This window comes from Kitasatospora sp. NPDC006697, from assembly GCF_042869935.1.
In the GTDB taxonomy this organism is placed as follows: domain Bacteria; phylum Actinomycetota; class Actinomycetes; order Streptomycetales; family Streptomycetaceae; genus Kitasatospora.
This window is the reverse complement of record NZ_JBIAGU010000014.1, coordinates 1-40,908: the sequence shown is the minus strand read 5'-3', so window position 1 is coordinate 40,908 and position 40,908 is coordinate 1. Positions and strand designations below refer to the sequence as shown.

At 72.2% G+C, this 40,908-nt stretch carries 36 protein-coding genes; 31 read left to right on the top strand and 5 right to left on the bottom strand.

Features of this window, described 5'->3' with window-relative positions; translation table 11 throughout:
* Window positions 1-119 precede the first annotated feature (119 nt).
* The gene (locus ACFYNO_RS20855; protein WP_388014168.1) at window positions 120-1,766 is read right to left on the bottom strand and encodes a hypothetical protein; all 1,647 of its coding nucleotides are present in this window, start codon (window positions 1,764-1,766) and stop codon (window positions 120-122) included.
* A 158-nt stretch (window positions 1,767-1,924) separates the two neighbouring features.
* On the opposite strand from ACFYNO_RS20855, the gene ACFYNO_RS20850 reads away from it, so the two are divergent.
* The 4 genes from ACFYNO_RS20850 (at window position 1,925) to ACFYNO_RS20835 (ending at window position 5,281) form a co-directional block, all read left to right on the top strand.
* Window positions 1,925-2,305, top strand: coding sequence for a thiol-disulfide oxidoreductase DCC family protein (locus ACFYNO_RS20850; protein ID WP_388014165.1), 381 nt, complete (start codon window positions 1,925-1,927; stop codon window positions 2,303-2,305).
* A 177-nt stretch (window positions 2,306-2,482) separates the two neighbouring features.
* Window positions 2,483-3,133 carry a phosphatidylinositol phosphate synthase gene (gene pgsA / locus ACFYNO_RS20845; RefSeq protein WP_388014162.1) on the top strand — a complete coding sequence of 217 codons (651 nt, stop codon included), beginning with the start codon at window positions 2,483-2,485 and terminating at the stop codon, window positions 3,131-3,133.
* Window position 3,134: 1 nt separating this feature from the next.
* Window positions 3,135-4,106 carry a phosphatidylinositol mannoside acyltransferase gene (locus tag ACFYNO_RS20840; RefSeq protein ID WP_388014159.1) on the top strand — a complete coding sequence of 324 codons (972 nt, stop codon included), beginning with the start codon at window positions 3,135-3,137 and terminating at the stop codon, window positions 4,104-4,106.
* Window positions 4,103-5,281: a glycosyltransferase family 4 protein gene (locus tag ACFYNO_RS20835; protein WP_388014156.1), complete on the top strand. Its 1,179-nt coding sequence runs from the start codon at window positions 4,103-4,105 to the stop codon at window positions 5,279-5,281. The genes ACFYNO_RS20840 and ACFYNO_RS20835 overlap by 4 nt, the downstream gene beginning before the upstream one ends.
* A gap of 23 nt (window positions 5,282-5,304) precedes the next feature.
* On the opposite strand, the gene ACFYNO_RS20830 is transcribed toward ACFYNO_RS20835, so the two are convergent.
* Complete coding sequence (locus tag ACFYNO_RS20830; RefSeq protein ID WP_388014153.1) at window positions 5,305-6,216, bottom strand: hypothetical protein; 912 nt, start codon at window positions 6,214-6,216, stop codon at window positions 5,305-5,307.
* 144 nt (window positions 6,217-6,360) lie between these two features.
* Here ACFYNO_RS20830 and ACFYNO_RS20825 point away from each other — a divergent pair, with 144 nt between their 5' ends.
* The 12 genes from ACFYNO_RS20825 to ACFYNO_RS20770 all read left to right on the top strand — a co-directional run bounded on the left by ACFYNO_RS20825 (window position 6,361) and on the right by ACFYNO_RS20770 (window position 18,802).
* Window positions 6,361-6,906, top strand: a complete 546-nt coding sequence (locus tag ACFYNO_RS20825; RefSeq protein WP_388014150.1) for a hypothetical protein — start codon at window positions 6,361-6,363, stop codon at window positions 6,904-6,906.
* Window positions 6,907-7,035: 129 nt separating this feature from the next.
* On the top strand, window positions 7,036-7,950 hold the full coding sequence (gene pdxS, locus ACFYNO_RS20820) for a pyridoxal 5'-phosphate synthase lyase subunit PdxS (protein ID WP_388014147.1): 915 nt from the start codon (window positions 7,036-7,038) through the stop codon (window positions 7,948-7,950).
* Between the two features lie 103 nt (window positions 7,951-8,053).
* Window positions 8,054-8,677, top strand: coding sequence for a pyridoxal 5'-phosphate synthase glutaminase subunit PdxT (gene pdxT, locus ACFYNO_RS20815; RefSeq protein WP_388014144.1), 624 nt, complete (start codon window positions 8,054-8,056; stop codon window positions 8,675-8,677).
* Window positions 8,678-8,757: 80 nt separating this feature from the next.
* Complete coding sequence (locus ACFYNO_RS20810) at window positions 8,758-9,519, top strand: YebC/PmpR family DNA-binding transcriptional regulator (protein WP_388014141.1); 762 nt, start codon at window positions 8,758-8,760, stop codon at window positions 9,517-9,519.
* A 120-nt stretch (window positions 9,520-9,639) separates the two neighbouring features.
* On the top strand, window positions 9,640-10,179 hold the full coding sequence (gene ruvC, locus ACFYNO_RS20805; protein WP_388014138.1) for a crossover junction endodeoxyribonuclease RuvC: 540 nt from the start codon (window positions 9,640-9,642) through the stop codon (window positions 10,177-10,179).
* Window positions 10,176-10,790, top strand: coding sequence for a Holliday junction branch migration protein RuvA (gene ruvA, locus ACFYNO_RS20800; protein ID WP_388014135.1), 615 nt, complete (start codon window positions 10,176-10,178; stop codon window positions 10,788-10,790). The genes ruvC and ruvA overlap by 4 nt, the downstream gene beginning before the upstream one ends.
* A 55-nt stretch (window positions 10,791-10,845) precedes the next feature.
* The gene (gene ruvB, locus ACFYNO_RS20795) at window positions 10,846-11,964 is read left to right on the top strand and encodes a Holliday junction branch migration DNA helicase RuvB (RefSeq protein WP_388014132.1); all 1,119 of its coding nucleotides are present in this window, start codon (window positions 10,846-10,848) and stop codon (window positions 11,962-11,964) included.
* 161 nt (window positions 11,965-12,125) lie between these two features.
* Window positions 12,126-12,530, top strand: coding sequence for a preprotein translocase subunit YajC (yajC, locus tag ACFYNO_RS20790; RefSeq protein ID WP_388014129.1), 405 nt, complete (start codon window positions 12,126-12,128; stop codon window positions 12,528-12,530).
* Window positions 12,531-12,662: 132 nt separating this feature from the next.
* The gene (gene secD / locus ACFYNO_RS20785) at window positions 12,663-14,489 is read left to right on the top strand and encodes a protein translocase subunit SecD (protein WP_388014126.1); all 1,827 of its coding nucleotides are present in this window, start codon (window positions 12,663-12,665) and stop codon (window positions 14,487-14,489) included.
* A 4-nt stretch (window positions 14,490-14,493) separates the two neighbouring features.
* A complete protein-coding gene (gene secF, locus ACFYNO_RS20780) occupies window positions 14,494-15,627 on the top strand; it encodes a protein translocase subunit SecF (protein WP_388014123.1) in 1,134 nt (377 codons plus the stop codon).
* A 31-nt stretch (window positions 15,628-15,658) separates the two neighbouring features.
* Entirely contained in the window at window positions 15,659-16,204 is a 546-nt protein-coding gene (locus ACFYNO_RS20775; protein ID WP_388014120.1) for an adenine phosphoribosyltransferase, read from the top strand.
* A 150-nt stretch (window positions 16,205-16,354) separates the two neighbouring features.
* Window positions 16,355-18,802, top strand: coding sequence for a RelA/SpoT family protein (locus ACFYNO_RS20770; RefSeq protein WP_388014117.1), 2,448 nt, complete (start codon window positions 16,355-16,357; stop codon window positions 18,800-18,802).
* A gap of 62 nt (window positions 18,803-18,864) precedes the next feature.
* On the opposite strand, the gene ACFYNO_RS20765 is transcribed toward ACFYNO_RS20770, so the two are convergent.
* On the bottom strand, window positions 18,865-20,094 hold the full coding sequence (locus ACFYNO_RS20765; RefSeq protein ID WP_388014114.1) for a DUF349 domain-containing protein: 1,230 nt from the start codon (window positions 20,092-20,094) through the stop codon (window positions 18,865-18,867).
* A 231-nt stretch (window positions 20,095-20,325) separates the two neighbouring features.
* Window positions 20,326-21,132: a peptidylprolyl isomerase gene (locus ACFYNO_RS20760; protein WP_388014111.1), complete on the bottom strand. Its 807-nt coding sequence runs from the start codon at window positions 21,130-21,132 to the stop codon at window positions 20,326-20,328.
* 252 nt (window positions 21,133-21,384) lie between these two features.
* On the opposite strand from ACFYNO_RS20760, the gene ACFYNO_RS20755 reads away from it, so the two are divergent.
* The 8 genes from ACFYNO_RS20755 to rpsD all read left to right on the top strand — a co-directional run bounded on the left by ACFYNO_RS20755 (window position 21,385) and on the right by rpsD (window position 30,283).
* The gene (locus ACFYNO_RS20755; RefSeq protein ID WP_388014108.1) at window positions 21,385-22,092 is read left to right on the top strand and encodes an MBL fold metallo-hydrolase; all 708 of its coding nucleotides are present in this window, start codon (window positions 21,385-21,387) and stop codon (window positions 22,090-22,092) included.
* Between the two features lie 11 nt (window positions 22,093-22,103).
* Window positions 22,104-23,366: a histidine--tRNA ligase gene (gene hisS / locus ACFYNO_RS20750; protein WP_388014105.1), complete on the top strand. Its 1,263-nt coding sequence runs from the start codon at window positions 22,104-22,106 to the stop codon at window positions 23,364-23,366.
* Entirely contained in the window at window positions 23,363-25,147 is a 1,785-nt protein-coding gene (aspS, locus tag ACFYNO_RS20745; protein ID WP_388014102.1) for an aspartate--tRNA ligase, read from the top strand. Before hisS ends, aspS begins: the two co-directional genes overlap by 4 nt.
* Window positions 25,148-25,300: 153 nt before the next feature.
* Entirely contained in the window at window positions 25,301-25,864 is a 564-nt protein-coding gene (locus ACFYNO_RS20740; protein ID WP_388014099.1) for a Uma2 family endonuclease, read from the top strand.
* Between the two features lie 106 nt (window positions 25,865-25,970).
* Window positions 25,971-26,762 (top strand): polyphosphate kinase 2, encoded by a 792-nt coding sequence (ppk2, locus tag ACFYNO_RS20735; protein WP_388014672.1) that lies wholly within the window; start codon window positions 25,971-25,973, stop codon window positions 26,760-26,762.
* A gap of 49 nt (window positions 26,763-26,811) precedes the next feature.
* The gene (locus ACFYNO_RS20730; RefSeq protein WP_388014096.1) at window positions 26,812-27,984 is read left to right on the top strand and encodes a serine/threonine-protein kinase; all 1,173 of its coding nucleotides are present in this window, start codon (window positions 26,812-26,814) and stop codon (window positions 27,982-27,984) included.
* A gap of 40 nt (window positions 27,985-28,024) precedes the next feature.
* On the top strand, window positions 28,025-29,374 hold the full coding sequence (locus ACFYNO_RS20725; RefSeq protein WP_388014093.1) for a replication-associated recombination protein A: 1,350 nt from the start codon (window positions 28,025-28,027) through the stop codon (window positions 29,372-29,374).
* Window positions 29,375-29,668: 294 nt separating this feature from the next.
* Window positions 29,669-30,283, top strand: a complete 615-nt coding sequence (gene rpsD / locus ACFYNO_RS20720) for a 30S ribosomal protein S4 (RefSeq protein ID WP_388014090.1) — start codon at window positions 29,669-29,671, stop codon at window positions 30,281-30,283.
* An 86-nt stretch (window positions 30,284-30,369) separates the two neighbouring features.
* Here the strand turns inward: rpsD and ACFYNO_RS20715 are convergent, their stop codons facing one another.
* The gene (locus ACFYNO_RS20715; RefSeq protein ID WP_388014087.1) at window positions 30,370-32,511 is read right to left on the bottom strand and encodes an ATP-binding protein; all 2,142 of its coding nucleotides are present in this window, start codon (window positions 32,509-32,511) and stop codon (window positions 30,370-30,372) included.
* A gap of 178 nt (window positions 32,512-32,689) precedes the next feature.
* On the opposite strand from ACFYNO_RS20715, the gene ACFYNO_RS20710 reads away from it, so the two are divergent.
* From ACFYNO_RS20710 to ACFYNO_RS20680, 7 genes are all read left to right on the top strand, one after another.
* A complete protein-coding gene (locus ACFYNO_RS20710; RefSeq protein WP_388014084.1) occupies window positions 32,690-33,166 on the top strand; it encodes a DUF948 domain-containing protein in 477 nt (158 codons plus the stop codon).
* A gap of 6 nt (window positions 33,167-33,172) precedes the next feature.
* A complete protein-coding gene (locus tag ACFYNO_RS20705; protein WP_388014081.1) occupies window positions 33,173-33,568 on the top strand; it encodes a DUF6167 family protein in 396 nt (131 codons plus the stop codon).
* Window positions 33,569-33,583: 15 nt separating this feature from the next.
* Entirely contained in the window at window positions 33,584-36,271 is a 2,688-nt protein-coding gene (gene alaS / locus ACFYNO_RS20700) for an alanine--tRNA ligase (RefSeq protein ID WP_388014078.1), read from the top strand.
* Window positions 36,271-36,744 (top strand): Holliday junction resolvase RuvX, encoded by a 474-nt coding sequence (gene ruvX, locus ACFYNO_RS20695; RefSeq protein WP_388014075.1) that lies wholly within the window; start codon window positions 36,271-36,273, stop codon window positions 36,742-36,744. The genes alaS and ruvX overlap by 1 nt, the downstream gene beginning before the upstream one ends.
* A gap of 97 nt (window positions 36,745-36,841) precedes the next feature.
* The gene (gene mltG, locus ACFYNO_RS20690) at window positions 36,842-38,014 is read left to right on the top strand and encodes an endolytic transglycosylase MltG (protein ID WP_388014072.1); all 1,173 of its coding nucleotides are present in this window, start codon (window positions 36,842-36,844) and stop codon (window positions 38,012-38,014) included.
* A gap of 151 nt (window positions 38,015-38,165) precedes the next feature.
* On the top strand, window positions 38,166-39,968 hold the full coding sequence (gene mltG / locus ACFYNO_RS20685) for an endolytic transglycosylase MltG (RefSeq protein WP_388014069.1): 1,803 nt from the start codon (window positions 38,166-38,168) through the stop codon (window positions 39,966-39,968).
* A gap of 20 nt (window positions 39,969-39,988) precedes the next feature.
* Window positions 39,989-40,816 carry a shikimate dehydrogenase gene (locus ACFYNO_RS20680; RefSeq protein WP_388014066.1) on the top strand — a complete coding sequence of 276 codons (828 nt, stop codon included), beginning with the start codon at window positions 39,989-39,991 and terminating at the stop codon, window positions 40,814-40,816.
* The last annotated feature ends 92 nt before the right edge of the window (window positions 40,817-40,908 follow it).

Genomic DNA, 40,908 nt, shown 5'->3' with positions numbered 1-40,908 from the left:
TGCGTCTCGCCCCACCCCTTGTGGCGCGGCCGGCGCCGCGGCCCGTGGGCGGCGCGGCCGCGGGGGGGGGCCCGGGGGCGGCCGGGGCGGCGGCCCCCCGCGGCCGTTGAGGAGAACCGTCACCAGGCGTCGTACTGGTCCGACTTGGACGGCCGGGCGCCCTGCAGTTCGCCCCTCATGCCGAGCGAGCGGCCGGTGAACCGCTCCACGTTGACGTCGTGGTCGGCCAGGAAGTCGATGGTGGCGGCGAGCACGGCGCTGACCACCGGGCTGGCGATCCGGATCGAGTCGTCGGCCATGAACCGGTTGCCCCAGGGGGCGCTGGCCCAGGCGTGCCGCAGTCCGAAGGGCTCCGGCAGCTTCATCGTGCCGCCCAGCCAGGCGAGCAGGCCGGGGGACCAGAGGAAGGGCGCGCGCAGGGCCTGGCGGACCACCTCGATGTTGTCCACCAGCGGGAGCTGGATGGTCCGCTCCTCCCAGAACTTGCCGGTCTTGGCCACGGTCCGCTCCCGGGGCTTCGGCTTGTCGCCGAAGGCGCCGTTGATCGGGCCGAGGGTGTGGCCGGCCACCGAGATCCGCAGGGTGTTGGCGATCGCGGTGACGGTGACGGTGACGCTGACGATCAGCTGGCCCCTGTTGAGCACGAACTGGGTGCCCAGGTAGTGGCGCGGGCCGTCCTTGCCGAAGTCCTGCTGGTTGGCGATGGTGGCGACGGCGTGGTCGCGCATCCGCGGACCGTCCATGTCGGCGCCGCTGGGCCGGCCGATCTCGTCGGCGCCGGCGCCGATGGAGCTGATCACCCACTGCTCGACGGTGGCGCCGGGGACGGCGCCGTTGGCCACGTGGCTGCGGCCGAAGGTGCCGTTGAGCCGGTCGGTGATCTTCTTCACCAGGTCCCAGGTGTGGAAGGTGCGGAACTCCTCGAAGCCCTCGGCGGGCCGGAGGTCCTCCACCATGTCCCAGGTGCCCCAGCGGCGGCCGAGGCCGAGTATGCCGTTGACGCCGGCGTAGTGCAGCACGTTGGTGTGCTGCTCCAGCACCAGCTGGGTCAGGCCCTCCTTGAGCGCCGCGGCCTTCTTGTCGTTCTCGTGCCGGGGCACGGCGGCGGGCAGCACGGCGGCGCCGAGGTTGCCGTCGAGCACGCCGGACCAGCGGGCGCGCAGCTCCTTGACCGACTTGACGACTATCCGCTTGGCCAGGAACCAGCCGAGCAGCGGGACCAGCATGGTGATCCGGAGGTAGAGCGAGGCGAAACCGACGAAGGGCGGGCGCCAGGCGAGCAGGCCGGTGAGGGCGAGCGGGACCAGCCAGACCAGGGTGCTGACGAGTCCGCCCCGCCTGCCGCCGGCCTGGAACTGGCGCAGCCGGACCGCGCCGAGCCAGATCAGCGTGCCGGGCAGGAAGAGCACGCCGCAGAGCACCGTGACGAGCATCAGCCGCTTGTCCCGCTCGGCGCGCAACTCCTCTGCGGCCAGGCAGTGTTCGACCACCAACCGGGGTTCGATGCCGTAGGCGGGCACCAGCGGTTTGCGCCCCTTGCCGAGGGTGCGGCCGATGACGGCCTTGCTGAAGGCCTCGCCGAGGTTGGGGCGGAACAGGGTGTGCCAGCCGGTCTTGCCGACCACGCCGTCCTGGACCTTGGCGACGAAGCCGTCCAGGTCGTCGTCGCGGTAGGCGGTCGCCGAGAGCATCTGGGTGACGGCAGTCTGCGGGCCGGCGTCCGTGCGGGGTATCTGCGCACCCGGAGTCATGTCGAGCTTGGCCATGGCAGCCTCCCCTCCCTCCGTGTCAGCGGCAGGTTACCGTGCCCGTGGGGCCTTGTGGCGATGATCGTCTGAAGTACCGTCACCTGGGGGTGACGCTTTCCGTCAGGTTCCTTCCCCCGTGTGACGCGGTTCGATCCCGATGGGGCAGGATCGGTGGTATGAGTCTTCCGGAACCACTGCTGGTCTTCGACGGCGACTGCGCGTTCTGCTCCTCCTGCGTCCGGGCGGCGGAGCGGTGGCTGCCGGGCGGTTGGGCGGCGCGGCCGTGGCAGTTCACCGAACTGGCGGAGCTGGGGCTGACCGAGGAGCGGGCGCAGCGGGAGGTGCTGTGGGTCACTCCGGCGGGGGAGGTGTACGGCGGCGCGCAGGCGGCGGCGAAGCTGTTGCTGCGGGCCGGCGGCGGCTGGGCCTACCTGGGCGGGGTGCTGCGGCTGGCGCCGGTGCGGCCGGTGGCGGGTCTGGTGTACCGGTGGGTGTCGCGCAACCGGCACCGGATGCCGGGGGGTACGGCGGCCTGTGCGCTGCCGCGGCGGGGGTGAGCGGCCGGTGGTGCCGCTGAGCAGGGCGGCCGATCGGGTGTGCGGCGGCCGGGAGGGGTCGGTGGCCTGGATACCATGGGTTCCGCCGGGTGGCTGATCCGCCCGGATGCCCGGTGCTGCCGCTGACGGCCGCCGGTGCTTCAGACCGGTAGTGAGATCGGAGCGGTCGGGAAGGCCATGCTCAACAAATACGCGCGTGCCTTCTTCACACGTGTGCTGACCCCGTTCGCCGCGCTGCTGCTGCGCCTGGGGGTGAGCCCGGACGCGGTGACGCTGATCGGCACGGCCGGGTCGGTGGCCGGTGCGCTGGTGTTCTTCCCGCGCGGGGAGTTCTTCTGGGGCGTGATCACGGTCACGCTGTTCATCTTCTCGGACCTGGTGGACGGGAACATGGCCCGCCAGGCGGGCACCTCCAACAAGTGGGGGGCGTTCCTGGACTCGACGCTGGACCGGGTGGCCGATGCGGCGATCTTCGGTGGTCTGGCGCTCTGGTACTCGGGCCAGGGGAACAACGACCTGATGTGCGCTGTGGCGGTGTTCTGCCTGGCGAGCGGCCAGGTGGTCTCGTACACCAAGGCGCGGGCGGAGAGCCTGGGGCTGCCCTGCGACGTGTCGGGTCTGGTGGAGCGGGCGGAGCGGCTGGTGATCAGCCTGACCTGCGCGGGTCTGGCGGGGCTGCACAAGTTCGGGGTTCCCTACATCGAGTGGCTGCTGCCGGTGGCGCTCTGGGTGGTGGCGGTGGGCAGCCTGGTGACAGTGCTGCAGCGGATGCTGACGGTGCGCCGGGAGGCCTTCGAGGAGCTGCGGCGCACCAGCCGGGAGGGTTGAGATGGCGGAGCGGGACGGTTCGGCGGCGAGCGGGGGGCTGCGCGCGCGGGCGGTGGACGCGGGGTTCGCGGCGGCCTGGGCGGTGCTGAAGGTGATGCCGGAGCCGATGGCGCGGGGCCTGGGCACGCTGGTGGCGGACTTCACCTGGCGGCGGCAGGGCAAGGGGGTGCGGCAGCTGGAGGCGAACCTGGCCCGGGTGCGGCCGCGGGCCTCGTACCTGGAGCTGCGGGAGCTGTCGCGGGCCGGGATGCGCTCCTACCTGCGGTACTGGATGGAGGCGTTCCGGCTGCCGGCCTGGGACGACCGGCGGATCTCGGGTGCGCTGCGGGTGGAGGGCCGGGAGCACCTGGAGGCGGCGATGGCGGCCGGCCGGGGCACGGTGCTGGCGCTGCCGCACATGGGGAACTGGGACCTGGCGGGTGCCTGGGTGGTGCGGCACTGCGGCTACCCGTTCACGACGGTGGCGGAGCGGTTGAAGCCGGAGGCGCTGTTCGAGCGGTTCGTGGCGTACCGCGAGGGCCTGGGCATGGAGGTGCTGGCGCTGACCGGCAGCGACCTGTCGGTGATCGCCACGCTGGCGCAGCGGCTGCGGGCGGGGAAGCTGGTCTGCCTGGTGGGGGACCGGGACCTGTCGGAGGCGGGGGTGCCGGTGGAGTTCTTCGGTGAGGCGACCCGGATGCCGGCGGGACCGGCGGCGCTGGCGCAGCGCACGGGTGCGGCGCTGCTGCCGGTCTCGCTCTGGTACGAGGGCGAGGTGATGGGAGCCCGGATCCACCCGCCGGTGGAGGTGCCGGCGGAGGTCGACAAGAAGACGGCGAAGGCGCTGATGACGCAGGCGATGGCGGACATCTGGGCGGCGGAGATCGACCGGCATCCGCAGGACTGGCACATGCTGCAGAAGTTCTGGATCGCGGACCTGCCGAAGGCGGCGGCCCGGACGGGCCGGGAGCCGGCGGCGGAGGCGGCCTCGTGAGGATCGGGATCGTCTGCCCGTACGACTGGGACGTGCCGGGCGGGGTGCAGTTCCACATCCGCGACCTGGCGGAGCACCTGATCGGGCGCGGGCACAAGGTGTCGGTGCTGGCGCCGGCCGATGACGAGGCGAAGCTGCCGCCGTACGTGGTCTCGGCCGGGCGGTCGGTGGCGGTGCCGTACAACGGGTCGGTGGCCCGGCTGAGCTTCGGCATCATCTCGGCGACCCGGGTGCGGCGCTGGCTGCGGGACGGCGGGTTCGACATCCTGCACGTGCACGAGCCGGCCTCGCCGAGCCTGTCGATGCTGGCGGGGTGGGCGGCGACGGGGCCGATGGTGGCGACCTTCCACACCTCGAACCCGCGGTCGCGGGTGATGATCGCGGCCTCGCCGATCCTGCAGCCGATCTTCGAGAAGATCGACGCGCGGATCGCGGTGAGCGAGTACGCCCGGCGGACCCTGGTGGAGCACCTGGGCGGGGACGCGGTGGTGATCCCGAACGGGGTGGACGTCTCGTTCTTCGCGCAGGCGCGGCCGGAGCCGCGCTGGACGGGGAAGACGATCGGGTTCATCGGGCGGATCAACGAGCCGCGCAAGGGCCTGCCGGTGCTGCTGGCGGCGCTGCCGAAGATCCTGGAGGCGCATCCGGACGCGCGGCTGCTCGTGGCGGGCAAGGGGGACGAGGCGGAGGCGGCGGAGCTGCTGGCGCCGGAGGTGCGGGCCCGGGTGGAGTTCCTGGGGATGGTGAGCGACGAGGAGAAGGCCCGGCTGCTGCGCAGCGTGGACCTGTACGTGGCGCCGAACACCGGGGGCGAGAGCTTCGGGATCATCCTGGTGGAGGCGATGTCGGCGGCGGCCGCGGTGCTGGCCAGCGATCTGGACGCGTTCGCGCAGGTGCTGGACGGCGGCCGGGCGGGGGAGCTGTTCCCGGTGGAGGACGCCGGGGCGCTGGCGGCGGCCGCGGTGCGGCTGCTGGACGATCCGGTGCGGCTGGCGGAGCTGCGGGCGGCCGCGGCGGAGCACGTCACCAGGTTCGACTGGTCGGTGGTGGGCGCGGACATCCTGGCGGTGTACGAGACGGTGGCGGACGGGGTGGGCGGCACCTCGGCGGGGCCGAAGGTGCGCGAGGACGAGAACGGTTCGCGGTTGCGGCGGGTGGGTCCGGCCCGGGACTGAGTGCCCGGGCCGGGTGCCCGGGGTCAGTGCAGGTGGATCACCTTGTGCATGCCGAGGAAGGCGTGCGGCAGGCCGGAGTGGTCGTCGGGCACGAAGCAGAGCAGCACGTAGTCGCCCGCGGGCAGCTTGTCGGGGTGGATCACGGCGTCGTGGTCGGGGGAGATGGCGCTGAGGCCGACCGGGACGCCGGTGAACGGCGGGGGCGGCGGCGGGGTGCCGCCGAGGATCGCGTCGAAGTAGGCCTGCACCTGGGCGTCGGTGGTGCCGGGGGCGACCGGCTGGATCTCCATCTCGTGCAGCTCGGGGGAGGCGTTGTGGACGAAGATTCCGCCGTTGGCGTCGTCCACGTCCTCGGCCTGGAAGCGCGGGCCGGCGGCGGTGTCGTGCTGGATGACGATCTCGTGCGGGAAGTGCGGCAGGTGGTAGCCGGCGTCCTCGCAGAGCTCGATCTTCTTGACCGGCGGCGGGCTGTCGGGGTGGGCCAGGAAGGAGGTGAAGTCGAGCAGGTAGATCGGGCCGGCCGAGATGTCCTCGGAGAGGATCGCCGGGACGTCGGGCCGCGCCAGGCCGCCGCCGAGGGCTTCGGCCTCGTCGCGGACCTTGGTGATCGCGGCGGCGGCGGTGGCCGGGTCCTGGCTGACGGCGCCGGCCAGGTCGACGAGCACCTGGTCGATGGTGGTCCCTGCGTGCGGGCGCAGGATCTGGAGCTGACGGCCGTTCGGGTCGTCGGTGGCGATCCGGAAGGTGACGGTGCCGCCGGGGTGGTCGTCCGGGGCCTGGATGACGCCGTCGGTGTTGAGCTGGACGTGGACGACGAAGCCCTCGTGGCCGGGTGCGTCGGCGCGGGCGACGCCGGTGGCGCCGAGTGCGGTGGCGATTGCCAGGGCGGCGACGGCCGCGCTCCTCGCGCTGCGGCGCAGCAGAGCGGTGCTCATGCGGGTCCTTTCGGTGGTGGTTTGCCCCCCTTTGGGTCCTTACTGAACAGATCAGCAGACTGACGGATCATCAGCCAGGCGCCATGCGGGGGACTGGTACCGGATGGCGTAGTGGCCGGTCGCGGGCCGGTAGCGTGGCCCCTCATGACCGATTGGATCTGGGCCGGCGTGGCCGTGGTGCTGTTCGCCGTCTACCTGAGCTGGACCGCCGGGCGGCTGGACCGGCTGCACGCGCGGCTGGACACGGCCAGGGCGGCGCTGGACGCGCAGCTGCTGCGGCGGGCCTCGGTGGCACAGGAGCTGGCCACCTCCTCGCTGCTGGACCCGGCGACCTCGATCGTGCTGTACGAGGCCTCGCACGCGGCCCGGCAGGCGGCGGAGGAGCAGCGGGAGGTGGCGGAGAGCGAGCTGAGCCAGGCGCTGCGGGCGGTGTTCGAGGAGCCGGAGCAGGTGGCGGAGCTGCGGGCGGCGCCGGGCGGCGAGGAGGTGCTGGACGACCTGACCTCGGCGGTGCGCCGGGTGCCGATGGCCCGGCGGTTCCACAACGACGCGGTGCGGGCGGCGCGGGCGCTGCGGACGCACCGGATCGTGCGGTACTTCCGGCTGGCCGGGCGGGCGCCGTTCCCGATGGCGTTCGAGATGGACGACGAGGCTCCGGCCGGGTTGGTGCCGCAAGGTTCGCCCGCGTAGCGTCGGCCGCTATCGGCCTGTTTGTCGATGAGGACGGGCCGGTCTGGACCGGGTGGCGCATCGGATCGGGCTTTTCACCGCCTACCATGGGGCGATAGCACACCGGTTCGTCTTCGAGTGAGGTCTTACGTGTCCACCAGCACTCCCGCTTCCGCCGACCAGCCGCAGATCGGCACCGCCCGGGTCAAGCGCGGCATGGCCGAGCAGCTCAAGGGCGGTGTGATCATGGACGTGGTCAACGCCGAGCAGGCCAAGATCGCGGAGGACGCCGGTGCCGTCGCCGTCATGGCGCTGGAGCGCGTCCCCGCCGACATCCGCAAGGACGGCGGCGTGGCCCGGATGTCCGACCCGGACATGATCGAGGGCATCATCGGCGCGGTCTCCATCCCGGTGATGGCCAAGTCCCGGATCGGCCACTTCGTCGAGGCCCAGGTCCTGCAGGCGCTCGGCGTCGACTACATCGACGAGTCCGAGGTGCTGACCCCGGCCGACGAGGTCAACCACTCGGACAAGTGGGCGTTCACCACCCCCTTCGTCTGCGGTGCCACCAACCTGGGCGAGGCGCTGCGCCGGATCGCCGAGGGTGCGGCCATGATCCGCTCCAAGGGCGAGGCCGGCACCGGCAACGTGGTCGAGGCCGTGCGCCACATGCGCCAGATCAACTCCGACATCCGCCGCCTGACCACGCTGGACGAGAACGAGCTCTACGTCGCGGCGAAGAACCTGCAGGCCCCGTACGAGCTGGTCAAGGAGGTCGCGCAGCTGGGCAAGCTCCCGGTCGTGCTGTTCTCCGCCGGCGGTGTGGCCACCCCGGCCGACGCCGCGCTGATGATGCAGCTGGGTGCCGAGGGCGTGTTCGTCGGCTCCGGCATCTTCAAGTCGGGCGACCCGGCCAAGCGCGCCGCCGCCGTGGTGAAGGCCACCACCTTCTTCGACGACCCGAAGGTGATCGCGGACGTCTCCCGCGGTCTCGGCGAGGCGATGGTCGGCATCAACTGCGACACCCTGCCGGAGACCGAGCGCTACGCCAACCGCGGCTGGTAGTCCCGGCCCCGCGCTCCTTCGTCGGCCCGCCGCGCGCACCCTCCGGGCGCGGCGGGCCGACCTGCTTCTCCCCATACCTACCGAGCAGAAGAGGTAGTCACCCGTGTCCACCCGCACCGCAGTCATCGGCGTCCTGGCCCTGCAGGGCGACGTCCGCGAGCACCAGATAGCGCTGGCCGAGGCCGACGCGCTGGCCCGTCCGGTCCGCCGGGCCGAGGAGCTGGCCGAGGTCGACGGTCTGGTGATCCCCGGCGGGGAGTCCACCACCATGTCCAACCTGGCGCTCTCCTTCGGCCTGATGGAGCCGCTGCGCGCCCGGGTGGCGGAGGGCATGCCGGTCTACGGCTCCTGCGCGGGCATGATCATGCTCGCGGAGAAGATCCTGGACGGCCGGGACGACCAGCAGACCATCGGCGGCATCGACATGACGGTGCGCCGCAACGCCTTCGGGCGGCAGAACGAGTCCTTCGAGTCGGCGATCGACGTCAAGGGCTTCGACAGCGCGGTGCACGGCGTCTTCATCCGGGCCCCCTGGGTGGAGTCGGTGGGCGCGGGCGTCGAGGTGCTGGCCGAGCTGCCGGCCGCGGACGGCGCGGAGGCGCGGATCGTGGCGGTTCGGCAGGGGAACCTGCTGGCCACCTCGTTCCACCCGGAGCTGACCGGCGACCACCGGGTGCACCGGCTGTTCGTCTCGATGGTCCAGGAAGCGCTCGCCGCCCGGGGCTGACCGGGTGCCCGGGGCGCTGCCCCGACACCGGTAGGATCTCCTCTGTTTCATTTCCCTTTGGCGACGTAAAGGAGCTGGTGATGTCCGGCCACTCTAAGTGGGCTACCACCAAGCACAAGAAGGCCGTGATCGACGCCAAGCGCGGCAAGCTCTTCGCCAAGATGATCAAGAACATCGAGGTGGCGGCCAAGACCGGTGGGCCCGACCCGTCCGGCAACCCGACGCTCTACGACGCCATCCAGAAGGCGAAGAAGAGCTCGGTCCCGATCGACAACATCAACCGCGCGGTCAAGCGCGGTGGCGGTCTGGAGGCCGGCGGCGCCGACTACTCGACCATCATGTACGAGGGATACGGCCCGAACGGCGTCGCGGTGCTGATCGAGTGCCTGACCGACAACCGCAACCGCGCGGCCTCCGACGTCCGGGTCGCGATGACCCGCAACGGCGGCTCGATGGCCGACCCGGGCTCGGTCTCCTACCTGTTCGCCCGCAAGGGCCAGGTGATCGTCCCCAAGGCCGACGGCGTGGACGAGGACAAGGTGCTCGAGGTCGTGCTCGAGGCCGACCTGGACGTCGAGGTCAACGACCTCGGCGACACCCTCGAGGTGGTCTCCGACCCCAGCGACCTGGTCACCGTGCGCTCCGCGCTGGTGGACGCCGGCCTGGACTACGACTCGGCCGAGTCGCCGTTCATGCCCAGCATGCAGGTCGAGCTGGACGTGGACGGCGCCCGCAAGATCTTCAAGCTGATCGACGCCCTCGAGGACAGCGACGACGTGCAGAACGTCTTCGCCAACTTCGACATCCCGGACGAGGTCGGCGCGCAGCTCGACGCCGAGTGACACCTGCTCCACCCACCGGCCCGGCGGTCCGTCAGGACCGCCGGGCCGGTGTCGTCGCGGGGGCTGTCGGTACCGGCGGCTAGGGTCTGACCAGGCAACGACTGCGTGGAGGGCGGGAGCGTGCGGGTACTGGGTGTCGACCCGGGGCTGACCAGGTGCGGGGTCGGCGTGGTGGAGGGGACGCCGGGCCGCCAGCTGCGGATGCTCGGGGTCGGCGTGGTGCGCACCCCGGTGGACGCCGAGGTGCCGCTGCGGCTGCTGGCCGTGGAGGAGGGCCTGGAGCGCTGGCTGGACGAGCACCGCCCGGAGCTGGTCGCCATCGAGCGGGTCTTCGCCCAGCACAACGTGAGCACCGTGATGGGCACCGCGCAGGCCAGCGCGGTCGCCATGCTCTGCGCCAGCCGGCGCGGCATCCCGGTGGCCCTGCACACCCCCAGCGAGGTCAAGGCGGCCGTCACCGGCTCCGGCCGGGCCGACAAGGCCCAGGTCACGACGATGGTGACCCGGCTGCTGCGGCTGGCCGAGCCGCCCAAGCCGGCCGACGCGGCGGACGCGCTGGCCCTGGCGATCTGCCACATCTGGCGCGGCAGCGCGAACGACAGGATCGCGGCGGCGCTGGCCCGCACCGCCGCCCCCCGAGGCAAGGAGTACCGCCCGTGATCGCCTTCGTTCAGGGCCCGGTCGCGGCCATCTCGGCCGGCACCGCCGTGGTCGAGGTCGGCGGGGTCGGCATGGCGGTGCAGTGCACCCCCACCACGCTGGCCGCGCTGCGGCTCGGCGAGCCGGCCCGGCTGGCCACCTCCCTGGTGGTCCGGGAGGACTCGCTCACCCTCTACGGCTTCGCCGACGACGACGAGCGGGCCACCTTCGAGGTGCTGCAGGCCGCGCCCGGGGTCGGGCCCCGGCTGGCCCAGGCGATGCTCGGGGTGCACAGCCCGGAGGCGCTGCGGATCGCGGTGGCCCAGGGCGACGAGCGGGCGCTGATCAAGGTGCCCGGGATCGGCAAGGCCAAGGCGGCCAAGCTGCTGCTGGAGTACAAGGACAAACTGGGCGCGCCGCACGGCACCGTGCCGGTGCAGAGCGCGCCGGTCGCGGCCGGTCCCGCGCCCTGGCAGGACCAGCTGCACGCCGCGCTGGTCGGCCTGGGCTACGCTCCGCGCGAGGCCGAGGAGGCGGTCGCCGCCGTCACCCCGGAGGCGGAGGCCCAGCAGCGCACCGACGTCGGCGCACTGCTGAAGTCCGCGCTGCGGACGCTGAGCCGGGCCCGCTGACCCGCCGCCCGGCGATCTGACCCTTCATCAACGTGTCGACATGGAGCCAGTTCTGATGAGCCCGTACGACTCCGACCCCCTGGGGGACCGGCTGGTCGGTGCCGCCGCCGAGGACGCGGACCAGGCGGTGGAGGCGGCGCTGCGGCCCAAGCAGCTGGACGAGTTCATCGGCCAGGAGCGGGTCCGCGAGCAGCTGTCGCTGGTGCTCCGGGCGGCCCGCAAGCGCGGCAGCGCGCCCGACCACGTGCTGCTCTCCGGCCCGCCCGGACTGGGCAAGACCACCCTGTCCATGATCATCGCCGCCGAGCTGAACGCGCCGATCCGGATCACCTCCGGCCCGGCCATCCAGCACGCCGGCGACCTGGCCGCGATCCTCTCCTCGCTGACCGAGGGCGAGGTGCTCTTCCTGGACGAGATCCACCGGATGTCCCGTCCCGCGGAGGAGATGCTCTACATGGCGATGGAGGACTTCCGGGTCGACGTGATCGTCGGCAAGGGCCCCGGCGCCACCGCGATCCCGCTGGAGCTGCCGCCGTTCACCCTGGTCGGGGCGACCACCAGGGCCGGCCTGTTGCCGCCGCCGCTGCGCGACCGGTTCGGCTTCACCGGCCACATGGAGTTCTACGCCCCCGCCGAGCTGGAGCGGGTGGTGGTCCGCTCGGCCGCCCTGCTGGACGTGGAGATCGACCCGGCCGGCGCCGCCGAGATCGCCGGCCGCTCCCGGGGCACGCCGCGGATCGCCAACCGGCTGCTGCGCCGGGTCCGGGACTACGCCCAGGTCGAGCACGACGGGGTGATCACCGCCGCGATCGCCGGCACCGCGCTGCGGGTCTACGAGGTGGACGAGCGCGGTCTGGACCGGTTGGACCGGGCGGTGCTGCACGCCCTGCTGCGGCTGTTCGGCGGCGGCCCGGTGGGCCTGTCCACGCTGGCCGTCGCGGTGGGGGAGGAGGCCGAGACGGTCGAGGAGGTGGCCGAGCCGTTCCTGGTCCGCGAGGGTCTGCTGGCCCGCACCCCGCGCGGCCGGATCGCCACCGCCGCGGCCTGGCAGCACCTGGGCCTGACCCCGCCCCCGCAGACGCCCGCGGGGCGTGGCGCGCTGCCCGGGCAGCAGCAGTTCTTCGGGGCGGAACCGGTCGTCGGCGAAGGCCCGGAGCGAGCCACGGAGAACTGACCCGGCCGCAGACTCGCCACCTTCGGCGGCATGATGCGATGCTTGGCGTTGTCCGATCAGAGCGGGTCTCCTAGACTTCGCCGGACCGTACCGTCTCACTGGCGGGACGACCATCGCCACTGGCCAGCCTCCCGGCCGGGCCCTCTAAGGACATTTCTGCTGTGAGTCTCATCATCCTCGTCCTCCCGATCGCCGTGATGTTCCTGCTGTTCCGGTCGCAGAAGAAGCGACAGGCGCAGGCCCAGACGACGCAGTCGGCCATGGTTCCGGGCTCCGCCGTCCGTACGATCGGCGGCCTCTACGCCACCGTCAAGTCGATCGGCGACTCGACCGTGGAGCTGGAGATCGCGCCCGGTGTCTTCACCCACTTCGCGAAGAACGCCATCGCCGCGGTGATCGACCCCCAGGAGTACGACGAGATCATCAACGGCCGTCCCGCCGAGGACGAGGCCGCGGAGCTCGCGGACTCCGAGGCCGACGCGGTCGACGCCGAGCAGACCGACGCGGCCGAGGCCGTCGAGGACAGCATCAGCCTGGAGAAGGCCGGCGAGAAGACCGCCAAGTAGTACCCCCACGGCACGCAGCACCCGTCAGGCTGCATTACTTCACGGTTGTCCGCGGCCGGCACCGCCCACCTGCAGCTCCCGCAGGCGGGCGGTGCTGAATCCAGCGGCATGGGACAGGGAGAAACGAGCAAGGTGGCAACACCCAAGTCGCGTCCGCGCGACGGTTACCCGGGGCGGGCGCTGGCCCTCATCCTGGTCGTGGCCGTCGGACTGGTCGCCCTCATGTTCGGGACGGGCCACAGGACGCCTCGCCTCGGGATCGACCTCGCAGGTGGGACCAGCATCACGCTGACCGCCACCTCGAAGGACAAGGCCGCGATCAACCAGACCAACATGGACACCGCGGTCAGCATCATCCAGAAGCGAGTCAACGCTTTCGGTGTCTCCGAGGCCGAGGTCCAGACCCAGGGGAACGACAACATCGTCGTCAACATCCCCAAGGGCACCAACAGCCAGCAGGCCGCCGAGCAGGTCGGCACCACCGCGCAGCTCTACTTCCGCCCGGTGATCACCTACCAGCCCTCCGGCGTGCCCGCCGCCAGCCCGTCGCCCAGCGGCTCCGCCTCCGGCAGCGCTTCGCCGAGCGCCGCGGCCTCCGGTAGCCCCTCGGCCGCCGCCTCGGCCGCTCCCAGCGCCTCCGGCAGCCCCTCGGCCGCCGCGAGTCCCAGTGCCAGTGCCAGCGCCACCAAGGCCGGCCGTGCCGTCACCGATGCGCTGAAGGCCGATGCCGCCTCCCCGTCCGCGGCCGCCTCGCCGTCGGCCCCGGCCGCCGCCTCCGCGGCCCCGAGCTCCTCGGCCTCCGCGCCCTCGATGGCCGTGCCGAGCGCCAGCCCGAGCGCCGACGCCGCGGCCCAGGCCGCCATCGCCGCCCAGTTCCAGGCCCTGGACTGCTCCAAGCAGGACCAGCGCAAGGACTACCAGACCGACCCGGCGCAGCCGACCGTCGCCTGCTCGTACGACGCCGAGAGCGGCGTCTACAACAAGTTCGTCCTGGGCCCGGTCGCGGTCACCGGCAAGGACGTCTCCAAGGCCGCCGCGGGCTACGACACCCAGCGCGCCGCCGGGTGGGAGGTCCAGCTGACCTTCAACGACAAGGGCTCCAAGGACTTCGCGACCACCACCGGCCAGCTCGCCACCCAGCAGGCCCCGGCCAACGAGTTCGCGATCGTGCTGGACGGCAAGGTCGTCTCGCACCCCTACGTCTCGCAGTCGATCACCGGCGGCAACGCGGTGATCTCCGGCTCCTTCACCCAGGAGCAGGCCAGCAGCCTCTCCAACGTGCTCAGCTACGGCGCGCTGCCGCTGAGCTTCGACAAGAGCGACGTCACCACCGTCTCCGCCGCGCTCGGCGGCGACCAGCTGCACGCCGGCCTGCTGGCCGGTGCGATCGGCCTGGCGCTGGTGGTCATCTACTCGCTGGTCTACTACCGGGGCCTGGGCCTGGTCTCGATCGCCGGTCTGGTGGTCTCCGCCATCCTGACCTACGCGATCATGACCCTGCTGGGAGCCAGTATCGGGTTCGCGCTCAACCTCCCCGCGGTCTGCGGTGCGATCGTCGCGATCGGCATCACGGCGGACTCGTTCATCGTCTACTTCGAACGGATCCGCGACGAGGTCCGCGAGGGCTCGCCGCTGCGGCCGGCCGTGCAGCGGGCCTGGCCCCGGGCCCGGCGCACCATCCTGGTCTCGGACTTCGTCTCCTTCCTCTGTGCCGCGGTGCTCTACGTGGTCTCGGTCGGCAAGGTCCAGGGCTTCGCCTTCACCCTGGGGCTCACCACCCTGCTCGACATCGTGGTGATCTTCCTCTTCACCAAGCCGCTGATCACGCTGCTGGCGCGGAAGAAGTTCTTCGCCGAGGGCCACCCGTGGTCCGGTCTCGACCCGAAGCGGCTGGGCGCCCGCCCGCCGCTGCGCAGCAGCCGTCGTCGCACCACCTCCACCGCCGTCAAGGAGGCATGACGCAATGTCACGCTTCAGCAACCTCGGCCACCGGCTCTACCGGGGCGACGTCAGCTTCGACTTCGTCGGGCGCCGCAAGCTCTGGTACAGCATCTCCGGCGCGATCGTGCTGGTGGCCGTGGTCGGCCTCGCCACGGTCGGCCTGCACCTGGGCATCGAGTTCAAGGGCGGCTCGGTCTACACCGTGACCAAGCCGGGCCTGTCGGTCAGCCAGGCGCAGGACGAGATCGACAAGATCACCGGCGACTCCACCGCCCAGGTGCAGGCCACCGGTGACGGCAAGATCCGGATCCAGGTCAGCTCGACCGAGAAGGTGTCCTCGGACACCGTGGTCAAGTCGCTGACCACCGACCTGGGCGTGCCGGCCTCCGCCATCGACGCCCAGGTGGTCGGCCCCAGCTGGGGCCACCAGATCTCCCAGAAGGCGCTGCTCGGCCTGATCATCTTCATGGTCCTGGTCACCGCCTACCTGGCGATCGCCTTCGAGTGGCAGATGGCGCTCTCGGCGCTGGTCGCGCTGATCCACGACCTGCTGATCACCATCGGCGTCTACGCCGTGGTCGGCTTCGAGGTCACCCCCGGTACGGTGATCGGCTTCCTCACCATCCTCGGTTACTCGCTCTACGACACGGTCGTCGTCTTCGACACCGTGAAGGAGAACACCAAGGGCCTCGAGAAGCAGAACAGGCTCACCTACAGCGAGGCGGCCAACGCCGGCCTCAACCAGACCCTGGTGCGCTCGCTCAACACCACCGTGGTGGCGCTGCTGCCGGTGGCCGCGCTGCTCTTCATCGGCGGCGGCCTGCTCGGCGCCGGCACCCTGAACGACATCTCGCTGGCGCTGTTCATCGGCCTCTCGGCCGGTGCCTACTCCTCGATCTGCGTCGCCACCCCGCTGCTGGCGTTCCTCAAGGAGCAGAGCCCGCAGATGAAGGCGCTCAGCAAGCGGGTCGCCCAGCGGCGCGCGGCGGACGCCAAGGCGGCCGCGGCCAAGGCCGAGGCGGGCGAGCCGGCGGACGAGCCGGTCGCTGCGGCCGAGGACGCCGTCGTGGACGGTGTCGCGGCGGGTATGGTCGGTCAGCGCAACCAGCCGGTGAGCCGGGCCCGGGGCAAGGGCCGTCCCTCCGGCAAGCGCTGAACCCCGTACCCCTCCGAAGAAAGACCAACACGTGACCGACACCGCCTTGGCCGACCTGCTCAACAGCCGGATCCGGGACGTGCCCGACTACCCGAAGCCGGGGGTGCTGTTCAAGGACATCGCCCCGCTGCTGGCCGACGCCGAGGCGTTCGGGGCGCTCACCCGGGCGCTCGCGGACCGGGCGAAGGAGCTGGGCGCGACCAAGGTGGTGGGCCTGGAGGCCCGCGGCTTCGTGCTGGCCGCCCCGGCGGCCTTCGCGGCGGGCCTCGGCTTCGTGCCGATCCGCAAGAAGGGCAAGCTGCCCGGCGAGGTCTTCCAGCAGTCCTACGACCTGGAGTACGGCTCGGCCACCCTCGAGGTGCAGTGCGACGCCTTCGAGCCGGGCGAGCGGGTGCTGGTGGTGGACGACGTGCTCGCCACCGGCGGCACCATCGCCGCCTCGCTGGACCTGGTCCAGCGGACCGGCGCCCAGCTGGTCGGGGTGGTCGTGCTGATGGAGCTCGGCTTCCTGGACGGGCGCGAGCGGCTGGCCACGCACCTGGACGGGGCTCCGCTGGAGACCCTGGTCACGGTCTGACATCGAGACGGTCTGTCACTGAAGCACTGCCGAGAGCGGTGATCGCGGACGCGATCACCGCTCTCGGCATGTCAGGCCTCGGCCGGTCGGCAGTGGCGGGCCCGCGCTCGGTACCATGAAGGCCAGTCCGGTGCGTACCGAGGAGTGCCCTTGCCCGACGAGGCCCAGCACACGGCCGCCGCGCCCAGCAGCAGCGAGCAGGGCGGGCGGCAGCCCGCGCAGCCCGGCGCGCGGCCGGCGCCCCCCACCGGCCTGGCCCGTGCGGTGGGCCCCGCGCTGCGCCAGGCCTCCTCCAGCGGCGGCATGCGGGCCCGGCTGGCCCGCTTCGGCGGCCAGCGCGGCGCCGTGCTCAACCCGGTGCTGGAGCCGCTGTTCCGCACCATCCGGGCGCAGGACCCGAAGGCCGACCCGGCGCTGCTGCGCGACATCGAGCGCGCCTACGCGGTGGCCGAGCGCTGGCACCGCGGCCAGAAGCGCAAGAGCGGCGACCCGTACATCACCCACCCGCTGGCCGTGGCCACCATCCTGGCCGAGCTGGGGATGGACGCGCCGACCCTGATGGCCGGCCTGCTGCACGACACCGTCGAGGACACCGACTACGGCCTGGAGACCCTGCGCCAGGACTTCGGCGACTCGGTCGCGCTGCTGGTGGACGGCGTCACCAAGCTGGACAAGGTCAAGTTCGGCGAGGCGGCGCAAGCGGAAACGGTTCGCAAGATGGTCGTCGCGATGGCCAAGGACCCCCGGGTCCTGGTGATCAAGCTGGCCGACCGGCTGCACAACATGCGGACCATGCGCTACCTCAAGCGGGAGAAGCAGGAGAAGAAGGCCCGCGAGACGCTGGAGATCTACGCCCCGCTGGCGCACCGGCTGGGCATGAACACCATCAAGTGGGAGCTGGAGGACCTGGCCTTCGCCATCCTCTACCCCAAGATGTACGACGAGATCGTGCGCCTGGTCGCCGAGCGCGCCCCCAAGCGCGACGAGTACCTGGCCACCGTGATCGACCAGGTGCAGCACGACCTGCGCGGGGCCCGGATCTCCGCCTCGGTCACCGGCCGGCCGAAGCACTACTACTCGGTCTACCAGAAGATGATCGTCCGCGGCCGCGACTTCGCCGAGATCTACGACCTGGTGGGCATCCGGGTCCTGGTCGACACGGTGCGGGACTGCTATGCGGCGCTCGGCACCATCCACGCGCGGTGGAACCCGGTCCCCGGCCGGTTCAAGGACTACATCGCGATGCCCAAGTTCAACATGTACCAGTCGCTGCACACCACGGTGATCGGCCCCGGCGGCAAGCCGGTCGAGCTGCAGATCCGCACCTTCGACATGCACCGCCGCGCCGAGTACGGCATCGCCGCGCACTGGAAGTACAAGCAGCGCGCGGTGGCCGGCGCCTCCAAGGTGCGCACCGACACCCCGACCCAGGTCCGCAAGGAGGACAAGGCCGGCGCCGTCAACGAGATGGCCTGGCTGCGGCAGCTGCTGGACTGGCAGAAGGAGACCGAGGACCCGAGCGAGTTCCTGGAGTCGCTGCGCTTCGACCTCTCCAACAACGAGGTCTTCGTCTTCACCCCCAAGGGCGACGTGATAGCCCTGCCCGCGGGGGCCACCCCGGTGGACTTCGCCTTCGCGGTGCACACCGAGGTCGGCTACCGCTGCATAGGGGCCCGGGTCAACGGCCGCCTGGTGCCGCTGGAGTCGACGCTGGAGAACGGCGACGCCGTGGAGGTCTTCACCTCCAAGGCCGAGGGGGCCGGCCCGTCCCGGGACTGGCTGACCTTCGTCAAGTCGCCGCGGGCCCGCAACAAGATCAAGGCCTGGTTCTCCAAGGAGCGCCGCGAGGAGGCGATCGAGCAGGGCAAGGAGGCGATCGTCCGGGCGATGCGCAAGCAGGGCCTGCCGATCCAGCGCATCCTCACCGGCGACTCGCTGGTCACCCTGGCGCACGAGATGCGGTACCCCGACATCTCCTCGCTCTACGCGGCGATCGGCGAGGGCCACGTCTCGGCCCAGTCGATCGTGCAGAAGCTGGTGCAGGCGCTCGGCGGCGAGGAGGGCGCCAGCGAGGAGTTCGCCGAGACCGCCACGGTGCCCAGCCACGAGGGCCGGGCCCAGCGCCGGCGCCGGGCCAAGGGCGATCCGGGCGTGATCGTCAAGGGCGTGGACGACGTCTGGGTCAAGCTGTCGCGCTGCTGCACGCCGGTGCCGGGCGACCCGATCGTGGGCTTCGTCACCCGCGGCAACGGGGTCTCGGTGCACCGGGCGGACTGCGTCAACGTGGACTCGCTGACCCAGCAGCCCGAGCGGATGATCGAGGTCGAGTGGGCGCCCACCCAGTCCTCGGTCTTCCTGGTGGCGATCCAGGTCGAGGCGCTGGACCGGTCCCGGCTGCTCTCCGACGTCACCCGGGTGCTCTCCGACCAGCACGTCAACATCCTGTCCGCGGCGGTGCAGACCTCCCGGGACCGGGTGGCGATGAGCCGGTTCACCTTCGAGATGGGCGACCCCAAGCACCTGGGGCACGTGCTCAAGGCGGTCCGCGGGGTGGAGGGCGTCTACGACGTCTACCGGGTCACCTCGGCCCGCAAGTAGTCCCACCGCACGCGAAAGGGGCCCCCTTCCGGGGGCCCCTTCCTGCTGTTCGGATCAGCGGATCAGCCGCTGAACTCCTGCAGGCTCTTCAGCGCCTGGTCCAGCAGCGCCTGGCGCCCCGCCAGCTCGCCCTCCAGCTTGGCGGCCTTGCTCGCGTTGCCGGCCGCCCGGGCCTTGTCCAGCTCGGCCTGGAGCTTGTCCACGGCCGCCTGCAGCAGGCTGGTCATGCCGGTCGCGCGGGCCCGGGCCTCCGGGTTGGAGCGCTGCCACTCGGCGTCCTCGGCCTCGCGGATCGCCCGCTCGACCGTGTTCAGCCGGCCGTCCAGCCGCGGCTTGGCGTCGCGCGGGACGTGGCCGATCGCCTCCCAGCGCTCGTTGATCTCCCGCAGCGCGGCCTTGGCGGCCTTGATGTCGGTGATCGGCAGGATCGCCTCGGCCTCGGTGGCCAGCGCCTCCTTGAGCTTCTGGTTGGCCGACTGCTCCGCGTCCCGCTCGGTGAAGACCGCCGAGCGGGCCTGGAAGAAGACGTCCTGGGCGCCGCGGAACCGCGCCCACAGCTCGTCCTCGGCGTCCCGCTGGGCCCGGCCGGCTGCCTTCCACTGCGCCATCAGGTCGCGGTAGCGGGCCGCGGTGTCGCCCCAGTCGGTCGAGCCGGAGAGCGACTCGGCCTCGGCGACCAGCCGCTCCTTGACCGCCCGGGCCTGGTCGCGCTCGGCGTCCAGCTGGGCGAAGTGCGCCTTGCGGTGCTTGGAGAAGACCGAGCGGGCGTGCGAGAACCGGTGCCAGAGCTCGTCGTCGCTCTTGCGGTCGAGCCGGGGCAGGCCCTTCCAGGTGTCCACCAGGGCGCGCAGCCGGTCGCCGGCCTCGCGCCACTGGGTGGACTGGGCCAGCTGCTCGGCCTCGGAGACCAGCGCCTCCTTGGCGGCGCGGGTCTCCTCCGCCGCCTTGGCCCGGGCCGCCTTGCGCTCCACCTGGCGGGACTCGATCTCCCCGGTCAGGGTCTCGAGCCGCTGGGCGAGCGCGGCCAGGTCACCGACCGCGTGGCCCTCGACGACCTGGGCACGCAGGTGCTCCAGCGCGGTCTGGGCGTCCTTGGCGGCCAGGTCGGTCTTGCGGACCCGGTGCTCCAGCAGACCGATCTCGGCGGACAGGCCCTGGTACTTGCGCTCGAAGTAGGCGAGAGCCTCCTCGGGGGAGCCCGCCTGCCAGGAACCGACGACGCGTTCGCCGTCGGCCGTCCTGACGTACACGGTCCCCTGCTCGTCGACACGGCCCCACGGGTCGCTGCTCACAGCGCCTCCTCCACATGACGTCCCGTCACCGGCTGCGGTGCGGATCGTCGTCCACAGTTGAATGTGCGGCGGACCGATGGTCCGCCGTTCCCGGCCGCCCGGTCCTGAGGTGCCCATCGTGCTTGCCGCGGGTGACGGCGGGCCGGCCAGGGCACCCTATACAACGCCAACATAGGCGACCAGGCCCGGTGCTGTCCGCATCCGGGCCGGGTCGATTTCCGGCGGACCGGATCAGTTCTTGACCGCGGTCACCTTGTTGAAGACCACGTTGGCGTTGGGCGCGCCGTCGCCCGCGCCGTTGGCGTCGTTCTCGCCGCCGCCGGCGATGTTGTTCAGCACGTCCAGGCCACCGGTGATCTTGCCGAACGGGGTGTAGCTGGGCGGCAGCTGGGTGTCCTTGTAGACCAGGAAGAACTGGCTGCCGTTGGTGTTCGGGCCGGAGTTGGCCATCGCCACGGTGCCGGCCGGGTAGGTCGCGCCGGTCAGGTTCTCGTCGGTGAACTTGTAGCCCGGGCTGCCCGAGCCGGTCGCGGTCGGGTCGCCGCACTGCAGGACGTAGATGCCCTGGGTGGTCAGGCGGTGGCACTTGGTGTGGTCGAAGTAGTTCTGACCGGCCAGGAAGACGAAGGAGTTCACCGTGTGCGGGGCCTTGCCGGCGTCCATGGTGAAGGTCACCGTGCCGCAGCTGGTCTCCAGGGTGGCGGTGTAGGTCGCCTTGTCGTCGACCGTCATGGCCGGCTCGGTCGACCACTGCTTGTTGTTCGGGGTGCCCGCCGCGGGCGTGGTGCAGCCCTTGACGCTGACCGGGGCGGAGGCGCTCGGGGTGGGCGCGGCGGCCGCCGTCGAGGACTTCTTGTGGTCGGAGGAGAAGACGCCCGAGGCGGCAAGTCCGACACCGGCGACCACCACGACGGCCAGCGAGGCCCCGATGATCGCATTGCGGCGCTTCGCCGCGGCCGCGGCCTCGACGCGGTTCTTCTGCTGCCGCTCGTACTTCTCACGGGCGAGCTGCCGCCGCCGCTGTTCGCTGGTGACCACCGGGCCGTCTCTCCTAGGTCATGCCGTAGTGCACGGAATGTGGATGTGCTGGGCGGATCATCGCATCCACCAGCCGCCAAGTGTAGGGACCCCGGGTCTAAGAACACCGTGAGAAGGCGGACGCGGGGCACCCGAACCACCGGGTCGGCGGCACGCGCGGAACCGGTTAGCAACCGGTGCCTTACCGCCGGTAGGCTGCGGGGACAGACTTCTCCACCCGTCCGCCCCGCGACTCCCGAGCCGAGGTCAGCCGTGTTCATCGCCGGATTCCCCGCCGGAGCCTGGGGGACCAACTGCTACCTGGTGGCGCCCGCCGCGGGCGAGGAGTGCGTGATCGTCGACCCCGGCCACCAGGCGGCCGCCGGGGTCGAGGCGATGGTCCGCGAGCACGGGCTCAAGCCGGTCGCCGTGGTGCTCACCCACGGGCACATCGACCACGTGGCCTCGGTGGTGCCGGTCTGCGGCGCCCAGGGCGTGCCGGCCTGGATCCACCCGGCCGACCGGTTCATGCTGACCGACCCGGAGAAGGCGCTCGGCCGCTCGATCGGCATGCCGCTGATGGGCGAGCTGACCGTCGGCGAGCCCGACGACCTGCGGCTGCTGGCGGACGGCAGCGAGCTGGAGCTGGCCGGCCTGAAGCTCACCGTCGACCACGCGCCCGGCCATACCGAGGGGTCGGTGACGTTCCGGACGCCCGCGACCGGGGAGATCCCCCCGGTGCTCTTCTCGGGCGACCTGCTCTTCGCCGGCTCCATCGGGCGCACGGACCTCCCGGGCGGCAGCACCGAGGCGATCTACCGGTCGCTGGCCCGGGTCTGCCTGCCCCTCGACGACACCACCGTGGTCCTCTCCGGCCACGGCGGCCAGACCACCATCGGCCGCGAGCGCGCCACCAACCCCTTCCTCAAGCAGGCGGCCGGGTTGGGCGAAGGCCCCGCGGCACCGCGACGAGGAATGTGACGGAAGAGAAGTTGAGCACCTTCACCGCCCCCAAGGGCACCTACGACCTGCTGCCGCCCAGCTCGGCCACCTTCCTGGCGGTCCGCCAGGCGCTGGCCGCCCCGCTGCGCCGGGCCGGCTACGGCTACATCGAGACCCCGGTCTTCGAGGACACCAAGCTCTTCTCCCGCGGCGTCGGCGAGTCCACCGACATCGTCACCAAGGAGATGTTCACCCTCACCCAGCGCGGCTCCGAGGCGCTGGCGCTGCGCCCCGAGGGCACCGCCTCGGTGGTCCGCGCGGTGCTCCAGGCCAACCTGCACAAGCAGGGCAACCTGCCGGTCAAGCTCTGGTACTCGGGCAGCTTCTACCGCTACGAGCGCCCGCAGAAGGGCCGCTACCGGCAGTTCTCCCAGGTCGGCGCCGAGGCGCTGGGCGCCGAGGACCCGGCGCTCGACGCCGAGCTGGTCATCCTGGCCGACGACGCCTTCCGCGACCTCGGCCTGCGCGACTACCGGCTGCTGCTCAACAGCCTGGGCGACAAGCAGTGCCGCCCGGTCTACCGGGCCGCGCTGCAGGAGTTCCTGCGCGGCCTCGACCTGGACGAGGACACCCGGCGCCGGGCCGAGATCAACCCGCTGCGGGTGCTGGACGACAAGCGCGAGGCCGTGCAGGCCCAGCTGGCCGGCGCCCCGCTGCTGCGCGACTACCTCTGCGAGGACTGCAAGGCCTACGACGAGCAGGTGCGCGCGCTGCTCACCGCCGCCGGCGTGGCCTACGTGGACGACCCCAAGCTGGTCCGCGGCCTGGACTACTACACCCGCACCACCTTCGAGTTCGTGCACAACGGCCTCGGCGCGCAGTCCGCGATCGGCGGCGGCGGGCGGTACGACGGGCTCTCCGAGATGCTGGGCGGCCCCGCGCTGCCCTCGGTCGGCTGGGGCCTGGGCGTGGACCGGATCTTCCTGGCCCTGGAGGCCGAGGGGATCACCCTGGACGTGCCCGCCGCGACCTCGGTCTACGCGGTGGCGCTCGGCGAGGAGGCCAAGAACCTGCTCTTCGCCAAGGCCACCGAGCTGCGCCGGGCCGGCATCGCCACCGACCTGGCCTTCGGCGTCAAGGGCATCAAGAACGCGATGAAGTCCGCCGACCGCTCCGGCGCCCGGTTCGCGCTGATCGCGGGCGACCGCGACCTGGCCGAGGGCGTCGCGCAGCTCAAGGACCTGACCACCGGCGAGCAGACCGCCGTCCCCCTCGACGCACTCGTCACCACCCTGAAGGAGAAGCAGCTGTGATCCGCACGCACGACGCGGGCACGCTCCGCGCGGAGCACGCCGGAGCGACCGTCACCCTGGCCGGCTGGGTCGCCCGCCGCCGCGACCACGGCGGGGTGGCCTTCATCGACCTGCGCGACGCCTCCGGCACCGTGCAGGTCGTGGTCCGCGACCTCGAGTCGGTGCACGGCCTGCGGTCCGAGTACTGCGTCAAGGTGACCGGCGAGGTCCGGGTCCGCCCGGAGGGCAACGAGAACCCGGAGATCCCGACCGGCGCCGTCGAGGTCGTGGTGGAGAGCATCGAGGTGCTCTCCGAGGCCGCCGCGCTGCCGTTCCAGGTCGCCGAGTACGAGCCCGGCTCGGTCAACGAGGAGGTCCGGCTCCGCTACCGCTACCTGGACCTGCGCCGCGAGGGCCCGGCCCGGGCGCTGCGGCTGCGCTCCCGGGTGAGCAACATCATCCGCCGGGTGATGGAGGAGAACGACTACCTCGACATCGAGACCCCGTACCTGACCCGCTCCACCCCCGAGGGCGCCCGCGACTTCCTGGTGCCGGTCCGGCTGCAGCCCGGCCACTGGTACGCCCTGCCGCAGTCGCCGCAGCTGTTCAAGCAGCTGCTGATGGTGGCCGGCATGGAGCGGTACTACCAGATCGCCCGCTGCTTCCGCGACGAGGACTTCCGGGCCGACCGCCAGCCGGAGTTCACCCAGCTCGACATCGAGGCCTCGTTCGTCGACCAGGAGGACATCCTGGCCCTCGGCGAGAAGATCATCGGTTCGATCTGGCGCGAGGTGCACGGGTACGAGATCCCCAACCCGCTGCCCCGGCTGACCTACGCGGACGCGATGGCCCGCTACGGCTCGGACAAGCCCGACGTGCGGTTCGGCCAGGAGCTGACCGACCTCACCGAGTACTTCAAGGGCACCGAGTTCCGGGTCTTCCAGGCCCCGTACGTCGGCGCCGTGGTGATGCCGGGGGGCGCCTCGCAGCCGCGCAAGCAGCTGGACGCCTGGCAGGACTGGGCCAAGGCGCGCGGCGCCAAGGGCCTGGCCTACGTGCTGATCGACGCCGAGACCGGCGAGCTGCGCGGCCCGGTGGCCAAGAACCTCTCCGCCGAGCACCTGGCCGGCCTGGCCGCCGCGGCCGGCGCCAAGAACGGCGACGCGGTCTTCTTCGCGGCCGGCAAGCGCACCGCCTCCCAGGAGCTGCTGGGCGCCGCCCGCCTGGAGATCGGCCGCCGCTGCGAGCTGATCGACGAGTCGCAGTGGGCCTTCCTCTGGGTCGTCGACTTCCCGATGTTCGAGCCGATCGAGGACGAGAAGGGCGAGTTCCAGGGCTGGCACGCGGTGCACCACCCGTTCACCGCCCCCACCGCCGAGTCGCTGGCGAGCTTCGACACCGACCCGGGCAACGCGCTGTCCAACGCCTACGACCTGGTGCTCAACGGCTCCGAGCTGGGCGGCGGCTCGATCCGCATCCACCAGCGCGAGGTGCAGAAGCGGGCCTTCGACGCGATCGGCCTCTCCGAGGAGGAGGCGGCCTCGCAGTTCGGCTTCCTGCTGGACGCCTTCAACTACGGCCCGCCGCCGCACGGCGGCATCGCGCTCGGCCTGGACCGCGTGGTCACCCTGCTGGGCGGCTACGACACCATCCGGGACGTCATCGCCTTCCCGAAGACCTCCACCGGCGGCGACCCGCTGACCGGCGCCCCGACGCCGATCACGCCCGCCCAGCGCAAGGAGGCCGGCGTCGACGCCACGCCCAAGGCGGCGGGCGAGGCCAAGGCGGCCCAGGAGGGCTGACCGGACTGACCGCGTGACCGACCGGTGGTGCCCCGTTTGGCGTAACGGGGTGCCACCGGTCGTCGTTTGTCAGGTCGACGCTGTGAACCGATACCGTCGCTCGGTCCCCCTGAGGGACAATGCGGGCAGGGACTCGGAGGAGGAGGAAGGACCGTGAGCGTTGCGGCCATCGAGCAGCACAGCGGACCGTGGACGTTGGACGACGTCCTGGCACTGCCCGAGGATTCCCACCACCGGGTCGAGCTGGTCGGGGGGGCTCTTCTGATGAGCCCGAACCCCACTATCGACCACCAAGGCGCCAGCTATCGTCTCCATGTACTCCTGGAGGCGGCGATCCAGGCGGCCGGGGCGGCACTGGATGTGCGGGAGGCTGTGAACGTCATCGTTCCGGATGGCCTTCTCATCCCAGATGTCGTGGTGGCCGATGCCGAGGCCATCCGCAAGGGAGGAGTCGCTCTGCACGCCCACGATGTCAGCATCGTGATCGAGATCGCTTCGCCGTCGACCAGGGTCGCGGACAAGCGCCTCAAGCCCTCTCTTTACGCTGCTGCAGGTATTCCGCATTATTGGCGGGTCGAACTCTCCCCGGTCCCGAGGCTTTACCTGGGCCGGCTGGAACTCGGCGGATACGTCGAGCGACTGGTCCAGAGCGGCGAGACCACCGCGTTGGCGGAGCCGTTCCCGCTCGACCTGGATCCCGCACGCCTCTTGCAGTGAGGCACCTAGGGAGCGCGTGCTGATGATCAGACTTAATCTGAGGCATTATCAGCACTCGTCCACCAGGAGCCGCCCCGTGACCGACAAGCCCGCCAAGCAGCACCGGATGGAGAAGAAGCTCTACGAGGCCGAACTGCTGCGGCTCCAGGAGGAGCTGGTGAAGCTGCAGGAGTGGGTGCGGGCCGAGGGGGTGCGGCTGGTCGTGGTCTTCGAGGGGCGGGACGCGGCGGGCAAGGGTGGGGCGATCAAGCGGGTGACGGAGTACCTGAACCCGCGGGTGGCGCGGATCGTGGCGCTGCCGGCGCCGACCGAGCGGCAGCGCGGGCAGTGGTACTTCCAGCGGTACGTGGAGCAGCTGCCGGCCGCCGGGGAGATCGTGCTGTTCGACCGCAGCTGGTACAACCGCGCCGGGGTGGAGCGGGTGATGGGGTTCTGCACCGAGGAGGAGTACTGGCAGTTCCTGCACCAGTGCCCGACCTTCGAGCGGATGCTGATCGAGGCCGGGATCGAGCTGCGCAAGTACTGGTTCTCGGTCAGCGACACCGAGCAGGAGCGCCGGTTCCAGGCCCGGCTGGACGACCCGATGCGGCGCTGGAAGCTGTCGCCGATGGACACCGAGTCGATCAGCCGCTGGGAGGAGTACTCCCGGGCCAAGGACGAGATGTTCGTCTACACCGACATGCCGGAGTCGCCGTGGCACGTGGTGGAGAGCGACGACAAGCGGCGGGCCCGGGTCAACATGATCGCGCACCTGCTCTCCACCCTGCCGTACGAGGACGTCACCAAGCCCCCGGTGGCGCTGCCGCCGCGCCCCGAGTCCAAGGGCTACCAGCGGCCGCCGCGCGACCTGCAGAAGTACGTGCCGGACCACGCGGCGGAGCTGGAGCGCAGGAGCTGAGCCCGGCTGTGCCATGATGGCGCGTCAACTGCGGTACGGGGGAGGACGCATGGAGCCGCTGCTCGCCGGGGATCCGACGGTGGTCGGGCCCTACCAGGTGCTGCGCCGGCTGGGCGCGGGCGGGATGGGGCAGGTCTACCTCGGGCGCAGCCGGGGCGGGCGGGCCGTGGCGATCAAGCGGATCAAGGGGGACGTGGCCGACCCCGAGTTCCGGATCCGGTTCCGGCGCGAGGTGGCCGCCGTCCAGCGGGTGGGCAAGGACTGGACGGCCGCGGTGCTGGACGCGGACAGCGAGGCGCCCGAGCCCTGGGTGGCGACGGTCTTCATCCCCGGCCTCTCGCTGCAGGAGGCGGTGGCGGGCTTCGGCCCGCTGGCGGAGCGGGACGTGCTGGCGCTGGCCGCCGGGCTGGCGGAGTCGCTGGCCTGGGTGCACGCCCGCGGGCTGATCCACCGGGACATCAAGCCGGGCAACGTGATGCTCTCCGCCAAGGGCCCGCAGCTGATCGACTTCGGCATCGCCCGGGCGATGGACGGCAGCGCCACCACCGGGCTCACCCAGTCCGGGGTGCTGATCGGCACGCTCGGCTTCATGTCGCCCGAGCAGGTGCAGGGCCAGGAGCTCGGCGGGCCCTCGGACGTGTTCCAGCTCGGCGCGGTGCTGTTCTACGCGGCGACCGGCCGGGGCCCGTTCACGGGGGCGAACACGGCGAACGTGATCTTCCGGACGCTGCAGGAGGAGCCCGACCTCGGCGCACTGCAGGGCCCGCTGCGCCAGCTCGTGACGGCCTGCCTGGCGAAGGACCCGGCCCGGCGGCCGACGCCCGCGCAGCTCGCCGCCTGGCTGGCGCCGCAGGGCGCGGCCGCGCTGCGGACGCAGCAGGGGTGGCTGGGGGAGCGGCTGCTGCGGGAGATCCTGGGGCGTGCCACCGAGGTGATCGAGCTGGAGGTGGCGGCCTCCGTCCCGGACACCCAGCGGCTCGGGCCCACCGACGCGCCACCCGCCTTCGTGCCGCCGCCGGTGCCGACGTACGTCCCCTCCCGGGTGGACGCCGTGCCCGTGCCCGCCCACCTGGACGCCGTGCCCGGGCCTTCGTACGCCCCGAACCCGCCGGCCGAGCCGCCGGAGGAGAGCGAGGCGCGGATCTGGTTCAAGCTGATCGGCACCGTGCTGCTGATGTCCGTCTTCATCGGGCTCGTGATCCTGGTGCTCGCCCAGTTCTGACCGCGGCCGCCCTGTCGGTCCCGCGCATTAGGGTGGCGGGGTGGACGAACCGGACCTCTTCACCGCCGCCGCCGAGCAGCACCAGGCCGCCGAGCCCGGCCGGGCGCCGTTGGCCGTGCGGATGCGGCCGCGCACCCTGGACGAGGTGGCGGGGCAGCGGCAGCTGCTGAAGGACGGGTCGCCGCTGCGGCGGCTGGTGGGCGGCTCCAGCGGGCCGGCCGCGACCAGTTCGGTGATCCTCTGGGGCCCGCCCGGGACGGGCAAGACCACGCTGGCGCACGTGATCAGCCAGGCCGTGCAGGGGCGGTTCGTCGAGCTGTCCGCGATCACCGCCGGGGTCAAGGAGGTGCGCGCCGTGATCGAGGGCGCCCGCCGGGCGGTGGCGATGAGCGGCAAGGAGACGGTGCTCTTCCTGGACGAGATCCACCGCTTCTCCAAGGCCCAGCAGGACTCGCTGCTGCCCGCCGTGGAGAACCGCTGGGTCACCCTGATCGCCGCCACCACCGAGAACCCGTACTTCTCGGTGATCTCCCCGCTGCTCTCCCGCTCGCTGCTGCTCACCCTGCAGTCGCTGACCGACGAGGACGTGCGGGCTCTGCTGCGCCGCGCGGTGGCCGACGAGCGCGGGCTGAACGGCGAGGTGGCACTGGGCGAGGAGGCCGAGGACCACCTGGTGCGGCTGGCCGGCGGCGACGCCCGGCGGGCGCTGACCACGCTGGAGGCGGCGGCCGGCGCGGCGATCGAGCAGGGCCTGCCGGAGATCACCCTCGCGGTCACCGAGACCGCGGTGAACCAGGCGGCCGTGCGCTACGACAAGGACGGCGACCAGCACTACGACGTGGCCAGCGCGCTGATCAAGTCGATCCGCGGCAGCGACGTGGACGCCACCCTGCACTACCTGGCCCGGATGATCGAGGCGGGGGAGGACCCGCGGTTCATCGCCCGCCGGCTGATGATCTCGGCCAGCGAGGACATCGGCCTGGCCGACCCGACGGCCCTGTCCACCGCGGTGGCGGCGGCCCAGGCGGTGGCGCTGATCGGCTTCCCGGAGGCCCGGATCATCCTCAGCCAGGCCGCCATCGCGCTCGCCCTGGCCCCGAAGTCGAACGCCGCCTACCTGGCGATCGACGCCGCCCTGGCCGACGTCCGCCAGGGCCTGGCCGGGGCGGTGCCCCCGCACCTGCGGGACGGCCACTACGGCGGCGCCGCCAAGCTGGGCCACGGCAAGGGCTACCAGTACCCGCACGACCTGCCCGGCTCGATCGCCGCCCAGCAGTACGCGCCGGACGAGATCCACGGCAAGGAGTACTACCAGCCGACCCGGAACGGCGGCGAGGCCCGCTACGCGGACGTGGTGGAGTGGACCCGGGGGCGGCTCAGGGGGCACTGAGCACCCGGTATACTCGCTCGAAGTGCCATGTCCCGGGTCCGGCAGCCGCAGTGCTGACCGGCCGCACCAGCGGGGCACCGGCCCGTGGACCCGCCTCCGGGCGGGACCACCAGGAGCGTCGCGCACCGTCTTCGGTGTCACGGACCACCAAGTGATCCGTGTGCAAGCACTTTCGTGCCCGGCTCCGGGGAGCGGCTGACCGCCCAGTGGGCGGTTTTCCCCGGGTCGCGACAGGCGACCTCCGTCAACACCTGGTGACAGCCGTATTCACAGAACGAAAGAGGTTCCGGTTCCATGGCGAACCAGAAGCGCCCGAAGGTCAAGATCGCTCGCGCTCTTGGCGTTCCGCTGACCCCGAAGTCCGTCAAGTACTTCGAGGCCCGCCCGTACCCGCCCGGCCAGCACGGCCGTGGCCGCAAGCAGAACTCGGACTACAAGGTCCGTCTGCTCGAGAAGCAGCGTCTGCGCGCCCAGTACGACCTGAGCGAGAAGCAGATGGCCCGCGCCTTCGACCGTGCCCGCAAGGCCGAGGGCAAGACCGGTGAGGTGCTGGTCGCCGAGCTCGAGACCCGTCTCGACGCTCTGGTGCTGCGTTCGGGCATCGCCCGGACCATCTACCAGGCCCGCCAGATGGTCGTGCACGGTCACATCCAGGTCAACGGTGGCAAGGTCAACAAGCCGTCGTTCCAGATGAAGCCGGGCTACGTCGTCACGGTCAAGGACAAGTCCAAGGAGAAGGTCCCGTTCCAGGTCGCCCGTGAGGGTGGCTACGCGGGCGAGGGCCAGACCCCGAAGTACCTCGAGGTCAACCTCAAGGCGCTGGCCTTCCGCCTGGACCGCATGCCGCAGCGTCGTGAGGTCCCCGTGATCTGCGACGAGCAGCTGGTCGTCGAGTACTACTCGCGTTGATCCGCGGGTAGCGCACTCAGCGCTCAGGGCCCCCGCCGCCGGTTCGCCGGCGGCGGGGGCCTGCCGCTTTCCCGGGCGGGCGGCGGTCAGATGGTCCGCCGGCCCAGCAGCACGCAGGCCGGCTCCCCGGCCGCGGCCGGCTCCTCGCCGAGCGCCCGGCGCACCGCGGCGGGCAGGTCCAGCGCCGTGCCGCGGTCGAAGGCGTCGGCGAACTCCGCCTCGGTCAGCCCCGCCCGGGCCCGGGCCGCGCAGTCGTGGTGGGTCGCGTTGAAGCCCGCCGAGCCGAACAGCGGCACCCCGACGCCCTGCCAGATCCGGTGCGCCGCCCCCTGCAGCAGCCGGGCCTCCAGCAGTTCGCCGCGCTCGGTCTCCAGCAGCGCCAGCAGCTCCAGGCCGAGCACGATGCCGACCAGGTCGCGGAAGCCGAAGTGCAGCCGCACGCTCTCCCGGGCGAAGGCCCGGGCCTGCCGCACCTCGCCGGCCAGCCAGCAGGAGTAGGCACGCGCGTAGAGCCCGTACGCGTAGGCCCACTGCTCGCCGTGCTCCTCGCAGACCGCCCGGACCCGGGTCATGCACTCCTCGGCCTCGGCCGACTCGCCCTGGAAGAGGTGGGCCAGGCCGAGTTCGAAGACCGCCATCAGCACGTTGCTGTTGAGCTCGCCGACCGCCTCGTAGCGGTCCAGCGCCTCCTGGAAGAGCTCGGCGGCCCGGGCCGGCTCGTCGCCGATCAGCGCCGCGCAGCCCAGCCGGTGCAGGGCGTAGGCCAGCGCCCGGTCGTCGCCGTCGGCCAGCGCCTGGCGGCGGCACTCCTCCAGCAGCGGCAGCGCCCGGGCCCGGTCGCCCTGGAGGATCGCGGTGTAGCCGGTCACCCAGAGCGCCTTGGCCCGCACGTCGGTCGGGGTGCGGTCCAGCGCCAGCGCCCGCTCCAGCCAGTGCCGGCCCTCGCCCAGGTGCCCGCAGCCGACCCAGAAGTACCAGAGGGTGCCGGCCAGCAGCAGCGCCGACTGCTCCTCGCCCGGCTCGCCGAGGCAGAACTCCAGCGCGGCCCGCAGGTTGCTGTGCTCCAGCGCGGTGCGCTCGGCGGTCTCGGCCTGCCGGGGGCCGAACCACTCCAGCTCGCCCCAGGTGGCCAGGCCCAGGTACCAGTCGCGGTGCCGGCGGCGCAGCCGGTACTCGGCGCCGCTGCCGCGCAGCCAGCCCGCGCCGTAGTCCCGCAGGGTGTCCAGCAGCCGGTAGCGGACGGTGCCCCAGGGCTCGCAGCCGCCCCCCTCCGGCCCGGCCACCCGCAGCAGCACCGACTTGGCGACCAGCTCGCCGATCAGGTCGAGCACCTGGTCGGGCTCGATGCCCTCGCCCGCGCACACGTGTTCGGCGGCCTCCAGGTCGAAGTCGCCCGCGAAGACCGAGAGCCGGGACCAGAGCAAACGTTCCTGCATGGTGCAGAGCTCGTGGCTCCAGCCGATCGCGGTGCGCAGCGTGCGGTGTCTGGGCGGTGCGCCGCGCTCGCCGCCGGTCAGCAGTTCGAAGCGGTCGTCCAGCCGCAGCGCGATCTGCCGCATCGACAGCGCCCGCAGCCGGCCCGCCGCCAGCTCCAGCGCCAGCGGGATGCCGTCCAGCCGCCGGCAGAGTGCCACCGCCTCGGCCCGCTGCTGCTCGGTGCGGAGCGCGAAGCCCGGCACCACCGCCGCCGCCCGGTCGGCGAAGAGCCGCACCGCCTCCGGCAGCACCCCCGGCGGCGCGGCCACCGCCAGCGGCGCCACCGGCAGCAGGTGCTCCCCGCCGATCCGCAGCGCCTCCCGGCTGGTCGCCAGCACCCGCAGCCGGGGCAGCGCCCGCAGCAGCGCCCCGGCCACCTCCGCGCAGGCGGCCACCAGGTGCTCGCAGCCGTCCAGCACCAGCAGCAGCCGGCGGTCGGCCAGCTGCTCCACCAGCACGTCCAGCGGGGGACGCGCCGTGCCGTCGGTCAGACCCAGCGCGGCCAGCACCGCGTGCCCGAGCAGCACCGGGTCGTGCAGCTCGCCGACCTCGACCAGGAAGGCCTCCTCGGCCGCCACCGCCGCCGCCCGCAGCGCCAGCCGGGTCTTGCCGACCCCGCCCGGCCCGGTCACGGTGACCAGCCGGGGGCCGGTCAGCAGGGCCGCGAGCGCCGCGAGTTCGGCGTGCCGCCCGGTGAAGCTGGTCAGTTCCGCGGGCAGGTTCCCGCGCCACACCGTGCTCTGCCGTTCCACCGGTCCTCCAGGCTCCCTGGGCACGCCGACCGGTGCCCCGGGCGGCCCAACGAGGTGACCAGCCGGTAGGTTACGCGGGTCGACCCGCGCGCCCACGGGCTCCACCGGGGCATTAACCGGCCCGGCTGAGGTCCGGGGCGCGATAGGGTTCCGTCTGAGGAGTGGAAGGGAGCGCGCGGTGTCCGTCTCAGAGCTGGCCGGGCTGCTGGTGGCCGTCGGCTGGGTGGTCCTGGTGACGCTGCTCGCCGTCGTCCTGGTCCGCCTCGCCAAGGTGTTGAAGGAGGCGACGGTGCTGGTCGGCGCCGTCACCGAGCAGGCCGTGCCGCTGCTGCACGAGGCCGGCGAGGCGGTGCGCAGCGCCCAGGAGCAGTTGGTCCGGGTGGACGACATCACGGCCAACGTGCAGGACGCCGCCGCCAACGCCAACGCCCTCTCCTCCACCGTCGCCGCCACCCTCGGCGGCCCGCTGGTCAAGATGGCGGCCTTCAGCTACGGCGTGCGCAAGGCGGTCAGCCGCCAGCAGGGCGGGCTGACGCTGCCTCAGCAGAGCGCCGAGCGCGAGGAGCTGGCCCGGCTGATCCGGGCCGAGGTCCGCGCCGCCACCGCCCCCCGCGGCGGCCTGCTCGCCCGGGTCCGCCGAGCCGTGAAGGGCTGACGCACCGTGGTACGACGCATCTTCTGGATGACGGTCGGCGCCGGAGCCGCCGTCTGGGCCATGAACAAGGCCAACGAGGCCAGCCGCCGACTCACCCCGGACAGCCTCTCCGGCACCGCCGCGCGCGGTGCGCTGCGGCTCGGCGACGCCGCCCGGCAGTTCGCCAAGGACGTGCAGGCCGGCATGGCCGAGCGCGAGGAGCAGCTGCGGGCCGACCTCGGGCTGGACGGCACCGCGGTGGTCGAGCCCGCCCGCCGCCGTCCGCTGACCGGCCGAGCTATCAAGGCGGCCCCCGGAGCACCCCGGTCGGCCGCCCTGCCCCCGTCGCGCAGCACCCCCACCCCCCAGATCATCGCGTCAACGCCCCGCCAGCTGGAACAGCGCCGGGGCCAGCACCCTTAACCGGAAGGACCACTCATGGAGTCGGCAGAGATCCGCCGCCGCTGGCTGCGCTTCTTCGAGGAGCGCGGCCACACCGTCGTTCCCTCGGCGTCCCTGGTCGCCGACGACCCCACCCTGCTGCTGGTCAACGCCGGCATGGTGCCGTTCAAGCCGTACTTCCTCGGTGAGGTGAAGCCGCAGTTCTCGCGGGCCACCAGCGTCCAGAAGTGCGTGCGCACGCTGGACATCGAGGAGGTCGGCAAGACCACCCGGCACGGCTCGTTCTTCCAGATGTGCGGCAACTTCTCCTTCGGCGACTACTTCAAGGAAGGCGCCATCAAGTTCGCCTGGGAGCTGCTGACCACCCCGGTGGCGGACGGCGGCTACGGGCTGGAGCAGGAGAAGCTCTGGATCACCGTCTACCAGGACGACGACGAGGCCGAGCAGATCTGGCGCGAGGTCATCGGCGTGCCCGCCGAGCGGATCCAGCGCCTGGGCATGAAGGACAACTTCTGGTCGATGGGCGTGCCCGGCCCGTGCGGCCCGTGCTCGGAGATCAACTACGACCGCGGCCCCGCCTACGGTGAGGAGGGCGGCCCGGCGGTCAACGGCGAGCGCTACCTGGAGATCTGGAACCTGGTCTTCATGCAGTACGAGCGCGGCCACGGCGACGGCAAGGACGGCTTCGAGATCCTCGGCGACCTGCCGAGCAAGAACATCGACACCGGCCTGGGCCTGGAGCGGCTGGCGGCGATCCTGCAGGACGTCGACAACCTCTTCGAGATCGACACCAGCCGGATGATCCTGGACCGGGCGGCCGAGCTGACCGGCCACCGCTACGGCGCCGACCACAAGTCCGACGTCTCGCTGCGCGTGGTCACCGACCACATCCGCACCGCGCTGATGCTGGTCGGCGACGGCGTCACCCCCGGCAACGAGGGCCGCGGCTACGTGCTGCGCCGGATCCTGCGCCGGGCGATCCGCAACATGCGGCTGCTGGGCGCCACCGAGCCGGTGGCCAAGGAGCTGATCGACGTCTCGATCAAGGCGATGGCCCCGCAGTACCCGGAGCTGGAGACCGACCGCAAGCGGATCGAGACGGTGGTCGTCGCCGAGGAGGTCGCCTTCCTGCAGACCCTGCGCTCCGGCACCAACCTGCTGGACGCCGCGGTCACCGAGGCCAAGCAGGCCGGCCACGCCGCGCTCGGCGGCGACCAGGCGTTCAAGCTGCACGACACCTACGGCTTCCCGATCGACCTGACCCTGGAGATGGCCGAGGAGCAGGGCCTCGCCGTCGACGAGGCGGGCTTCCGCCGGCTGATGCAGGAGCAGCGGGACCGGGCCAAGGCGGACGCCAAGGCGAAGAAGATGGGCCACGCCGACGTGGCGGCCTACCGCGAGGTGGCCGACCGGGCCGGCGCCAGCGTCTTCACCGGCTACACCGCCACCGAGGGCGAGGCCACCGTGGTCGGCCTGCTGGTGAACGGCGTGCCCGCGCCGGCCGCCACCGAGGGCGACGAGGTCGAGCTGATCCTGGACCGCACCCCGTTCTACGCCGAGGGCGGCGGCCAGCTCGCCGACCACGGCCGGATCCGGCTGGACTCCGGCGCGGTGGTCGAGGTGCGTGACGTGCAGCAGCCGGTGCCGGGCGTGGTGGTGCACTCCGGCGGGGTGCTCTTCGGCGAGGTGGTGCTCGGCGCCTCCGCGTACGCGACGATCGACATCGACCGCCGCCGCGCCGTCTCCCGGGCGCACTCGGCCACCCACCTGACCCACCAGGCGCTGCGCGACGCGCTCGGCCCGACGGCCGCGCAGGCCGGTTCGGAGAACGCGCCCGGCCGGTTCCGCTTCGACTTCGGCTCGCCCGCCGCCGTGCCCGGCAGCGTGCTGACCGACGTGGAGCAGAAGATCAACGAGGTGCTGGTCCGCGAGCTGGACGTCACCGCCGAGGTGATGACCATGGACGAGGCCCGCAAGCAGGGCGCCATCGCCATGTTCGGCGAGAAGTACGGCGACCAGGTGCGGGTGGTGACCATCGGCGACTTCTCCAAGGAGCTGTGCGGTGGCACCCACGTCGGCAACACCGCCCAGCTGGGCCTGGTGAAGCTGCTCGGCGAGTCCTCGATCGGCTCCGGCGTGCGCCGGGTGGAGGCGCTGGTGGGCGTGGACGCCTACAAGTTCCTGGCCCGCGAGCACACCGTGGTGGCCCAGCTGACCGAGCTGGTCAAGGGCCGTCCGGAGGAGCTGCCGGAGAAGATCTCCGGGATGCTCGCCAAGCTCAAGGACGCCGAGAAGGAGATCGAGAAGTTCCGCGCCGAGAAGGTGCTGGCGGCCGCGGCCGGTCTGGCCGAGGGCGCCGAGGACGTCCGGGGCGTGGCGCTGGTCGCCGCCCGGCTGGCCGACGGCACCGGGGCGGACGAGCTGCGCAAGCTGGTCCTCGACGTGCGCAACCGGCTCGCCAGCTCAACAAATTGGGGGGGCCGCCCGGCCGTGGTCGCGGCCTTCACGGTGGCCAACGGCCGTCCGCTGACCGTGATCGCCACCAACGAGGACGCGCGCTCGCGCGGCATCAAGGCCGGTGAGCTGGTCCGCACCGCGGCCAAGCAGCTCGGCGGCGGCGGTGGCGGCAAGGACGACGTGGCGCAGGGCGGCGGCACCGACCCGGCCGCGGTCGGCGAGGCGATCGAGGCCGTGCGGGCGCTGGTCGCGGAGCGCGCCAGTTGATGGAGGACCGTGTCTGGCGCCGGGGCCGGCGGATCGCCGTCGACGTCGGTGACGCCCGGATCGGGGTCGCGTCCTGCGACCCCGACGGGCTGATCGCCACCCCGGTGGAGACGGTGCCGGCCGGCGGCAAGGCGCCGGCCCGGCTGAAGCAGATCGTGGAGGAGTACGACGCCATCGAGGTGGTGGTCGGCCTGCCCTGCTCGCTGAGCGGCAAGGAGGGGCCGGCCTCCGCCAAGGTGCGGGCCTGGGCCGGGCGGTTCGCCACGCTGGTCGCGCCGGTGCCGGTGCGGCTGGTGGACGAGCGGATGACCACGGTCACCGCGGCCGCCGGCATGCGGGCCTCCGGGGTGAAGGCCAAGAAGGGCCGCTCGGCGATCGACCAGGCCGCCGCCGTGGTGATCCTCCAGGCGGCGCTGGAGACCGAACGGGTGAGCGGTCGGGCGCCCGGCGAGAGTGTCGACCCGATCAGCTGATCATCGTGTCCTAGCCTGCGGTGCGAAGGGGCCCGTCCGGATGGAGTCCGGGCGGGCCCTGCCGCGCAGTCCCTTCCGGACGGATCGCAGGTGAGCGATGGACCACGACGCCGTGCCCGGGCTCACCCCGGGCCACCTGGGCGCGCCGGTGCAGGAGCCGCCCCCCGGCGAGCCGCCGGTGCCCCGGCGGCTGCCGCCGCTCAACCGCACGGGGCTGGCCTGCTCGCTCACCCTGCTGCTGCTCGTGCTGCTGGCCGGCGGGTTCGTGCTGACGGTCCAGCAGCTGTACGGCGCGGTGGCCCACCAGGGCCCGCGCCCGCCCGCCGACTTCGCGGGCGGCGGCAGCGGGGCGGCCGTGCAGGTCTCGGTGCCGCAGGGCGCCAGCCTGACCAGGATCGGCCAGCTGCTGCACGACAACGGGGTGGTGGCCAGCGTCAAGGCGTTCACCACGGCGGCCGGCGGCGCCACCGACCGGATCCAGCCCGGCACCTACGCGCTCAAGCACCGGATGTCGGCCGCCGCCGCGCTGGGCGTGCTCGGCGATCCGGCCAACGCCAACGCGCTCACCGTGCCCGAGGGCTGGCGGGCCAGCCAGGTGTACACGGCGATCGACCAGCGGCTCTCGCTGCCGGCCGGCACCGCCCAGCGCACCGCGACCGAGCACGCGGGCGAGCTGGGCCTGCCGGACTACGCCCAGGGCAACCCCGAGGGCCTGCTCTACCCCGCCACCTACAGCGTCACCGGGGAGAGCAACCCGCTGGACCTGCTGAAGCAGATGGTGCACCGGGCCGGCACCGAGTTCACCGCCAGCGGCCTGGACCAGGGCGCGCCCGGGCAGCTGACGCCCTACCAGGTGCTGGTGGTGGCCAGCCTGGTCCAGGGCGAGTCGGACAACGCCGACGACATGGCCAAGGTGGCCCGGGTGGTCTACAACCGGCTGGCCCAGGGCATGCCGCTGCAGTTCGACTCCACCATCAACTACGCGCTCGGCCGCACCACGCTGCACACCTCGGTCACCGACACCCAGCTCGACTCGCCGTTCAACACCTACCGGGTGACCGGCCTGCCGCCCACCCCGATCGACAACCCCGGGCGGATGGCGCTGGACGCCGCGCTGGACCCGGCGCCGGGCGACTGGCGGTACTTCGTGACCGTCCGCCCCGGAGACACCAGGTTCACGGACAGTGAGGAGCAGCAGCGCCGCAACGTCGACGAGTTCAACGCGTACCAGGCGAGCCACGGCGGATCCGCGAGTCCGAGCGGGCACTGAGGGCGAACACGGGAATGTGGGCCGTACCCTGCGGTACGGTAACGTCTCCCCTCAGGCGTCGCGCTAGCACGCCGGTTCGAGGTGGTTCCGGGACACCGTCCCGGACGGTCGGTCCGATCAACCGACCGTCTCCGTTGGCCTAAGGGAATCGATGACTGATCTGGGTCGGGGCTACGGCTCCCAGCCGTGGCACCCCGGTGATCCCGGTTACGCTGAGCAGTCGCAGCAGCAGCACCAGCAGCACCCGCAGGGTGGCGCTGAGCAGCAGCAGTACGTGCAGCAGCCGGACCAGTACGGCCAGTACCCGGCCCAGGGCGTCGACGGTTACGGTCAGCAGGGCTACGACCCTTACGGTCAGCAGCAGTGGCAGCAGCAGGGTTACGACCCGTATGCGCAGCAGCAGCAGGGTTACGAGCAACAGCAGCAGGGCTACCCGCAGCAGCAGGGCTACGAGCAGCAGGCCGGCTACCCGCAGCAGCAGATGCCCCAGCAGATGCCTCAGCAGATGCCGATGCAGCATCAGATGCAGCAGCCCATGCAGCCGGTCCAGCAGCAGCCGGTGCCCCAGCAGATGCAGCAGCCCGCGCAGCCCGTCGCGCCCGAGCCGGCCGCCCCGCACCCGGGCGGCCCCGGCCCCGACGGCATCGACTGGGAGGCCGAGGCCGCCGCCCTCGACAACCCGCAGCCCGAGACCGGCCCCGCCGCCGAGGACGAGTACGCCGAGGACCTCTACACCGAGGACGAGGAGTACACCGACGAGGAGTACGCCGAGGGCGAGTACGAGGACGGCGAGTACGCGGAGGACGGCTCCTTCCTCGGCAGCCGGGACGACAGCGACGAGGCCAAGGCCAAGCGGAAGGCCAAGGGCAAGCGCTCCGGCTTGCGCAACGGCGGCGCCTGCCTGACTGCCGCCGCCGTGCTGCTGGCCGCCGTCGGCGGTGCCGGCTGGTGGGGGTACGGCTTCTACAAGAGCCACTTCGGCCCGCCGCCGGACTTCGCCGGCGACGGCAGCGGCGCCGTGACCATCGAGATCAAGGACAACTCCACCGGCACCGACATGGGCCTGCTGTTGCAGAAGGCCGACGTGGTGAAGAGCTCCGCGGCCTTCGTGTCGGCCTACGGCAAGAACCCCAAGGGCATCACCATCCAGGCCGGCACCTACACCATGCGGCACGAGATGTCGGCGGCCTCCGCCGTGCAGCTGCTGGTGGACTCCAACGGCGGCAACGCGTTGATCATCCCGGAGGGCCTGCGGGCCGCCGAGATCTACGCCAAGATCGACACCAAGCTGAAGCAGCAGCCGGGCACCACCGCCAACGTGGCCAAGACCCAGGTGGGCAGCCTCGGCCTGCCGGCCTACGCCAACAACACCATCGAGGGCTTCCTCTTCCCGATGAAGTACTCGATCACCGACGGCGAGCAGCCGGCCGACGTGCTCAAGGAGATGATCGCCGCCGCCACCCAGCACTACCAGGAGCTCAACCTGGACGCGGGTGCGCAGAAGATCGGCCTCAAGAGCGGCTACGAGGTGATCGCCGAGGCGAGCATCCTGCAGCGCGAGGGCAACAACGACAACGACTTCGGCAAGATCGCCCGGGTGCTCTACAACCGCCTGAACACCACGGCCACCCAGGGCAAGCTGCAGCTCGACACCACGCTGCAGTACCAGCTCGGCCGGACCAACTTCACCGACGCCGAGCGCAACTCCAACACCCCGTACAACACCTACGTGAACAAGGGCCTGCCGCCGACCCCGATCTCCAACCCGGGCGACGCGGCGATCCAGGCCGTGCTCAACCCGACGCCGGGCGACTGGGTCTACTTCGTCGCGGTCTCGCCCACCGAGACCCGCTTCTCGAACAACTTCGACCAGTTCAAGAAGGACGTCAAGGACTACTGCACGGCCAACGGCCAGGGCTTCGACGAGAAGCAGGGCACCTGCAAGACCACCTGACATCCCGAGAGAGGTCACCCATGCCCCACCGCGCAGCCGTGCTCGGCTCGCCGATCGCGCACTCGCTCTCCCCGGTGCTGCACAACGCCGGGTACGCCGCCCTCGGGCTGGACGCGTGGGAGTACAGGCGGTTCGAGGTGGACGAGGCGGGGCTGCCCGGGTTCGTCGGCGGGCTGGACCCGGAGCGGGACGGCTGGGCGGGCTTCTCGCTCACCATGCCGCTCAAGCGGGCCGTGATACCCCTGCTCGACGAGGTGAGCGAGGCGGCGCTGGCCGTGGACGCCGTGAACACCCTGGTCTTCGAGGCCGACGGCCGCCGCACCGGCGACAACACCGACGTGCCGGGCCTGGTCGCGGCGCTGCGCGAGCGCGGCATCGAGCGGGTGGAGCGGGCCGCGGTGCTGGGCGCCGGCGCCACCGCCTCCTCGGCGCTGGCCGCGCTGGCCCAGCTGACCGACGGCCCGGTCACGGTCTACCTGCGCAGCCCCGAACGGGCCAAGGAGATGCGGGAGTTGGGGGAGCGGCTGGGGCTCGCGGTAGAGCCGGCCGACTGGGCGGACGGCGCGGCGGCGCTGGCGGCGCCGCTGACCGTCTCCACCACGCCGGTGGGCGCCACCGATGCGTTCGCGGAGCGGCTCCCGGCCGCCCCCGGCGCGCTCTTCGACGTGCTCTACCACCCCTGGCCCACCCCGCTGGCCGCCGCCTGCGCGGCCCGCGGCGCCACCGTGCTGGGCGGGCTCGACCTGCTGGTGCACCAGGCGGTGCTGCAGTTCGAGCGGTTCACCGGCGTGCCGCAGGGGCCGCTGGCGGCGATGCGCGAGGCGGGCGAGGCGGCGCTGCGGGGTTAGTAATCCGAACGCCTACGGCGGCACCCTGACGGGTAGAAAATCCGCTGGGGCGTCCGGCTGACGTCGTTCCGGCTTGGCGCCATCCGAGCCCG

Excerpts from the sequence above, each read along its gene's own strand:
- rpsD (WP_388014090.1), top strand. The coding sequence starts at position 29,669 with ATGGCGAACCAGAAGCGCCCGAAGGTCAAGATCGCTCGCGCTCTTGGC.
- ACFYNO_RS20855 (WP_388014168.1), bottom strand. The coding sequence starts at position 1,766 with ATGGCCAAGCTCGACATGACTCCGGGTGCGCAGATACCCCGCACGGAC.
- mltG (WP_388014069.1), top strand. The coding sequence starts at position 38,166 with ATGACTGATCTGGGTCGGGGCTACGGCTCCCAGCCGTGGCACCCCGGT.
- ACFYNO_RS20840 (WP_388014159.1), top strand. The coding sequence starts at position 3,135 with ATGGCGGAGCGGGACGGTTCGGCGGCGAGCGGGGGGCTGCGCGCGCGG.
- ACFYNO_RS20680 (WP_388014066.1), top strand. The coding sequence starts at position 39,989 with ATGCCCCACCGCGCAGCCGTGCTCGGCTCGCCGATCGCGCACTCGCTC.
- alaS (WP_388014078.1), top strand. The coding sequence starts at position 33,584 with ATGGAGTCGGCAGAGATCCGCCGCCGCTGGCTGCGCTTCTTCGAGGAG.
- ACFYNO_RS20730 (WP_388014096.1), top strand. The coding sequence starts at position 26,812 with ATGGAGCCGCTGCTCGCCGGGGATCCGACGGTGGTCGGGCCCTACCAG.
- ACFYNO_RS20825 (WP_388014150.1), top strand. The coding sequence starts at position 6,361 with ATGACCGATTGGATCTGGGCCGGCGTGGCCGTGGTGCTGTTCGCCGTC.
- ACFYNO_RS20850 (WP_388014165.1), top strand. The coding sequence starts at position 1,925 with ATGAGTCTTCCGGAACCACTGCTGGTCTTCGACGGCGACTGCGCGTTC.
- ACFYNO_RS20830 (WP_388014153.1), bottom strand. The coding sequence starts at position 6,216 with ATGAGCACCGCTCTGCTGCGCCGCAGCGCGAGGAGCGCGGCCGTCGCC.
- mltG (WP_388014072.1), top strand. The coding sequence starts at position 36,842 with ATGGACCACGACGCCGTGCCCGGGCTCACCCCGGGCCACCTGGGCGCG.
- ruvB (WP_388014132.1), top strand. The coding sequence starts at position 10,846 with ATGAGCCCGTACGACTCCGACCCCCTGGGGGACCGGCTGGTCGGTGCC.
- ppk2 (WP_388014672.1), top strand. The coding sequence starts at position 25,971 with ATGGAGAAGAAGCTCTACGAGGCCGAACTGCTGCGGCTCCAGGAGGAG.
- ruvX (WP_388014075.1), top strand. The coding sequence starts at position 36,271 with ATGGAGGACCGTGTCTGGCGCCGGGGCCGGCGGATCGCCGTCGACGTC.
- ACFYNO_RS20810 (WP_388014141.1), top strand. The coding sequence starts at position 8,758 with ATGTCCGGCCACTCTAAGTGGGCTACCACCAAGCACAAGAAGGCCGTG.
- pgsA (WP_388014162.1), top strand. The coding sequence starts at position 2,483 with ATGCTCAACAAATACGCGCGTGCCTTCTTCACACGTGTGCTGACCCCG.
- secF (WP_388014123.1), top strand. The coding sequence starts at position 14,494 with ATGTCACGCTTCAGCAACCTCGGCCACCGGCTCTACCGGGGCGACGTC.